The following is a 54,501-nucleotide window of genomic DNA, read 5'->3' on the forward strand; positions in this document are numbered from 1 at the left end:
GACGCCCCCGGCCAGCGGCACCGCGGCCAGTGCGCAGCCCGGATGCGCCGCGAGCAGCCCGGCCAGCCGCCGCAGCCCCGCGGCCGCCGAGTACGCCCGGCTGCCCTGGAGCACGTCCCCGCACCCCAGCAGCGAGGCGTCCCGGCAGACGTCCGTGTCGACCACCAGGTGCTCGTCGACCACCGACGCACGGCCGCCCCGGTGCACGGGGCCCAGGCGCACGCTGAACGACGTACCGCCCCAGCGGGCGCGCAGCACCCCCGGAAAGGGGCACGCGCACGCCTCGACCACGACCAGCCGCCTCACGCCAGCGCCTCCCCGCGCCCGCGAACCCACCCGGCCGGTGGCAACGGGTCCGGCAGCGGTACGGTCACCGGCTCGTGCGCGGGCTGGCCGATGCCGAGCAGCCCGTACATGAGCCGGCGCGTGTTCCGGTTGAAGCGGCCCGGCTCCGAGGTGATGCGCGAGCTGATCGGCGCGTACTCCTCCGCCCGGTACTCCCGGGACACATAGGCGAGTTGGTCCGCGAGTGGATGGGTGGGCGACAGCCGGGGCGCCTGCGCGGCGAGCGTCGCGGCGGGTGAGGCGGGGTTGATCTCGTGCTCCGGCGCGGCGGCCAGCAGGATCGGCGCCCCGGTGAGCGTCCCGTACAGCGTGACCGAACCGTGGTCGCCGATGATCCAGTCCGCCGCGATCAGGACGCTGCGCCAGTCCGCCTCCGGCGGCACGATCCCCATGCCCAGGTGCACACACCGGGACAGCCACGACCGGACCTGGTACGCGCCGTGCCCGGCCCACACATTGGGGTGGACGAGTAGCGCCGTACGGTAGCGGGCCGCCGGCAACTCGCAGATGAGCCGCGGCAGCAGTGCGTCGAACCGGCCGAAGGAGGAGTGGGCCCCCCAGGTCGAGACCGCGACGACCAGCTTCTGCCCCTCGCCGAGCCCGAGCGCCCTGCGGTACGCGGCCCGCAGCGACAGGCTGGCCGTGATCCGGTCGTGCACGGGGTCGCCGAGCACATGGGCCAGCGGCAGCGCCTCCGGGCAGGTGCGGGCCAGTTCGCGCAGCTCGTCGCGGTGCGGGACGCCCACGGCCGCGGGCAGCCTGCCGCCGGGCGCCAGGTCCTGCCTGCGCAGCCCCGCCACGCCGGAGTGCGCCCCCTCGGCGACCCGCTTCAGGTAGTTCGCCCCGTGCGGCAGGGTGATCAGGGGTGCGTTCACGTGCTCGACGCCGCGCGGACCTGCGGCCAGGGCGAGATCGAAGGTCATGCCCGTGGCCTGCTCCCACGGCAGCACCACGCTGCCGAGCCGGGCGAGGAAGGCGGGCACGTCGTCACCGAAGGCGTGCGGCGGCGCCGTGAAGAAGATCTGCAGCCGGAAGTCGGCCTCCAGCAGGGCCAGGACGTCGAGCAGGCGCTTCCCGTACGTCACGGTGTGGACCACCGCCAGCACCCGCTTCCGCCCCACCAGCGTCAGCCACTGACGAGTTTCCGGCCGCGCTTCCGGCCGTGTGTCCGGCCCCTTCGCCTCGACGGCGTCCCGTTCGAACCGGCCCGCCGGGGCCGCTCCGGTCGTTCCCGTTCCACTCGTACTCAACGCCGGCATGGCGTCGCCCATGGGTTCTCCTCCGAGTGCGCGAACTGCCTGTGTCGCTGGGGATGCCCGGAAGAGGGGACGGAACCCTGGAGGAAGCCTTGCCAGAACCTTGCGGCGGTCTGGCACGGAGCACTCCCGGCGGGGCGCAGGGAAGCGAAAGGGGGCGTGGGGAGGGGGTGTTCTCCGGAGCGGGCCGTCGGGCCGTCCGGGTGCGGGCCGGACCCCTAACGCTCGTCCTCGCGCTCGGCCAGGTGGAAGGTGATCTGCGAGAAGTCGCGGCCCTGGAGCACGGGGGCGTTCTGCGTACCGCCGCTGACGCTGTTGCTCACCTCACCGCCCGTACGCTCGCGGGCCTCCCGCCACCACGCGTCGAGCAGGTCGCGGAACTCGCCGTCCAGCGCGGCCCGTACGCCGAGCGCGGTCGCGAGGGCCTGGGCGCGCAGCGGATCGGCGGGCTCGCGCTCCAGCTCGGCGAGTTCCCGCTCCCCGGAGCTGATCGCCGGCTCTCCCGCGGAGTCGGTGTCCGCCGACGGGGCCCGCCGGAACGGGCGCCGGACCAGTGCGGTGAGCCCCTGCCACGCCTGGCGCCCCGCGTCCGTGCCGACACTGCCCGCCATGGCGGTGAGGGCGGCTGCCGTGATCGCGTCCATACCGGTCTCCTCCGGTTCGCCGGACATCGGGCCCAGCGTAGGTCGGTGCCGTACGGCTACGCAGGGGTTCCGCCGGGTCCGGTCCCCCGCGTTCGAAAGCCCGTACGCTGCATGCGACAAGCCCCGAGCCCTCGCGGCTCGGCGCCGGGCGCAACCGAGGGGGAGGCACAGACCTGATGTGGGACATGATCGGCAATATCGCCTTGATGCTCTACGGACCGCTGATGGCGTGGACGGCATGGGAGTGGTGGCGACACCCGGAGAAGGCCCCCGGCTGGGTGACGTGGGGGCCGTCGTGGGGAGTGCGCTGGTGGGCGGTGGGCTTCGTGATCGTGGGGCTCGCCATGGGGGCCGGCGGCGTGTACGGCATCGGGCTCGCGGAGTCCTGAGTGCCGCGGCGCAGACGGGCGGCGTGAGCGGAACGGCGGTGGACCGCCTCAAGGCCGGCCCGTCCGCGTAGTCGGTGGCGGGCTGTTCCACTGGAGGCCGTCAACAAGCAAGGAACCGAACCGACATGATCGAACGAGTCCGCGCCGTCCTCGTCACACCCGACGACACCCTGCTGGTCCTCCGCCGCACCAGGCCCGGCATCCCCGTGTACTGGGTCCTGCCCGGAGGTGGCGTCGAACCCACCGACGAGTCCCGCGAGGCCGCCCTCCACCGCGAGATCCACGAGGAGATCGCGGGCAGGGCCGACATCGTCCGCCTCCTCCACACCACGGAGACCGCCGGCGAACGTCACCTCTTCTACCTGGCCCGCGTCACCACGTGGTCCTTCGCCGACCGCACGGGCCCCGAGTTCAGCGCCGAGGGCCGCGGCAAATACGCCCTGGACGAGATCCCGCTGACCCCGGAGGGCCTCGACGCCATCAACCTCAAGCCGGAAGAGATCGCCCGCCTGCTGAGGCAAGCCCTCACCACGGGAACCCTCGCGTAACCACGACTACGGCGGTACGCGGACGATCAGGTGACGTCTGCCAGGAACCGCCGGAGTACGTGCCGCAGGACGTCCGGCCGCTCCAGATGGACGTCGTGGCCCGCGCCGGGAACGCTCACGGCCACGGTCCCCGGCCGGCGCCGGAACATCTCCGCGATGTCCCCGGCCGGGACGATGCCGTGCTGGCCGAGGACGGCCAGGGAGGGGCAGGTCACGGTCGACCACTCGTCCCAGAAGGACCGCTGGGCGACCTCCGCCAGCGAAGCCACCATCACCGCGCGATCGAAACGGGGCCACCACCCCCCGTCCCGCTCCACCAGACCACCCGCCCAGCCCTCGCCGACCGAGCCGCCGCCGAAGAACTCGACGGCCGCCGCCCTGGTCGGGAACGGCCGGGGCCACGAGTCGAGCCACCCTCCGATCTCCGCCTGCACCTTCCGGTTCGGCCCACCGGGCCCGGCTTCGATCAGAACGAGGGCCCGGAAGAGTCCGGGATGCGCGGCAGCGGCAAGCATGGCGGTGTGCCCGCCGAGCGACTGCCCCACGAGGACGGGGCGCCGGAGGCCGAGCTGTTCGAGCACGGCCACGGTGTCCGCGACGTAAGCGGCTCGGGACACGTCCTGCGGGTGGCGCTCACCGGCCCCGTGCCCGCGCTGATCGACGGCGACGACCCGGTAGCGCGGGCTCAGATCCCGCGCGAGCGCGTCCCACTCACCGGCATGACCGGCCAGCCCGTGCAACAGAACAACCGGCACCCCCGACCCGCCCCAGTCACGACAGGAAACCCGAACGCCCTCACGACTGAGGACAACCTCCGACCAGCTCATACACCGTCTCCCGACACATCGGCCCACCCTTACAAGGCCACAGCGCCCCGCCGGGCACCGTACCCAACCACTGCCGTCCGCCCCGCTGAGCACACACGGCACGGCCGCCGGCAACGGAGGATCGACGAGGAGATCCGCCCCGGCTCCGTAGCCGTCGACGGCTCGGTTCTGCGTCAGCCACCGGGCGCCGGGCAATGGCACGGCTCTACCTCGCAGGGTCGCGTCGCTGTTCGCGGATACGGGCCTGCAGGCGTGGCGGCTCGGGCCTGGGCGCGGGCCGATTTATTTCGCTGTGGGGAAAGAACAGGGTCCGGTACGAAACACTTGTCGCGGCTCTGGACCTGGCTGACTGCATGAGAAAGGCCCCAGCCTGCGACCGGGACCTTTCTTTCAAGAGCGGGTGACGAGAACCGAACTCGTGCTCTGAGCTTGGGAAACAGCGGTACTTGGGCCTTTGGAAGGATCTGACCTGCGGTTTCGGGCTGGCCAGGTGGATGGCCCCTCGGACTCTGGGAGCCGTATCTGACCGCTGTTGTCCGCTCTGCTGGGCACGGATGGGGCACGAGAATTCCTAGTGCGACGCGTGCTCCGGGCGGGCGGACTGCTCAGAGGGGGATGATGCGGACTTGGTTGCCGCAGAGCTGGGTCATGTCGTCGCTGTCGGAGGTCAGGAGGGCGACGGGTTTCGTCTGGCGGAGCGCGACCTCGGCGACCGTGGCGTCAATGGCGTACTTGTGTCCGTGCAGTCCAGCGCCTTTGAGAAGCTCAGCCGCCGCTTTCGCCGCCTGTTCGGTGACGGGCTCCACCTTGACGCGGGACAGGGCCCAGTTCAGGCGGGGCATGCTGGTGCGGGAGTGGGTCACTTCCACGATGGTGTTGGCCCCGATGACCAGGTCGGCTCCCATGTCGTGGAAGACCTGAAGCATCGCGAGGAGCTTGCGGTCCTGCGCGATCCAGGCGGAAAGTCCTTCCGAGTCCAGGACGACGGTCTCGATACGCTCGCTCACGCGGCGTCCGCGCCTTTGGAGGTGTCGGCGGAGCCGAAGATCTTCTCGCGCGCCTCGGCGAGCTCCTCGTCGCTGAAGGGTCCGTGCTCCTCCTCATGGCGACGAAGGTCGTCGCCCAGGAGCTGGTGCCGGATCTGGCGCGCTACGGCTTCCGCCACGTAGCCGGAGACGTTGTCCGTGAGCTTGCGGAGCTCCGCCACCTGGTCGCTGGGGAGCGTGACGGTGATGCGAGTCGTTGAGGACATACGGCAAGCATACTGGAGTATGCGCGACAGGGGCTGGGTTTGCGACACCGATTCTTCCGGTCAAGGTTTCGCGACCGGAGGGTGAGGTTTCCAGCGCGGGGAGTACGAGCCCGCCGACCATACGCGCATCGGTCAGAAGGGCGGTTCGAGATAGCTGCGACCATCACTGTGTGGCTCCCAGTCCCAGGGCCCCTCCAGGAAAGGCTCGGAGCCGGGGGTGTCGTGGCCCCACGCTTCGAGTGCCTTCTGGGCAACACGCTGGTTGTGGCCGTTGCTGCTGGTGTCCAGGATGGAGCGCGCGTGCACGGCGAGGTGATCGCGGTGTTCGGCGAGCGCGGGGTGCTCGGCGAGGATGAGCGCGGCGATAACGGCGGCTTCGCGCACGTCCTCGTGGCTGTCTCGGAGGAAGGGCGAGACGGCCCGATAAAGCATCGGGCGCAGGTCTCGGAAGGACGCCACGATGGTGCCGGGGGCGAGGAAGTCAGGGAAGTGCTGCTCCGTGCGGCCCACAATCTCGTCAGAGGCGTCGTAGGCCGTGGACGCCAACCAGTTCAACAGCGCCGCACGGATGGGGACGTTGCGATAGGGCCGGGAGGTCGTAGCCGCCGGGTGGGTGAGGATGCCGGCGACATACATGGCGGCGGGGGCAGTGGCTTCGTAGATCGTGTTCTGGTGGCCGACCATCTCACCTAGCTCTGACAGGGCGTTGACCTGGACCCTGGGGTCGGGCGTCAGCAGTCGTGTGAGGACCTCGGGGAGGCCCTCACCGTTCCCGAAAGGCGTCTCGAGCGAACCCCAATCAGTCTCCGACAGGACTACCTGGTGCGGCGGCAAGTCGGGCTCGCGAGGTGCGCCAGCGTTGGAACGGCTGCGGTTCACAGGCAAAACCTAGACCAGAAGGCGGATGCACTTCTCATGGCATTGAGCGCTGTGCGGATTCGTGAGAGCGCAGCGGTGTAATCGGCATACAACTGCCTACGCCTGATGATCGTGTCCCTTTCTGGAGAAGGCGCCTTCTGTCCTGGAAATGGCTTGGTTTGCCGCCTCTGCGCTCCGCATGTTCTTGGGTAGTCGCGTTTCCGCTGTCACGTAGGCTCCAGCAAGAAACGTATCGGTGATACCTTCGGCGTCTGACAGGTTGGCCCTGTCCAGACAGGCCCCCTCTGGATAGCATTCCGCTAGCTTGGCGGAACCGAAATGTGCTCCATGAGCCCATGAGTTATCTAGGGTTGCTTCGGTAAAATTAGCGCCGAAGAACTTAGCGTTCGACAGGTTGCATTCCACCAGTGAGGCGTCCGAAAAATCTGTGCGCGCAAAATTTCCATCACTCATGTCACATTTTTCCAGGTCGGTGTTTCTCAGGTTTGCGCGCTGAATCCACGCCCCCTTGAGTGATACTCGGATAAAACTCGCTTCCTTGAAATCTGCGTCAGGCGCCTGAACGTTGTCAAGAATGCAGTCATCGAATATTGCTCCAGCGAAACGTCCGGATGTCATGGATGCGCCCTGAAGGGACGATTCTCGAAAGTCCAATTGGCCTCTCTCGGGCCTTACGGGCCTTCGTCCCAAGACGGTCAGAGCCGCTTGCGCCGGCTCCTTCGGCCTTGCAGAGACTTGCGTTCTATCCGTGTGCGCCTGTTCCCGGATGAATGCACACAAAAACTCGACAACCATTGCGTGATCCTTTTCCGAATCATGCATAATTCGCTCGAGTGCGTAAATTCCCCCCAGCTTTTCTGTATCACTGTCACTGCCTGCCAGTTTGACAGCCTCGACGTATCTGTTTGTAACTTGATCTTCTCTTGTCAGCTCGGCTTGGCGAACTGCGGATTTTTCGGAGTGCTCAATGGATAGGCGAGTCAGCCGTAGCTGCTCCTGTGTGGACTCTTGTGTGTGCTTTAGTGCCTCTTTTGAGTTTTTTAGATTTCTGTCTGTGTAATATAGCCCGAAAGCTGCAATGACTCCCGCTCCGATGGCCACTAGCGTGGTGCGGAATCCGGTTACAACCGCCCCCTCGCCGGGTGTTAGGTCATGCCCGAGGTGTTTTCCGTCAATCCACCATGGTCCTTTCCATAGGAGCGCGATGAAGCAGGCGAAGGTGATCATGACTACCGCTATGGCGGCAATTTTCCGCGCTTTCATGCGGCTATTGAACCATGTTATACGGGCGGTGGTCTGGTGATTCGGGAAGAAGGTCGGTGGAGCCGCTTGGAGGCGAGTGGTCATGGCTCCGTAAGCTGATGGCGAGTCGGGAAGTCAGTGGACCTGCCCGTAAAGCACGACGTTGGGGTCATGATCGTAGAGGCTCGCCCCAAAGTGGCTGCCTAAAGCCGTGGAGCCGACCGCCCCAGCCACAGTGGGTTTCTCCTCACCATGGTGCTCGCCCTAGCCGCGCGAGCCGCTTTGATGAAGTAGGGAAAGTTCTACCGCGCTGGAAGCAGGTGCCCGGCGCAGCTTGTGTGCCGGACGTGGCCGCCGCCCGCGTGCAACCGGAGCGGTCGACGGCCACGTCCGGAGGCCGTCAGGCTGTAGCGGCGGCCTCGCGGCCTCTGCGGGTGCGGCGGTGGAGGATTTTGGCGAAGGTGGCGCGGGCGTCTCTGTGGGGTCTAGGTAGTGCATTGCCAGGAGGGCGGCGGTGACGGCGCCCTCCTGGTCGTTCTGGATCTCGGACCAGGTTGGGGTGTCGTCGCAGGTGGTGAGGTCCTTCAGGTCGTGGAGGGCGGGCATGGGCTTGCTGGCCTCTTCGGTGACCTTGCTGACTCGGAGGGCTTGAGCTCCTGGTTAGGGAGGTGGGCGCCTGCCGCACGGCAGACGGCGGAGAGCTTCTCGATGTTGTCCCGCAGGGTGTCCGCGTCGGACCGCCGGTCGATGGGTTCGGTTATTCCTGTGCGGGGCGTCCGAGCTGGCGTACGGTCCATCCGGCCATGCGCCAGGCGTCGGCGTCGATGAGGTTGCGGAGGTCGACGAGGACCGGGGCCGCGACCAGTGGGGCGAGGGCCTTGGGGTCGGCCTCGCGGAAGTGGGGCCATTCCGTGGCCAGGACGATCAGTTCGGCGTCCTGGACGGAGGCGTCGAGGGTGTCGGCGTAGTCGAGTTCGGGGTTACGGCGCAGCGCACTGGGCACGGCGTGCGGGTCGTGGACCGTGACCGTCGCGCCGCGCTGGTGCATCAGCGCGGCGATCGCCAGGGCCGGGGATTCGCGTACGTCGTTGGTGCCGGCCTTGAAGGACGCGCCCCACACGGTGACGCGTACGCCGTCCACCGGGCGGCCGAGGGTCTGCTCGATGAGTTTCAGCGCGGCGGTGGGGCGCGATTCGTTGACCTCCTCCGCCGCGCGCAGCATGGCCGCCGCCTCGGTGGCGCCCAAGGCGCGGGCGGAGGCGGTGAAGGCGCGGACGTCCTTGGGGAGGCAGCCGCCGCCGTAGCCGGGGCCGGCGTTCAGGCCGCCGCGGCCAATGCGCGGGTCGACGCCGACGGCCTCGGTCAGCTGCTGGACGTCGGCCCCCGCCGCGGCGCACATGTCGGCGACGCCGTTGATGAACGAGATCTTCATGCCGAGGTACGCGTTCGCCGCCCCCTTGATCAGCTCGGCCGTGGCCGGGTCGGTGACGAACAGCGGGATGCCGTCGGCGAGGAGCGGCGCGTACACCTGGCGTACGACCTCCTCGGCGCGGGCCGAGGGGACGCCGACCACGATGCGGTCGGGTCGCAGGGTGTCGTCGATGGCGTGGCCCTCGCGCAGGAACTCCGGGTTCCAGACGACCTCCACGTCCTCCCCGGCCGGGGAGAGCCGGGCGAGAAGTGCGCCGAGGTCGCGGGAGGTCCCGACCGTGACCGTGGATTTGCCGATGATCACCGTCGGGCGGGTCAGGTACGGGGCCAGCGCGCGGGCGGCGGCAAAGACCTGGCCGGTGTCGTAACTCCGGCCGTCCGCGTCGATCGGCGTGCCCACGGCCAGGAAGTGGACGTCCGCGAACTCGCCCGCCTCGGCGAGGCTGGTCGTGAACCGCAGTCGGCCGGACGCGGTGTGGGTGGCCAGGAGTTCCGGCAGGCCCTCCTCGTAGATCGGGCACTCGCCGGCGTTGAGGCGGTCGATCTTGGCCTGGTCCAGGTCCACGCCGATGACCTCGTGGCCGATCTCGGCCATCGCGGCGGCGTGGGGGATGCCCAGGTGACCGCAGCCGATGACGGATACGCGCATGGCGACGCTCCTTTCCCTGTACTCGCCCGCCCAGTGAGTCCGGACCGGCCGGGTGCGCCACGCTAGCGCCCCCGCCCGGCGCGATCCTCTTCGTGCAGGTGGGTCAACCTCACTGCTGCCTCAGGACGTTGACGAGAGCGGGCAGCGCTTCGGCGGCGGTGGCCCGGCACACCAGGTCACCGTCCTGGGGCCCTCCAGCGGGTACGGCATGAACGCGCCGTCGTCTCAGAAGCCCTCCGGCCGAGGTGGACGACCTGCATGACCCGCTCGTGGGCCCGAGCCTCGTCGCGCTCGGCACGGGCGGCCAGCACGTCGACGTTGTTGGTGATGACGGACCCGGCGATCGTGGCCGGCGTCCTTCAGCTCCTTGAGTGCCCGCATCGCCGGGGTCGGCTCGGCGCGGAAGCGGGCGCGGAACGTCTCGGCGGAATCGGCCGTCTTCCCCCCTGGCTCGGTCAGCACTTCGTGGAAGAGCGTGCCGGCCGTGGGTGAGCGAGGTGTGAAGCGGTGTTCGCGCGGTTCGTGGCCCTGGCGGTATGGCGGAATGAGAAAGGCCCCGGTTGGTGACCGGGGCCTTTCTTTGAAGAGCGGGTGACGAGAATCGAACTCGCGCTCTGAGCTTGGGAAGCTCATGTTCTACCATTAAACTACACCCGCGAAAATTTCGGACGTCCCTTTTCCGGGAGCATCCTCGGACACTGTACCCCATCTCGATCGCGTCGCGTGGGCGGCCGGGATGTGGTTGTCGGGGGCGGGAGTTGGGGGCGTAGCGTGGGTGGCGGAGTGCCGCGTGGAGTGGCGTCCTGTTCATCCCCTAATGTGGCGGTCTCGTCCACGTCTTGATGGGGAAGGGACTTGATGGACTCCATGGAGCGCACCGTCGTCCGCTGTGCCGAAGGGCACGTTTTCGCTACCAGCACGTTCCCGATGCAGCAGCTCGGGGCGGGGCGGATCGGGCCCGGCCGGCTGATCCGGTGTCCCCGGTGCGCTCGGTTGCGGCATGCCGTGCCCGTGGTGCTCGAGCGGCGGTAGCCAGGCGGACGACAGGCGCGCGGGCGGCCCGATGGGGGCGGGCCCGCGCGTTCTGCGTATCCTCGGTGGGTGCTTCTCTCAGACAAGGACATCCGCGCCGAGATCGACGCCGGACGCGTGCGCATTGATCCATTCGACGCGTCGATGGTGCAGCCCTCGAGCATCGATGTGCGGCTCGACCGCTACTTCCGGGTGTTCGAGAACCACCGGTACCCGCACATCGACCCGGCCGTCGAGCAGGTGGACCTCACCCGCACGGTCGAGCCGGAGGGGGACGACGCGTTCATCCTGCACCCGGGTGAGTTCGTGCTGGCGTCGACGTACGAGGTCATTTCGCTGCCCGACGATCTCGCGTCCCGCCTGGAGGGCAAGAGTTCCCTCGGCCGGCTCGGGCTGGTCACGCATTCCACCGCCGGGTTCATCGACCCCGGTTTCTCCGGGCACGTGACCCTGGAGCTTTCGAATCTGGCGACGCTGCCGATAAAGCTGTGGCCGGGAATGAAGATCGGCCAGCTGTGCATGTTCCGGCTGAGTTCGCCTTCGGAGTTCCCTTACGGCTCCGAGCGGTACGGGTCGCGTTATCAGGGGCAGCGCGGTCCCACCGCGTCGCGCTCCTTCATGAATTTCCACCGGACGCAGGTGTGAGGGCCCGATGACCGACGAGGTACGCGAGAACCTGACGTACGACGGCTTCGGCCGTGCCGTGCGCGAGCTGGCGCAGACGGTGGCCGACGACGGGTACGAGCCGGACGTGGTGCTGAGCATCGCCCGCGGCGGGGTGTTCGTGGCCGGCGGTCTGGCGTACGCGCTGGACTGCAAGAACATCCACCTGGTGAACGTGGAGTTCTACACGGGTGTGGGCACCACGCTGGACATGCCGGTCATGCTGGCGCCCGTGCCCAACGTCATCGACTTCTCGGACAAGAAGGTCCTGATCGCCGACGACGTCGCCGACACCGGCAAGACGCTCAAGCTGGTGCGCGACTTCTGCGTCGACCACGTGGCCGAGGTGCGTTCCGCGGTCATCTACGAGAAGTCGCACTCGCTCGTGAAGTGCGAGTACGTGTGGAAGAAGACCGACCGGTGGATCAACTTCCCGTGGAGCGTGGAGAAGCCCGTCGTGCGGCGCAGCGGACAGGTCCTCGACGCCTGAGCGGCTTCGGCTCGTCGTACGTGGAAGGGCCCCGGCAGCGCGCCGGGGCCCTTCCACGTATGCGTCGTGCGCCCGTCGTCAGATCGTGCCGAGCTTCAGGATCGACACCAGGGCCAGCAGCTGGATCGCCGACGCGCCCAGCGCCTTCGGCCACGGCAGGTCGTGCGACTTGCTCACCATCGAGGTCAGCAGGGCCGCCGCGGCCAGCCAGGTGACCCAGCCGAGTATGACGACCAGCGCGTTCTCGCCGCCCAGGAACATGGCGAAGACCAGGCGCGGCACGTCCGTGATGGACATGATCAGCATGGACAGGCCCACCGTCGGCTGCCAGGAGCCGTCGCCGCCGAGCTGGCGGGCCAGCGTGTGGGTGACCGCGCCCAGCACCAGGCCGCCGAGCACGAAGCAGACGCCCGTGATGATGACGAAGGGCACGGCGCTGGAGACCGGGGCGTGGATCGCGTCCTCGCGGGCCTGGTCGAAGCCGAAGAGGGCCAGCAGGCCGTAGAGGAAGGTCACGGTCAGGGCAGGGCCCCAGACCGCGTAGTCGCGCATCTGCCAGAACGTCGGGCCGGGGCGCGTCACGATGCCGGTGAGCAGCTGCTTCCAGTGCAGGCGCGGCCCCATCGGCGCGGCGGGCGCGTGCCCGGCGCGGTAGGCGCTGCCGTCGCCGTACGGCTCCTCGTCGATGCGGAACGCCTGCGTGTGGCCGGGGTTGTTCGCGTACGGGTCACCGGGGTTCGGCCCCTGCGGGTACGGGTAGGGGCCCGGGTCGCCGAAGTACTCCGGCTCGTCCGGACCGCCGGGGTAGCCGCCGTGCTGCCCGGGGTGCCCCTGGTGTCCGCCGCCGTGCCCGGGGCCTCCGTGGTAGCCCGGGCCCGGTCCGCCGGGATACGGGCCGCCCTGGCCACCCGGCCCACCCGGCCCGCCCGTGGGCGGCCACGGCTGCTGCCGGCCGTACGGCGGCGGCGCCTGATGGCCGTACGGCGGCTGCGGTGCCGCCTGGTTGCCGTACGGCTGCTGCCGCGGTTGCTGTTGCCCTTGCTGCGGGGTGCGGTTGTCCCGGCCGCGTCCGATCCTGAATCCAGCCACGTGGTCGAACGTACCCGCTCCGCCGGGGCCCGGGGCCCGGGGCCGGGGAAGTACCGGCCCTTTGACGCGTAGATGTGACATCCCCTAGGGGACACCCGTGGGGCTGTCCCCCGTACCGGGCCGGGGGTTTGCCGCGCGGCCGCCGGCGGGGTGCGCGTTCGGCGTGCGGGCCCTCTTCCGTACCGGCCGGGAAAGGCGGAAGCGGCCGGTCCTGCCCCCGAGGCAGGTCCGGCCGCTTCACCGCGCCGTGGCGCCGGTCCGCGCGGCTACTTCGCCGGTTCCGGCTCCGGTTCGTCCGCGGACTCCGCCTCGCCCGCCGGGTCGGCCGGGGTCTTCACGGAGTCGAGCAGCAGCTGGGACACGTCCACCACCTGGACGGACTCCTTCGCCTTGCCCTCGTTCTTCTTGCCGTTGACCGAGTCGGTCAGCATGACCAGGCAGAACGGGCAGGCCGTGGAGACGATGTCCGGGTCGATGGCGAGGGCTTCGTCGACGCGCTCGTTGTTGATGCGCTTGCCGATCCGCTCCTCCATCCACATCCGGGCCCCGCCGGCGCCGCAGCAGAAGCCGCGCTCCTTGTGGCGGTGCATCTCCTCGTTCCGCAGGCCCGGGACCTTGGCGATGATCTCGCGCGGGGGCGTGTAGATCTTGTTGTGGCGGCCCAGGTAGCAGGGGTCGTGGTACGTGATCAGGCCCTCGACCGGGGTCACCGGGATCAGCTTGCCCTCGTCCACGAGGTGCTGGAGCAGCTGCGTGTGGTGGATGACCTCGTACTCGCCGCCGAGCTGCGGGTACTCGTTGGCGATGGTGTTGAAGCAGTGCGGGCAGGTCGCGACGATCTTCTTCGCGGACTTGGCCTTCTTGGTCGAGTCGTCCTCGTCGTCCTCGCCGAACGCCATGTTCAGCATGGCGACGTTCTCGGCGCCGAGCTGCTGGAACAGCGGCTCGTTGCCCAGGCGGCGGGCCGAGTCACCGGTGCACTTCTCGTCGCCGCCCATGATCGCGAACTTGACGCCCGCGATGTGCAGCAGCTCCGCGAAGGCCTTGGTGGTCTTCTTGGCGCGGTCCTCCAGGGCGCCGGCGCAGCCGACCCAGTAGAGGTAGTCGACCTCGGTGAGGTCCTCGACGTCCTTGCCGACGATCGGAACCTCGAAGTCCACCTCCTTGGTCCACTCGACGCGCTGCTTCTTGGCGAGCCCCCAGGGGTTGCCCTTCTTCTCCAGGTTCTTGAGCATGGTCCCCGCCTCGGACGGGAACGCCGACTCGATCATCACCTGGTAGCGGCGCATGTCGACGATGTGGTCGATGTGCTCGATGTCGACCGGGCACTGCTCCACGCAGGCGCCGCAGGTGGTGCAGGACCACAGGACGTCCGGGTCGATGACGCCGTTCTCCTCGACCGTGCCGATCAGCGGGCGCTCGGCCTCGGCGAGGGCGGACGCGGGCACGTCCTTCAGCTGCTCGGCGGTCGCCTTCTCCTCGCCCTCCATGTCCTTGCCGCCGCCGGCCAGCAGGTACGGGGCCTTGGCGTGCGCGTGGTCGCGCAGGGACATGATCAGGAGCTTCGGCGAGAGCGGCTTGCCGGTGTTCCAGGCGGGGCACTGCGACTGGCAGCGGCCGCACTCGGTGCAGGTGGAGAAGTCGAGGATGCCCTTCCAGGAGAACTGCTCGACCTGGGAGACACCGAAGACGGCGTCGTCGGCCGGGTCCTCCCAGTCGATCTCCTTGCCGCCCGTGGTCATCGGCTGCAGCGCGCCCAGCGCGACCGCGCCGTCGGCGTTCCGCTTGAACCAGATGTTCGGGAAGCCGAGGAAGCGGTGCCAGGCGACACCCATGTTGGTGTTGAGCGAGACGGTGATCATCCAGATCAGCGAGGTGCCGATCTTGATCATCGCGACGAAGTAGATGAGGTTCTGCAGCGTGCCCAGCGCCAGGCCCTTGAAGGCGAGGACCAGCGGGTACGACACGAAGTACGCGGCCTCGTAGCCGTCGACGTGGTGGATCGCGCCTTCCAGCCCGCGCAGGGTCAGGATCGCGAGGCCGATGACGAGGATGACGTACTCGACGAAGTACGCCTGCCACGCCACCGAGCCCGTGAAGCGGGACTTGCGGCCGGCGCGGGAGGGCAGGTTCAGCAGCCGGATGGCGATCAGCACGAGGATGCCGACCACCGTCATCAGGCCGATGAACTCGATGTACAGCTCGAACGGCAGCCAGCCGCCGATGACCGGCAGCACCCAGTCGGCCTGGAAGAGCTGCCCGTACGCCTGGAGCAGCGTCGGCGGCAGGGTCAGGAAGCCGATGGCGACGAACCAGTGCGCGAAGCCGACGATCCCCCACCGGTTCATCCGGGTGTGGCCGAGGAATTCCCTGACCAGGGTGATCGTGCGCTGCTTCGGATTGTCGGTGCGGCTGCCGGCCGGAACCGGCTGTCCGAGCGTGACGAACCGGTAGATCTGCGCGACGGCTCGGGCGATGAGCGCAACGCCGACCACGGTCAGCACCAGCGACACGATGATCGCGGCGAGTTGCATTGGGGGCTCCTCGGGCCTGCGAGGGTGGGATCGATCCAGTGTCTACTAGCGAGTACAACGTCTTCCAGTAACCACGTGGACTACGAGTATCGCTACTACTAAGCAGTAACTTAATCAGTCTGCGCCGACACTACCCACTTCTTCCGCCGTCCTGTAGCCGGGCAGGCGGTGATCTGTGTCGCTCAGGCGCGCCTTGCCGCCCCGCCGCAGGGCGCGCGCCGCCTCACGCAGGGGTACGCGGACGGCCTCGCGCAGGGGTACGCGGACGGCCTCGGCGAGCACCGCCAGGTCCAGGCGGAGGCTCTGGTGCTCGGCGTAGTGCTGGTCGAGCAGCTCCGCCTCGTCCCACGGCATCGTCGAGCGGCGCCGCACCTGGGCGAGGCCGGTGAGCCCGGGTTTCAGCGCCGCCCGCCAGTGGTAGGCACCCCCGGGTCCGCCGCGTACGTCGCCGGGGGCGAGCGGCTCGGGCCCCACCAGGCTCAGCTCCCCCCTCACCACGTGGTGCAGCCGCGACAGGGTGTCCAGGCCGAGGCGCCGGGTGTTCAGGGAGCGCAGGACGAAGGGGGCGCCGTGCGGTCCGGTGCGCGGGGAGTGCGTCATGACGCGGCGGCCCCGGGCGGCGAGGGCCAGGGCGGCGACCGCCAGTACGGGGGCGGCGAGGAGCAGCAGGGCCGTACCGACAGTCAGGTCGAGGGGGCGCTTCCAGCGTCCCTGTGTACGGGGCCGTCCCGGTGTACGCGTCATTCGCACCTGCCTGGGTTCGGTGGGCCGGACCCGGGGAACCCTGGCCGGACCGGGCCGGATGCCGGTTTTGCGCTGCTCACGGCATTTTGTGACAGAACGATCCCATGCGGCCATGATGGGAGGGGGCTGTGCGGCGCATGAGGCGCCGGGGTGTCGCCGATGGCGCGGGGTGGATGCACCTAAGTTGAGTCGGGGTGACTCAGGTCTGTTGACTCCCGGAGGCGAGTCATGCATCCTTGAGTCAGATCCACTCAAGTAGTCATGTTGGAGGAATCGAAATGGCACGTGCGGTCGGCATCGACCTGGGCACGACTAACTCCGTCGTCAGCGTTCTCGAAGGCGGCGAGCCCACCGTCATCACCAACGCAGAGGGCGCCAGGACCACGCCGTCCGTCGTCGCCTTCGCGAAGAACGGCGAGGTGCTGGTCGGCGAGGTCGCCAAGCGCCAGGCTGTGACCAACGTCGACAGGACCATCCGCTCCGTCAAGCGCCACATGGGCACGGACTGGAAGATCGACCTGGACGGCAAGAGCTTCAACCCGCAGCAGATGAGCGCCTTCATCCTGCAGAAGCTGAAGCGGGACGCCGAGTCCTACCTGGGCGAGAAGGTCACCGACGCGGTGATCACCGTCCCGGCGTACTTCAACGACTCCGAGCGTCAGGCGACCAAGGAGGCCGGCGAGATCGCGGGCCTGAACGTCCTGCGCATCGTCAACGAGCCGACCGCCGCCGCGCTGGCGTACGGGCTCGACAAGGACGACCAGACGATCCTCGTCTTCGACCTCGGTGGCGGCACCTTCGACGTGTCGCTCCTGGAGATCGGCGACGGCGTCGTCGAGGTGAAGGCCACCAACGGTGACAACCAGCTCGGTGGTGACGACTGGGACCAGCGCGTCGTCGACTACCTGGTGAAGCAGTTCGCCAACGGCCACGGCGTGGACCTGTCCAAGGACAAGATGGCTCTCCAGCGTCTCCGCGAGGCCGCGGAGAAGGCGAAGATCGAGCTGTCCTCCTCGACGGAGACCACGATCAACCTGCCGTACATCACGGCGTCGGCCGAGGGCCCGCTGCACCTGGACGAGAAGCTCACGCGCTCGCAGTTCCAGCAGCTCACCGCCGACCTCCTGGACCGCTGCAAGACGCCGTTCCACAACGTCGTCAAGGACGCGGGCATCCAGCTCTCCGAGATCGACCACGTCGTTCTCGTCGGTGGCTCCACCCGCATGCCGGCCGTCGCCGAGCTCGTCAAGGAGCTGACCGGCGGCCAGGAGGCCAACAAGAGCGTGAACCCGGACGAGGTCGTCGCCATCGGCGCCTCGCTCCAGGCCGGTGTCCTCAAGGGCGAGGTCAAGGACGTCCTGCTCCTCGACGTCACCCCGCTGTCCCTCGGTATCGAGACCAAGGGCGGCATCATGACCAAGCTCATCGAGCGCAACACCACGATCCCGACCAAGCGCTCCGAGATCTTCACGACGGCCGAGGACAACCAGCCGTCCGTGCAGATCCAGGTCTACCAGGGCGAGCGCGAGATCGCGGCGTACAACAAGAAGCTCGGGATGTTCGAGCTGACCGGTCTGCCGCCGGCCCCGCGCGGTGTCCCGCAGATCGAGGTCTCCTTCGACATCGACGCCAACGGCATCATGCACGTCACGGCCAAGGACCTCGGCACCGGCAAGGAGCAGAAGATGACCGTCACCGGCGGCTCCTCGCTGCCGAAGGACGAGGTCAACCGGATGCGCGAGGAGGCCGAGAAGTACGCGGAGGAGGACCACGCCCGCCGCGAGGCCGCCGAGTCGCGCAACCAGGGCGAGCAGCTCGTCTACCAGACGGAGAAGTTCCTCAAGGACAACGAGGACAAGGTCCCGGCCGACGTGAAGACGGAGGTGGAGACCGCCGTCACCGAGCTGAAGGAGAAGCTCAAGGGCGAGGACTCCGCCGAGATCCGCACGGCCACCGAGAAGGTCGCGGCCGTCTCCCAGAAGCTGGGCCAGGCGATGTACGCCAACGCCCAGGCCGAGGGCGGCCCGCAGGCCGACGCCCAGGCGGGTGCCGGCCAGGCCCAGGGTGACGCCCAGGACGACGTCGTGGACGCCGAGATCGTCGACGACGAGAAGGACTCCAAGGGCGGTGCGGCGTGACCGAGGAGACTCCGGGCTTCGAGGAGGAGCCCGACGTCCCCTCCGGCGCCACCTCTGACGAGGCCGAGTCGAAGGACGCCGCCCCCTCCGAGGAGGAGGCGGCGGCCCCGGCCGGGGACGCGAACGAGAAGACGGCCCTGACCGCCCAGCTGGACCAGGCGCGCACGGCGCTCAACGAGCGCACCGGCGACCTCCAGCGGCTCCAGGCCGAGTACCAGAACTACCGCCGCCGTGTGGAGCGGGACCGGGTCACGGTCAAGGAGCTCGCCTCCGCGAACCTCCTGTCCGAACTGCTGCCCGTGCTCGACGACATCGGCCGGGCCCGCGAGCACGGCGAGCTGGTGGGCGGGTTCAAGTCGGTGGCCGAATCGCTGGAGACGGTCGTCGCGAAGCTGGGCCTCCAGCAGTTCGGCAAGGAGGGCGAGCCCTTCGACCCGACGATCCACGAGGCCCTGATGCACAGCTATGCGCCGGACGTCACGGAGACGACCTGCGTGGCGATTCTGCAGCCCGGCTACCGGATCGGTGAGCGCACCATCCGGCCCGCCCGGGTCGCGGTCGCCGAGCCCCAGCCGGGGGCGGCCCCCGCGGCCGCGAAGGAAGAGAAGGCAGACGACGAGGAGAGCGGTGGCGGCGAGGAGGTCTGACATTCCGTCCGATCACCTGGCAGCACACCGCCCGGCCACCAGGACCTCCCGTCCGGCCGGTGCCGGGGCCCCGCGGCCCCGCGCCGTCCGGACGGGAGGTTCCCGGCCGGTCGTCCGGAAGGAGGGACGTCGATGAGTACGAAGGACTTCGTCGAGAAGGACTACTACAAGGTTCTCGGCGTCCCCAAGGACGCCACCGACGCCGAGGTCAAGAAGGCGTACCGGAAGCTCGCCCGCGAGTACCACCCGGACGCCAACAAGGGCGACGACAAGGCGGAGGAGCGCTTCAAGGAGATCTCCGAGGCGAATGACGTCCTCGGTGACCCGAAGAAGCGCAAGGAGTACGACGAGGCGCGCGCCCTCTTCGGCAACGGCGGCTTCCGGGCCGGGCCCGGCGGCGCCCAGGGCAACTTCAACTTCGACCTGGGGGACCTCTTCGGAGGCGCTCCGGGCGGCGGTCAGGGCGGCGCCGGCGGTTTCGGCGGCGGTCTGGGCGATGTGTTCGGCGGCCTGTTCAACCGCGGCGGCGGCGCTGGTACGCGGGTGCAGCCCAGGCGCGGCCAGGACATCGAGTCCGAGGTGACGCTGAGCTTCACCGAGGCGGTGGACGGGGCCACGGTCCCGCTCCGCATGTCCAGCCAGGCCCCCTGCAAGGCGTGCTCCGGCACCGGCGACAAGAACGGCACCCCCAGGGTCTGCCCGACCTGTGTCGGCACCGGGCAGGTCTCGCGCGGCAGCGGCGGCGGCTTCTCGCTCACCGACCCGTGCGTGGACTGCAAGGGCCGGGGCCTGATCGCCCAGGACCCCTGCGACGTCTGCAAGGGCAGCGGCCGCGCCCGGTCGTCGCGGACCATGCAGGTGCGCATTCCGGCCGGCGTCTCGGACGGGCAGCGCATCCGGCTGCGCGGCAAGGGCGCGCCGGGCGAGCGCGGCGGACCGGCCGGCGACCTGTACGTCGTCGTCCACGTCGACGCGCACCCGGTCTTCGGCCGCAAGGGCGACAACCTCACCGTCACGGTGCCCGTCACCTTCCCGGAGGCGGCCCTCGGCGGCGAGGTGAAGGTGCCGACCCTGGGCGGACCCCCCGTCACCCTGAAGCTGCCGGCCGGTACGCCGAATGGGCGTACGATGCGTGCCCGCGGCAAGGGTGCGGTCCGCAAGGACGGCACGCGGGGCGACCTCCTGGTCACCGTCGAGGTGGCCGTGCCCACCGACCTGGGCACCGAGGCCACGGACGCGCTGGAGGCGTACCGGAAGGCGACCGCGGGCCAGGACCCGCGGGCGGAGCTGTTCCAGGCGGCGAAGGGAGCTTGAGGTGGACGGCCGACGGCGTAATCCGTACGAACTGACCGACGAGTCCCCGGTGTACGTGATCTCGATCGCGGCCCAGCTCTCGGGCCTGCATCCGCAGACACTGCGCCAGTACGACCGCCTCGGCCTGGTCTCCCCGGACCGCACGGCCGGACGCGGCCGGCGCTACTCGGCCCGTGACATCGAGCTGCTGCGCACGGTGCAGCAGCTGTCGCAGGACGAGGGCATCAACCTCGCCGGCATCAAGCGCATCATCGAGCTGGAGAACCAGGTCGCGGCGCTCCAGCAGCGCGTCGCCGAACTCTCGGCGGCCGTGGACGGAGCCGCGGCGGCGATGCAGCAGCGCGAGGCCCAGGTGCACGCCTCGTACCGGCGCGACCTGGTGCCGTACCAGGACGTCCAGCAGACGAGCGCCCTGGTGGTCTGGCGCCCGAAGCGCCCCAAGGACTGACCCGCGCCCCGAGCGGCCCGTCGCACCCGGAATCCCGGGCGTGCCGGGCCGCTTCGCCGTGTGCGCAGGGGGAGGGGGGCTCCGGGGCCGGAGCGGTCAGGTGTCCTGGTCCAGGATTCCCGACCGGGCGATCAGGTAGCCGAGCTGGGCGCGGCTGTTGCTGCCGAGCGCGGCGGCGAGCTTGGCGACGTGGGCCCGGCAGGTGCGGACGTTCATGCCGAGGCGCCGGGCGATCGAGTCGTCCACGTGTCCCTCGACGAGCAGTTGGGCTATCGAGTGCTGCACCCCGCTGATGCCCAGGGGCGTCGGCTCGTACTTGATCTCCTCCCGCAGCGGGGATGCGCGGGTCCAGAGTTGTTCGAACACGTTGGCCAGGTACTCGACGAGTCCGGGGTGCCGCAGTTCGAGGGCGACCTTGCGGTCGTCCTGGGCGGGTATGAAGGCCACCGTCCGGTCGAACACGATCAGCCGCTCGATGAGTTCCTCGAGTGTCCGGATCTCCACGTTGTCGTCGGCCATGCGCTCGGCGTACGCGAGCGTGCTGGGGCTGTGCCGCACGGTGTGCTGGTAGAGGGTGCGGATGCGAACGCCCCGCTGCACCACGGACAGGCCGCGGTCCAGCGACTTGCTGAGCCGGTCCTCGGTGCGTCCGCCGCCGGGCTGGACGGTGAGGACCTCGGTGTGGCACTCCGCCGTGGCCTGGTCGAGCGCGGCGTTGATCCGGTTGTCGCCCTCCAGGACGGTGATCGCGTGGGTGACCGGAGGGCCCTGGGTGCTGATGTCCATGAATGGCTCGAACGATTCGGTCAGTTGGACCGAGTGTCTGCGCCGTTCCAGGATTTCCCGCTCCAGGGGCTGCAGATGCTGGGCGAGCGCGACCGAAGGGGGGACTGGGCGAAGCCATGTCTGGTCGTCGGGGTCGGGATGCAGCAGGGCGAAATCGATGAGGCACGGCGCGGGTTCGATGTCGGCCCGCGCTATGCGTCCCACTCGCAACGCACTGGCGTAAAGACGTGCCCCGTCCTGACAAAGTTCGGTGATCCCATGAGGATGTGCCGGTTTTGCGCCGATTGTGGCCATATCTTCACCCCCCAGGTTCCTGAACATACAGGAACATGATGCATCTCCTCAGTGGTGCTTGTGTGCCCCCGTAAGCCATCGTCTTTGGTGCGGGGGAGATGAATCCACAAGTGAGGACGAAGCCGACTATGTATAAGCGAATGCTTCGCTCGGCGCTTGCCGCCTCGTTCGTTGCGGCCCTGGGTGTGGGGCTGTTGGGCGGCAGCGGCTTCGGGCAGGGCAGCACGGGAGCTGCCGCCGCCGGTGACATTGGCTGGGTCGCCCCGAAGGCGGCCGCGGACATCGGCTGGATCGCCCCCAAGGCGGCCGCGGACATCGGCTGGATTGCCCCCACTGCCAAGTCGGACATCGGTTGGGCGGTCGCGCCGGCCGGTTCCGCCACGGTCGCATGACCACCCCGCCGGACGACCGGACCTTCCGGCGTGAGATGGCGACCGCCTACCGGTCAGGGTGGCATTTCATCGACCTCGTCACGGCCCTGCCCCACCGTGGTGACTCGTTGATGGTCACCCTGTTCGGCGACCCGGTCGTCGTCGCCCGCGAGGACGACGGAGAGGTCCGCGCCTACCGTTGCCTCCGCAAGCCGCGGGGTGCGCCGCAGCCGGTGCGCTGCGCCATCCGCTACGACATGATCTTTGTGAATCTCGCGCAGCGTGACCACCAGCTGTTCGAACAAGAAGCCATTTCCGCCACCCCCCGCAGTGCCTGAGCGATCCCCCGTCGTTCCACGTCGCTCAGACACTTCCCCCACACAACGGCGCCACCGTGACCTGAACACGGTGGCGCCGTTGTGCTGTTCCGGTACGGACGGGCGTCCGGGAGGCCCGCTCAGGCGCGGCCGAGCGCCCGGTCCAGGGTGATCTCGATGACGACCCGGTCCGGATTGGGCGAGGGCACCCGGTCGTACCGCTCGGTGTGCCGGCGTACGGCCTCCGCGACCCGTTCCGGGTCCGTGCTGATCCGGGCCACGCCCTCCAGCGTCGCCCAGCGGCGCCGGTTCACCTGGCAGGCCGCGACGCGGGCGCCGTCCGGTCCCGCGGCCAGGATGTTGGCGACCTTCCGGCTGCGCTTGTTGGTGATCACGCGGGCGAGGCCGGCCTCGGGGTCGTACGTCACGCAGACCGGGACCACGTGCGGGGTGCCGTCGGGGCGGGTCGTGGTGAGCGTGCACACGTGGTTCTCCCGCCAGAAGGCGAGGTACTCGGGCTCGGGCTGGTGTACGTCGACTGCCATGGGCCCAGCGTAGGCGGGGTGCGGCCGGCTGCGGTGGCGGGTGCCGGTGGCGACCGGTTCACTCGGAGGAGGGGCGGAACGCGATTCCGCCTTGAGCTGAGGAGACTCAACTTCGGCCCGCAACGGGGGTCCGAAACAGCCTTGAGTGGAATAGACTCAACTTTGTGCACGTTGTTCGTGTCAGTAGTTGAGTACGGACCCGCCAACGCAAGGAGGAGACAGCGCACGTGGACGCCGAGCTGACCAACAGGAGCCGGGACGCCATCAACGCGGCCACCAGCCGGGCCGTGAAGGACGGACACCCGGACCTCACCCCGGGGCATCTGCTGCTCGCGCTGCTCGCGGGTGAGGACAACGAGAACCTCATCGATCTGCTGGCCGCCGTCGAGGCCGACCAGATCGCCGTACGCACCGAGACGGAACGGCTCCTCGCCGCGCAGCCCAGCGTGACCGGGTCCACCGTCGCCCCGCCCCAGCCCAACCGCGAACTGCTCGCCGTCATCGCGGACGCCGCGCAGCGCGCCAAGGACCTGGGCGACGACTACGTCTCCACCGAGCACCTGCTGATCGGGATCGCCGCGAAGGGCGGCCGCGCCGGTGAGATCCTCGACGGGCAGGGGGCCAGTGCGAAGAAGCTGCTGGACGCGTTCGAGAAGAGCAGGGGAGGACGCCGGGTGACCACTCCGGACCCGGAGGGCCAGTACAAGGCGCTGGAGAAGTTCGGCACGGACTTCACCGCCGCCGCCCGCGAGGGCAAGCTCGACCCGGTCATCGGCCGGGACCAGGAGATCCGCCGCGTCGTCCAGGTGCTCTCCCGGCGCACCAAGAACAACCCGGTGCTCATCGGCGAGCCCGGCGTCGGCAAGACCGCCGTCGTCGAGGGCCTCGCGCAGCGCATCGTCAAGGGCGACGTGCCCGAGTCCCTCAAGGACAAGCGGCTCGTCTCGCTGGACCTGGGCGCGATGGTCGCGGGCGCGAAGTACCGCGGCGAGTTCGAGGAGCGCCTGAAGACCGTCCTCTCCGAGATCAAGGAGAGCGACGGCCAGATCATCACGTTCATCGACGAGCTGCACACCGTCGTGGGCGCGGGTGCCGGCGGCGACTCCGCGATGGACGCGGGCAACATGCTCAAGCCGATGCTGGCCCGCGGCGAACTGCGGATGGTCGGCGCCACCACGCTGGACGAGTACCGCGAGCGGATCGAGAAGGACCCCGCCCTGGAGCGCCGCTTCCAGCAGGTGCTCGTGGCGGAGCCGTCCGTCGAGGACACCATCGCGATCCTGCGCGGACTCAAGGGCCGTTACGAGGCGCACCACAAGGTGCAGATCGCGGACGCCTCCCTGGTCGCCGCCGCCACCCTGTCCGACCGGTACATCACCTCCCGGTTCCTGCCGGACAAGGCGATCGACCTGGTGGACGAGGCGGCCTCCCGGCTGCGCATGGAGATCGACTCCTCACCCGTCGAGATCGACGAACTCCAGCGCTCCGTGGACCGGCTGCACATGGAGGAGCTGGCCCTCCGGAACGAGACCGACCCCGCCTCCAAGCAGCGCCTGGAGAAGCTGCGCCGCGACCTCGCCGACAAGGAGGAGGAGCTGCGCGGCCTCAACGCCCGCTGGGAGAAGGAGAAGCAGGGCCTCAACCGCGTCGGTGAGCTGAAGGAGCGCCTGGACGAGCTGCGCGGCCAGGCCGAGCGCGCCCAGCGCGACGGCGACTTCGACACCGCCTCCAAGCTGCTGTACGGGGAGATCCCCGGCCTGGAGCGCGAGCTGGCCGAGGCTGACGAGGCCGAGCAGGAGGCCGCCCGCGAGCCCAAGGAGACCCTGGTCAAGGAGGAGGTCGGGCCGGACGACATCGCCGACGTGGTGGGCGCCTGGACCGGCATCCCGGCCGGCCGCCTCCTGGAGGGCGAGACCCAGAAGCTGCTCCGCATGGAGTCCGAGCTGGGCAAGCGCCTGATCGGCCAGACCGAGGCCGTGCAGGCCGTCTCGGACGCGGTGCGCCGCACCCGGGCCGGCATCGCCGACCCCGACCGCCCCACCGGCTCGTTCCTCTTCCTCGGGCCGACCGGTGTCGGCAAGACGGAGCTGGCGAAGGCGTTGGCGGACTTCCTCTTCGACGACGAGCGGGCCATGGTCCGCATCGACATGAGCGAGTACAGCGAGAAGCACAGCGTCGCCCGCCTGGTCGGCGCCCCGCCCGGCTACGTCGGCTACGAGGAGGGCGGCCAGCTCACGGAGGCGGTCCGCCGCCGCCCGTACACCGTCGTCCTGCTGGACGAGGTCGAGAAGGCCCACCCCGAGGTCTTCGACATCCTGCTCCAGGTCCTGGACGACGGCCGGCTCACGGACGGGCAGGGCCGGACGGTCGACTTCCGGAACACCATCCTGATCCTGACCTCCAACCTCGGCAGCCAGTTCCTCACCGACCCCCTCGCCAAGCCGGAGGAGAAGAAGCGGCAGGTCCTGGAGGTCGTGCGGGCCTCCTTCAAGCCGGAGTTCCTCAACCGGCTGGACGACCTGGTGGTCTTCTCCGCCCTGTCCGGCGACGAACTGGCGCACATCGCGGGCCTCCAGATCGACCGGCTCGCCAAGCGCCTGGCCGACCGCAGGCTCACCCTGGACGTCACGCCGGAGGCCCTGGCCTGGCTGGCGGAGGAGGGCAACGACCCGGCGTACGGCGCCCGGCCGCTGCGCCGCCTGATCCAGACGGCGATCGGCGACCGGCTGGCGAAGGAGATCCTGGCCGGTGAGGTCCAGGACGGCGACACGGTCCGCGTGGACCGGGCCGAGGACGGCCTGATCGTCGGCGCGGCGACCTGAGAACGGCCTTGCGCGCGGGTGAATATGACATCCGGGAGCCCGGTGTCATATTCACCCGCAGGCCATTCTCGAGCATCGGTATCGCGCCAAACGTGCGGTCCGGCACTCGGTGCCAGAACCCTCGCCCGGAAGCGGTTGCGGCCCCTGCGCACCGCCTCTGGCAAGGGAGTTCGGGAGGCGCGGCCCGTTCGCCAGGACCCGGCCGGGCACGTAAACAGGACACCTCACTTCACCTGCGGCAACCCTCCTGCGACGGGGGTTAGAAGTCGGAAAGACTGGCCGGTAGCGTGCCCGCATGAACGAGCGGATAGGCGACGAGATAAACGACGGGCCCAAGAAGCCCGGCTCTGACAGTCTCTTTCAGCTCGGTGAATTCCGTACCCTTTGGGCCGCTTATGCTCAGTCGATCCTGGGCGACCAGCTGGCCCGCGTGGCGTTGTCGTTGCTCGTTTTCGAGCGCACGGAATCACCGGGATGGACCGCGGCCACCTATGCCCTGACCACGCTGCCGGCCCTGGTGTCCGGGGTGCTGCTCTCCGGCCTCGCGGACCGGTTCCCCCGGCGCACGGTCATGGTGAGCTGCGACCTGACCCGGATGGTGCTGGTCGGGCTGATGGCGCTGCCGGGGATGCCGCTGCCGCTCCTCGCCGGACTGCTGGTGCTGGCGCAACTGGCCGAGGCGCCGTTCGGCGCCGCCCAGGGCGCCATGCTGCCCACCGTGCTCGGCGTCGCACGCTACGAGCGGGGCCAGCGGATCATGCAGATCACCCACCAGGTCGGGCAGCTGGTCGGCTTCGCCGGGGGCGGGCTGCTCGCCGCCTGGCTGGGCAGCAACCGCTCGCTGGCGGTGAACGCGGCGACCTTCCTGCTCTCCGCGGCGCTCATCCGGTTCGGGGTGAAGGCCCGCCCGGTGACGAGCGACGAGGCCCGCACGGCGAAGCTCGGCGCCCGCGTCGGCGACGCCGCCGCCCTCATCTGGTCGGACCGCAGACTCCGCTCGCTGCTCCTGCTGGGCTGGCTCGCGGGCTTCATCGTCCTGCCGGAGGGGCTGGCCGCCCCGTTCGCGGACGAGGCCGGCGGCGGGGCGTACACGGTGGGGCTGCTGCTCGCCTCGCACCCGGCGGGCATGGTGCTGGGGGCGGCCCTGCTGGGGCGGTCGGAGGTGGGCGACGAGACCCGGCGCCGGCTGCTCGGCCCGCTGGCAGTCGCCGCGAATGTGCCGCTGGTCGCCTACCTGCTCGATCCCAGCGCGGAAGTGGCGATGCTGCTGCTGCTCCTCGCCGGGGTCTGCTCGGCGTACCAGATCACCGCCGGGGCCACCTTCGTCCTGCTGACCCCGGCCGACCGGCGGGGCCAGGCCCTGGGGCTCGCCCGGTCCGGGATGATCGCCATGCAGGGCGTCGGCGTGGCCTCCGGGGGCGCCATCACCGAGCTGACCGGGTCATCGGCGAACACCATCGGGGCCTCCGGGCTGCTCGGGGTGGGCTGCGCCGTGCTGGCCGCCGGGGCCTGGGCACGGGCCCGGGGCACCGGAGCCGAGATGCTTCCCGGAAAGGCGTAGGCCCGGGCGGTCTACGCCTCGGCGGCCAAACGCGGCTAGGGTCGTCGGCAGGAAACCACGAGATCCACAGGAGTACCAGCGATGTCTATCGACCCGTCCTCGATTCCCAACTTCGGGGCCCAGCCCGGACCGCCGGCGGCAGGACCTACGGGCCCCGTCGTCCCCGACCAGGACCTCGTCAAGCAGCTGCTGGACCAGATGGAGCTGAAGTACGTCGTCGACGACGAGGGCGACCTCGCCGCGCCGTGGGAGGAATTCCGCACGTACTTCATGTTCCGCGGCGAGGGCGAGCAGCAGGTCTTCTCGGTCCGCACGTTCTACGACCGCCCGCACGACACGGATCTGCGTCCGGTCCTGCTCGACGCGATCGACGACTGGAACCGCCGCACCCTGTGGCCCAAGGTCTACACGCACACCCACGAGCCCGAGGAGGGCTCGGAGGAGACCGGTCCGTCGGTCCGGCTGATCGGTGAGGCGCAGATGCTCATCGGCACCGGCGTCTCCCTGGAGCACTTCGTCTCCTCGACGGTCAGCTGGGTGCGCGCCTCCATCGAGTTCGACAAGTGGCTGCTGGAGCGCCTGGGCCTGACACCGGCCGAGGAGAAGGCCGCTGAGGGCGCCGAGGGCACGGAGCAGGCCTGACGCCGCAGGTATGACGAGAGGCCCGGCGCGGGGAGCCCCGCGCCGGGCCTCGTCGTGTGTCAGAGCCGCTTGAGCCGGGCGACGGCGTCACCGAGCACGTCAGTCCGCTTGCAGAAGGCGAAGCGGACGAAGGGCGCGCCCTGCTCCCGGTGGTCGTAGAACACGGCGTTGGGGACGGCCACCACCCCGCACCGTTCCGGCAGCGCCCGGCAGAAGGCGATGCCGTCACCGGACGAGTCGAGCGGGCGGATGTCGGTGGTGACGAAGTACGTGCCGGCCGGGCGGTACACCGCGAAACCGGCCTCCGCGAGCCCCGCGCACAGCAGGTCCCGCTTGGCGCGCAGGTCCTCCCGCAGCTCCTCGTAGAAGCGGTCCGGCAGCCGCAGCGCCTCGGCGACGGCGTACTGGAGGGGGCCGCCGGAGACGTAGGTCAGGAACTGCTTCGCGGAGCGGACGGCCGTGACCAGCTCGGGGCTGCCGGTGACCCAGCCGATCTTCCAGCCGGTGTACGAGAAGGTCTTGCCGGCGGACGAGATGGTGAGGGTGCGCTCGCGCATGCCGGGGAAGCCCGCGAGCGGCAGGTGCTCGCCCTCGAAGACCAGGTGCTCGTAGACCTCGTCCGTGACGACGAGCAGGTCGTGCTCGCACGCCAGGTCGGCGATCGCGGCCAGCTCCTCCCGGCTGAGTACGGTGCCGGTGGGGTTGTGCGGGGTGTTGATCAGCAGCAGCCGGGTACGGCGCGTGACCGCCGCGCGCAGTTCGTCCAGGTCCAGCCGGTAGACGCCGCCGGAGGGGTCGGGACGCAGGGTGACGGGTACGCGCGTGGCGCCCGCCATGGCGATGCAGGCCGCGTACGAGTCGTAGTACGGCTCCAGCGCGATGACCTCGTCGCCGGGCTCCAGGAGCGCCAGGAGCGAGGCGGCGACGGCCTCGGTGGCGCCGGTGGTGACCAGGACCTCGCTGTCGGGGTCGTACGCCAGGCCGTAGCGCCGCTGCTGGTGGTCGGTGATCGCGGTACGCAGTTCGGGGACACCGGGGCCCGGCGGGTACTGGTTCCCCCGGCCGGCGCGCAGGGCGCGGGCCGCGGCCTCGCGGATCTCCCCGGGGCCGTCGGTGTCCGGGAAGCCCTGGCCCAGGTTGATGGCTCCGGTACGGACGGCCAGCGCGGACATCTCCGCGAAGATCGTCGTGCCGAACTCGGTGAGGCGGCGGTTGAGCAGCGGTCGTCCGTGTGTCATGGCCGCCATCCTGCGCGCAAGCTCTGGACTTGCTCAAGTCTGCTTTGGCGGTGCGCGGGCCCGGGCATCTCCCCCTCACGCCGGAACGGGCGCGGAGCGGGGGGCCTCGCTTCGGGGGACGGAAGGACGTGAGGTCATGGGCGGTGTGCTGGTCGGGGTGATTCTGGTCGTACTGGTCGTGGTGCTCGTCGCGATGCTGGCGGGGGCCGGCGGACGGGGGCGTGCGCCCGCGCGCAGCAGGAGGCGCGGTACGGCGGGCGGCTCGGCGGCCGGGGGCAGCTGGTGGGCCGGCGGCGGCGGCGACGGGGGTTCGTCGTGCGGGGGCGGCGGCCATTCCGGTGGCGGGCATTCCTGGGGCGGCCACTCCTGCGGCGGGGGCTCCTCGTGCGGCGGCGGGTCCTCCTGCGGCGGCGGGGGCGGATGCGGCGGAGGCAGCTGACACGGGGCAGTTGGTCCGCGAGTGACCCGGCGGGACAGTGGCGCGTGCGCCAAGTCCCGCCGGGTTCCGTTTTGTTGAGGTCTCCGGCGGGTCTTCGGTGAACACCTGAGCGGACGGCCCCCCGAGGGGGCTGGAAACGCCGCCAAGTTGGGCAAAAACGCTGTGGGTGCGCCGTGGTTCGTGATTCCCTCGGTGGAGAGAACATTCAGCCCTCGGACCCCAGTTGGACCTGATCGGGCGCTTCCCACCTCCCACGCGCACCACGCGGGGGCGTCCCCTGTCCATGTGTCCATGCGTGTTTGCGGAGCCGATCCATGCTCACGACCCTTCATACCGCCTATTCCGATACGCGGGCCGCCGACCTGGCCTGGGCGCTGGGGCGCGAACCGCTCCCCGCCCTGGCCGTCCTCGACCTCGAACTCGCCGGTGCGACGATGCAGTTGCGGCTGCTCGGCGCCTCCCACCAGGTCCTCCTGGAGGAGGAGCGCGGCAGCTGTTCCGAGACCGTCGCCTGTATCCCCGGCAGCAGCACCCCGCTGCCGCTGGGCGTCGCCAAGCGGATCGGTGACTGGGAGTACGAGTTCGCGGCGCGCGTCGAGACGCTGGGCGCCGGCTCGTTCGCCGGCCGGGCCCAGGAGCTGCTCGCTCTCGTGGCCGACCACCCGCACGGCCTGGCCGGTACGTTCCCGGGCAGCCCGCACGCCTTCACAGCCATGCTCGCCCAGTGCACCGAGGGCCAGGTGCGGTGGCGGACCTGGCACGCCTACCCGCAGGAGGGCCGCCTCGTCGTGACGCGCACGCGGGTGGGCGTGCGGATGCCGGCGGCGGCGCTGTGACGTCTGCCGACTGCGCCTCGGGTGCGCCGCTTGCACCCTTGTGGGTGACGTGGTGTAAGCGGTGAGTCACGTAGCGTTCGCCGCATGATCGACCAGCAGGTGTCGCTGCGAGGGGGCGCGGCGCGGCTACCCGTCCGACCGCGGACCGGTCGCTATCTCGTGCTGGCCGCCGTCTTCGTCTGCGCCGCCTGTGGACTGGTGTACGAGCTGGAGCTCGTCGCGCTGGCCTCCTACCTGATCGGCGACTCGGTCACCCAGGCGTCCGTCGTGCTCTCGGTGATGGTGTTCGCGATGGGGATCGGCTCCCTGCTCGCGAAACGTTTGCGCGGCCGGGCCGCGGTGGGCTTCGGGCTGATCGAGGCGGCGCTCGCCCTGGTGGGGGGCTTCTCGGCGCTGGTGCTCTACGCGTCGTTCGCCTGGTTCGGCGAGTCGCAGTACACGCTGGTCGGGTTCTCGCTGACCATCGGCATCCTGATCGGTGCCGAGATCCCGCTGCTGATGACGCTGATCCAGCGGGTGGACCGGCAGGACGCGGACGGGGCCGTCGCCGATCTCTTCGCCGCGGACTACGTGGGGGCGCTCGTCGGCGGCCTGGCCTTCCCGTTCCTGCTGCTGCCGATGCTCGGCCAGCTCACCGGGGCCCTGCTGACCGGCGCGGTGAACGCGGCGGCGGGCGGGGCGCTCGTGCTGTGGGTGTTCCGGCGGGACGTGCCGCGCCGCGCGCGGTGGCTGCTGATCGCCGCCAACGTGACGGTGATCGCCGTGCTGGCGGCGGCGGCCGTGCTGGCCGACGACTTCGAGCGGGCGGCGCGGCGCGCGGTCTTCGGGGACCAGGTCCGGGTCGCCGTGCGGACGGACGTGCAGGAGGTCGTGCTGACCGGGGCGGGCCGCGGCTCCCTGGACCTCTATCTGGACGGGCGGCTGCGGGTCAGCTCCCGCGACGAGTACCGCTACCACGAGGCGCTGGTGCACCCGGCGATGAACGGGGCGCACGCCAGGGTGCTGATCCTGGGCGGCGGCGACGGGCTGGCCGCCCGGGAGGTGCTGCGCTACCCGGACGTGCGGAGCGTGACCCTCGTGGAGCTGGACCCGGCCGTCACCCGACTGGCCCGTACGGACCACGCGCTCTCCGCCCTGAACGACCACGCGCTGGACGACCCCCGCGTGACGACGGTGACCGCGGACGCCTTCAACTGGCTGCGGGCCGCCCGCGGCCGCTACGACGTGGTGGTCTCCGACCTGCCCGACCCCGGGATCTCCGCCGGCACCAAGCTCTACTCGGCGGAGTTCTACGGCCTGGTCGCCGAGGCCCTCGCGCCGGACGGGCGGCTGGTGGTGCACGCGGGTCCGCCCAGGGGCCGGCCGCACACGTTCTGGACGGTCGACGCGTCGATCCGGGCGGCCGGGCTGCATCCGCGCCCCTATCGGATCAGCGGGCGCATCTCGGGCTTCGCGGTGCGCACCGGCCGGGCGAAGGACGACTCGGGCGGGGACCGCGGCTGGGGGTTCCTGCTGGCCGGGGCGGCGGCCAGGCCCACCCTCGGCCTGGACCCGGACGGGCCGGCGCTGCGTTCGCTGACCGTGCCGGGGCTGCTGGACGCGGGGCGCCGGGCGGAGACGGGCCGGCCGCCCGGGCTCGCCCCGTCCACGCTGGTGCACCCCCGCTACTGGGAGGAGCGGTGAGGTGCGGTGCGGGATGCTCCGGGGGGCGGCCGGGGTGCGGTGCGGGTGCGGGATGCTCCGGGGGGACGGCCGGGGTGCGGAAGCGCTGACGTGTCGGCCGAGGCTGAGTAGGCTCGGTTCCCATGGAGCATGAGGTGTTCGTACCGGTTCCGGTCCCGGCCCTGCGGCGGACGCTGGACGATCCCGTCCGGGTCGCCCGCTGCGTACCGGGGTTCCAGCAGGACGCCGACGCGTCGTCGGGCCCGCTGACGGGCCGGCTCAGAGTCCGGGCCGGCGGCCACACCATCACCTACCGGGGCACGCTGCGCCTCACCCCGCTGCCGGGCGACCCGGACGTGGAATCCGTCCACACCGTCCGGGTGGAGGGCGAGGGCACGGAGGCGCGGGGCGACGGTTCGGCGCGGCTGAGGATGACCCTCCGGCTGACGGAGGGCGCCGAGGGCACGTCGGTCGCCTTCGACTCCGCGGTGACCGGTGAGGGCCGCCTGCGGGACCTCGAACCGGCGGCGGCGCTGGCCGCGGCCCACCGCCTGCTGGACCGCTTCGCGCAGCAGCTCGTGACGGAGTCCCTGGCCGCCCGGAGCGAGGACGGGGCGGACGGACCGGAGGGGCCTGCGGCCGGACCGGGGCCTGCTGGACCGGGGCCGGCGGGTTCGGGGCAGGTCGGATCAGCGGCCGGATCGTCGGCCGGGACGGCGGAGGAGGCGGCGGTCGGCGAGGCCGTGGAGGAGGCTCTCGAGGAGGCCGCCGAGGAGGCGCCGGAGCGTGAGTCGCTGTTCGACGCGCCCATTCCGCCGTCGTCGCTGGACCCGGTCGCCGGGATCGAGTTCACCGTTCCGGACGAGCCTCCCGCCGAGGCCGCCCACGCCCGGCGCACCATGATCGGCCGCAGCGCGGAGGAGGTCGACCACGCGCCGCCGCGCGGCCGGTACGCCCCGGTGCCCTCGCCGGAGGCGGGCGGGGCGGGTGCCGCGCTGCGCTGGGTCGCCCCGGCGGCGGTGCTGGCCCTCGCGTCGGCGGTGGTGGTGAGCCGGGCTTTGCGGCGCCGGAGGTAGCGGCGCCAGTAGGGTCGTTCCGTGAGCAGTAGCGAAAAGGACGTCCGGCTCTCCGTCGGCGACACAGAGTTGACCGTGAACCCCGTCAACGGCTGCCGGATCAGCAGCCTGCGGATCGGCGGTACCGAGCTGTTGCGGCAGGGGGAGCGGTACGGCTGCTTCCCGATGGTGCCGTGGTGCGGCCGGACCGCGAACGGGCGGTTCCGGGACGGCGGCGTCCTCCACCAGCTGCCGCTGAACGCCCCGCCGCACGCGATCCACGGCACCGGACGCGACACGGCCTGGCACACCGCGCTGGCGAGCGGGACGCAGGCGTCGTTCTACTACGACCTGGCCGACCCCTGGCCGTACCCGGGCCGGGTGACCCAGACCTTCGAGCTGGCCGAGGACTCCCTCACGCTCGCCTTCGGCATCGAGACGTACGGCGACTCCTTCCCGGCGCAGGCCGGCTGGCACCCGTGGTTCCGCCGCCGTCTGGACACCGGGGAAGAGGTCAGGATCGACTTCGACGCGGCCTGGCAGGAGGAGCGCGGCGAGGACCACCTGCCGACCGGCCGCCGGATTCCGCCCCGGCCCGGACCGTGGGACGACTGCTTCGGGATGCCGGACGGTGTCGACGTCACCCTCACCTGGCCGCAGCGGCTGGAGCTGACCGTCAAGAGCCGCTCCGAGTGGGTGGTGATCTACGACGAGCAGGACGAGGCGGTCTGCGTGGAGCCGCAGTCCGGCCCGCCGAACGGGCTGAACACCGACCCCCGCTACGTCACCCCGATCGAGCCGCTGGAGATCGCCACCACGTGGAGCTGGCGCCGGCTCTGAGCTGGAGCTGGTGCCGGCGCTGAGTACGGACACCGGCGGGCCGGAGGCGGCACCTTATCCTCGTAGCCATGACTGACGTACGTGCTGAGCTGCTCCAGCAGATCAAGGACAAGGCCGTGGTCCACGGCAAGGTGACCCTCTCCTCCGGCCTGGAGGCCGACTGGTACATCGATCTGCGCCGCATCACGCTGGACGGCAAGGCCGCTCCGATGGTCGGTCAGGTCATGCTCGACGCGACGGCGGAGCTGGACTACGACTGCGTGGGCGGTCTGACCCTCGGCGCCGACCCGGTCGCCCTGTCGATGCTGTACGCCTCCGCCGCCCGCGGCCAGGAGCTGGACGCCTTCGTCGTCCGCAAGGCGCAGAAGACCCATGGGATGCAGCGCCGCATCGAGGGCACGGACGTCAAGGGCCGGCGCTGCCTCGTGGTCGAGGACACCTCGACCACCGGCGGCTCGCCGCTGACGGCCGTCGAGGCGGTGCGCGAGGCCGGTGGCGAGGTGGTCGCGGTGGCCGTGATCGTGGAGCGCGGTGCCGCCCCCGCCATCGCCGAGGCGGGCCTCCCGTACATCCACGCCTACACCGTCCCGGATCTCGACCTGGGATGACCTGCGGGTTTGCCCCGAGGCGGTCGGTTTCACGTGAAACCGGCCGCCTTTGTCGTATGTCCGTGGGCGTGTGCCGCCCTCGCCGGGGGCACCGCCGGGTGGAGCCGGAAGCAGAGTCTGGGAAGATGGGGGCGACGATGACGTCGCCCCCAGGTCAGGGACCTAGCAACGCACACCCGCACATCCCAAGGAGCGGACAGATGCCCATCGCAACCCCCGAGGCATACGCCGAGATGCTCGACCGGGCGAAGGCAGGCAAGTTCGCCTACCCGGCCATCAACGTGACGTCGACCCAGACCCTGCACGCCGCCCTGCGCGGCTTCGCGGAGGCCGAGAGCGACGGCATCGTGCAGATCTCGACCGGCGGCGCGGAGTTCCTGGGCGGCCAGTACAACAAGGACATGGTCACGGGTGCCGTCGCCCTCGCCGAGTTCGCGCACATCGTCGCCGCCAAGTACGACGTCACCGTCGCGCTGCACACCGACCACTGCCCCAAGGACAAGCTGGACGGCTACGTCCGCCCGCTGCTCGACATCTCCGCCGAGCGCGTCGCCAAGGGCCTGAACCCGCTGTTCCAGTCGCACATGTGGGACGGTTCGGCCGAGACGCTGGCCGACAACCTGGCCATCGGCCAGGAGCTGCTGGCCAAGGCCGCCGCCGCCAAGATCATCCTTGAGGTCGAGATCACCCCGACCGGCGGCGAGGAGGACGGCGTCACCCACGAGATCAACGACGAGCTGTACACCACCGTCGACGACGCGCTGCGCACCGCCGAGGCGCTGGGCCTGGGCGAGAAGGGCCGCTACCTGCTGGCCGCCTCCTTCGGCAACGTCCACGGCGTCTACAAGCCGGGCAACGTCGTCCTGCGTCCGGAGCTCCTCAAGGACCTCCAGGAGGGCGTCGGCGCCAAGTACGGCAAGAGCTCCCCGTTCGACTTCGTCTTCCACGGCGGCTCCGGCTCCACCGCCGAGGAGATCACCACCGCGCTGGAGAACGGCGTCGTGAAGATGAACCTCGACACCGACACCCAGTACGCCTTCACCCGCCCGATCGTGGACCACGTGTTCCGCAACTACGACGGCGTGCTGAAGGTCGACGGCGAGGTCGGCAACAAGAAGGTCTACGACCCGCGCAGCTGGGGCAAGTCCGCCGAGGGCGGCATGGCCAAGCGGGTCACGGAGGCGTGCGCCAACCTGCGCTCCACCGGCACCAAGCTGAAGTAGTTCCGTACGGATGTGTGGCGTGGGCCCGTCACCCCTCGGGGTGCCGGGCCCACGGCATGCCCGGACGCGGTACGCCCGACCCGAGGGAGAGCTGTGAGCACGTCCTACGACTTCGACACCGTGATCGACCGCCGGGGCACGTGGTGCGTCCAGTGGGACGGCGTCGCGGACCGCTTCGGGGTGGACGGGCTGCTGCCGTTCACCATCTCCGACATGGACTTCGCGACCGCCCCCGAGGTTCTGGCCGCCCTCCGGGCCCGGATCGACCACGGCGTCTTCGGCTACACGGACTGGCGCCTGGGCGACTTCCGGTCGGCCGTCGCGCACTGGTACGCGACCCGGTACGACACCGAGATCGACACCGGACGGCTGGTCTACGGGCCGTCCGTGCTCAGCCAGCTCTCCCAGCTGCTCCAGATGTGGACGGCCGAGGGGGACGGCGTGGTCGTGCACACCCCCACGTACGACGGGTTCCGCAAGGCGATCACGGGACTCGGGCGGGAGCTGCGCGGGGTGCCGCTGGGCGACACCGAGGCGCTGGAGCGGGAACTCGCCCGCCCGGACAGCACGGTCCTCGTGGTGTGCTCCCCGCACAACCCGTCCGGGAGGGTGTGGACGGAGGCGGAGCTGGCCGGCATGGCCGCGCTCGCCGCGCGCCACGGAGTCGCCGTGATCAGCGACGAGATCCACGCGGACTTCGTGCACGGCGGACGCCCGCACGTGCCGTGGACCAGGGTCGCCGGTGACGGCCGCTGGGCGCTTGTCACCTCGGCCTCGAAGTCGTTCAACTTCCCCGCCCTGACCGGCTCGTACGGGATCATCGGCCGGCCGGAGGACCGGACCGAGTACCTGCGCCGGATGGAGACGGCGGAGGGCCTCGCCTCTCCGGCGGTGCTCTCGCTGACCGCGCACATCGCCGCCTACCGGGAGGGCGGGCCCTGGCTGGACGCGGCACGCGCGTACGTCGCCGGGAACCTCGCCCTGGTCGCCGAGCGGCTGAACGCCGCGTTCCCCGCCCTGGAGTGGGAGCCGCCGCAGGCCGGATACCTGGCCTGGATCGATCTGCGGCGTGCCGGCGTCCGCGACGACGAGGCGTTGCAACGCGTGCTGATCGAGCGGGAACGCGTCGCCGTGATGCCCGGCAGCACCTACGGGGCGGACGGCTTCGTCCGGCTGAACGTGGGATGCCCGCGCGGCAAGGTGGAGGCGGGGCTCGCGGCGCTGATCCGGGGGGTGGAGGCGGTGGCCGGGCGGGGGGCTTGATGGGGCGGCCGGGCCAGGCACACTGGGAGCATGTCGATCCACGAGAACCTCCTCGGGGGCCCGCCCCCGACCCACCTGCCCGACGACCCGGAGCCGCGTGAGCTGCTCGCCGCCGGCACGGCGCCCGCCGACGTCGCCGCGAAGTACCCGACCTCCTCGCTGGCCTGGGCGCAGCTCGCCGACGAGGCGTTCGAGAGCGGCCGGGTCATCGAGTCGTACGCCTACGCCAGGACCGGCTACCACCGGGGCCTCGACGCGCTGCGCCGGTCCGGCTGGAAGGGCCACGGCCCAGTGCCGTTCGAGCACGAGCCGAACCGCGGCTTCCTGCGCGCCCTGCACGCCCTGGCGCGGGCCGCGCAGGCCATCGGTGAGCAGGAGGAGTACGAGCGCTGCTCGACGTTCCTGCGCGACTCCTCGCCGACCGCTGCCGAAACCCTCGGCTAGAGACCGCTCCGAGGCGCCCTCGGCCGGCCCCTCGCGTACCGCAGGCCCCGCACCGCCGCAACCGCGGCCGCGGGGCCTGCGTGCGCCCGGGGGGGCGGAGTCTAGGGCCTGTCCGGCGGATCATGGCCGGGGTCGCGACGCCTGGCACGGCACCTCGCCGCGTTGCCGAAACGCCCGGACAGCTCCGCTGTCAGGCCGCTCCGGCGCCTTGCGCTGCACCGCACCAGACGCCACGCCCTACCCGACCCTGATCCGCCGGACAGGCCCTAGGATGCGAACAGGGGACCGGGGCTCCACTTCCGCAGGGAAGGGGCGGACCGCTACCCGGAAGCTCGTGTCGAGGAGACAGCGATGTCGACGATTCACCCCGACCCCGAAGCCACCGGTGCGGCGACCCCGCACCTCGACTTCGAGGGCAAGACTCCGTACGAGGACTACGTCCAGGCGGATGTCCTGACCCACCTCCAGCACCTCCGCTCGGACGATCCCGGCGAGATGGTCTTCCTGGTCACCACCCAGGTCATGGAGCTGTGGTTCACCGTCATCGTCCATGAGTGGGAGACCGCCGCGCACGCGATGCGCGAGGACCGGCTGGATGTCGCGCAGGACGCCCTGAAGCGGTCCCTGCGCGAGTTGGAGGCCCTGAACGCCTCCTGGACGCCGCTCGCCCAGCTCACCCCCGCCCAGTTCAACTCCTACCGGTCCTCGCTCGGCGAGGGTTCCGGTTTCCAGTCGGCGATGTACCGGCGGATGGAGTTCCTGCTCGGCGACAAGTCCGCGTCCATGCTGGTGCCGCACCGGGGCGCGCCCCGGGTCCACGCCGAGCTGGAGAAGGCACTCGCGGAGCCGAGCCTGTACGACGAGGCCCTGGCGCTGCTCGCCCGGCGCGGCCACGCGATCCCGGAGGCCGTGCTCGGCCGGGACCTGACCCGGAAGTACGAGCCGTCGCCCGAGGTCGAGGCCGTGTGGGCGGAGATCTACGCCAACCCGGACCAGAACGACGAGCTGGTCCGCCTCGGCGAGGTGCTGACCGATGTCGGCGAGCTGGTGTGGCGATGGCGCAACGACCACCTGCTCGCGACCCGGCGGGCCATGGGCTCCAAGACCGGCACCGGCGGCTCGGCGGGCGTGGCCTGGCTGGAGAAGCGGGCCACGAAGAACGTGTTCCCCGAGCTGTGGACGGCCCGCAGCCATGTCTGACCTGCGAGAGCGCGCACTGGCGCTCGACACCGAGGACGCGCTGGCACCCCTGCGCGAACGGTTCACCCTCGATGACACCGTCTACCTGGACGGCAACTCGCTCGGCGCGCTGCCGCGCCACGTGCCCGCCCGGATGCAGGAGGTCCTCACCCGCGAGTGGGGCGAGCTGCGCATCCGGTCGTGGGACGAGAGCGGCTGGTGGACGGCGCCGGAGCGCGTCGGCGACCGCATCGCCCCGATCGTCGGGGCGGCGGCCGGGCAGATCGTCGTCGGGGACTCCACGAGCGTGAACGTCTTCAAGGCCCTCGTCGCCGCGACCCGGCTGGCGCCGGAGGGCCGCGACGAGATCCTGGTCGACGCGCGGACGTTCCCCACGGACGGCTACATCGCGGCCTCGGCCGCCCGGATGACCGGCCACCGCATCGTCCCGGTCGCCCCCGCCGACGTGCCGGACACGGTCGGTCCGCGGACCGCCGCCGTGCTGCTCAACCACGTCGACTACCGCTCGGGCCGGCTGCACGACCTGCCGGGCCTCACGGCCGCGGTGCGGGGCGCGGGAGCGCTCGCCGTCTGGGACCTGTGCCACAGCGCGGGCGCGCTCCCCGTGGGCCTGGACGAGCACGGCGTGGACCTGGCGGTGGGCTGCACGTACAAGTACCTCAACGGCGGCCCCGGCTCGCCCGCGTACCTGTACGTCGCCGAGCGCCATCAGGCGGCGTTCGACTCGCCACTGCCGGGGTGGACGTCGCACGCCGACCCGTTCGCGATGACGCCCGGCTACACCCCGGCCCCGGGCGCGGTCAGGGGCCGGGTCGGCACGCCGGACATCCTGTCCATGCTGGCCCTGGAGGCGTCGCTCGACGTGTGGGACGGGGTCCGGATCGACGCGGTCCGGGCCAAGTCCCTGGCGCTGACGGACTTCTTCCTGGAGTGCGTCGAGGCGTACGCCCCCGAGGGCCGGGTGACCTCGGTGACCCCGGCCGCCCACGCGGAACGGGGCAGCCAGGTCGCGCTGCGGTGCGAGGACGCGGAGCCGGTGATGGCCGAGCTGATCGCGCGCGGCGTGGTCGGGGACCTGCGCCGCCCCGACGTGCTGCGGTTCGGTTTCACACCGCTGTACGTGGGGTTCGCGGACACGGAACGCGCGGCGCGGGTGCTCGCCGACGTTCTGGGCGCCGTGGCGGCGTAGGCTGCCGCATCCGTCCGGTGACCGGCTCGCCCCGGTCACCGGACGGCGTCGTGCGGCGTTCTGCGCGGGCGTCGCCGGGTGCCGATTCCCGGTGCGTGCGGCCGTCCGCCGTACTGGTACCGTCCCCGCAGGTCAGGCCAGTTGGGCCGGGAACCCGGGCACAGGGAGGGTGGAGCAGGATGTCGGATTCTGCCGCGCGCGAGCGGGACGCCGCCGAGACCGAATCGGCCTTCTCCCATCCGGCCGTCGCGCCCGACGCGTCCGCCGCCTACGGCCCCCATCCGGACCAGGTGATCGACTTCTACGCCCCGCGCGGGGGCCGCACCGGCGTGCCCGTCGTGGTGGTGCTGCACGGCGGCGCGTGGCGGGCCCCGTACGACCGGGCGCACGTGTCGCCGTTCGCGGACTTCCTGGCCCGGCGCGGATTCGCCGTGGCCAGCGTCGAGTACCGGCGCGGCAGCGAACTTCCGCAGCAGCGGGGGACCGGTCCGGTCGCGGGCCGCTGGCCGGAGACCTTCGACGACGTGGCCGCCGCGATGGACGCGCTGCCGGCGCTGCTGGCGCGGGAGCTGCCGGCGGCGGACCCCCGCCGGACGGTCGTCACCGGGCACTCCGCGGGCGGGCAACTGGCGCTGTGGGCCGCCGCCCGGCACGTGCTGCCGGAGGGATCGCCGTGGCGGCTGTCTGGGCCGCCCGCGCTGCGCGGGGTGGTGGCGCTTGCGCCGATCGCGGACTTCGCGTCGGCGGTCGCGCTCGACGTGTGCTCGGGTGCGGTCGGGCAGCTCCTCGGACCCGAGTCGGACTTCGCCGAGCGGAGCGCGTACGCCGACCCGGCGCGGCTGCTGCCCACCGGCATCGCGACCGTCGTCGTCCAGGGCACCACGGACCTGACGGTGCCGTCGGCCGTCTCCGAGGCGTTCGTGGACGCGGCGGCGAAGGAGGGCGAGACGGTGGGGCTGACGCTGCTGCCGGACGTCGGCCATTTCCCGCTCATCGACCCGGCCGCCGACGCGTGCGCCGTGGTCGCGGAGGAGATCGCCCAGCTCGCCTGGTAGGCGGGCAGGGGCCACTTGCGGCCCGCATGTAGTACTTGCGACGGATGCCCGGAAATCCGCATCGCTGCGGACGACCCCGTCCGGGGCCCCGCCTACCGTGGAACGCGTGACCGAGACCAAGACCAGAAGCCCGGAACTCCAGCACGCCGCGGGCGCCATCGAGGACCTGCGGCAGGACCTCTTCCGGGACGCCTTCGCCTACCGGCCGATGGGGCCGATGCGCATGGACGGACCGCTGACCCGGCGGCTGCCGGCGGCCCTCGCCGCCCGGGTGGCGTGGGCCCCGCACGCGGCGGTCCTGGGCGCGGCACTGATCACGTTCCTGGCGGGCTTCACCACCGCGGGCAACGGCGGCGTCCTGCTGGCCGGGCTGCTCCCCGCCGTCTGCGTGGCGATGACGCTGATCAGGCCGGTCGGAGCGTTCTGGATGTCCATGGCGCTGGTGCCGGTGGGCGTGATCGTGGGCGGCGGCGACGAGCCGTGGGAGCCGAGCACCTTCATCTCCCACCTGGTGGTGCTGTTCGTCGTCGCGGCGAGGACCCGGCCGCGGACCGCCGCCTGGATGTGGGTGCTCACGCTGCTGCTGGGGCTCGTCGTGGAAGGCGCGCTGACCGGCGGCGCCGGCGGCCCGAACACCGCGGGCGTGGCGGTGGCCTCGGCGTTCGCGCTGCTGGTGGTGAGCCTGGTCCAGGTCCGGCGCGAGGCGCAGCGCGAGGTCACCGTGCAGCGCACCGTGACCGCGGTCGAACGCGACCGGCGCACGCTGCTGGAGGAGCGCACCACGATCGCCCGCGAACTCCACGACGTGGTGGCCCACCACATGTCCGTCGTCGCCATCCAGGCCGAGGCCGCCCCGTACCGGGTGGAGAACCCGCCGCCGGAGCTGGAGCAGGCCTTCGTCACGATCCGGGAGAACGCCGTGGCCGCGCTCACCGAACTGCGCCGGGTGCTCGGCGTCGTCCGGGCGGACGACTACGAGGCCCCGGACGCCCCGCAGCCCACCCTCGCCGACCTGGACCGGTTGCTCGCCAACGTCGGCGAGGCCGGTCTGGTGACCGAGAAGGCGGTGACCGGCGCGGTGCGCGAACTGCCGCAGGGCGTCGAGCTGTCGGCCTACCGGATCATCCAGGAGGCCCTCAGCAACAGCCTGCGCCACGCGCCGGGCGCCACCGCGCGGGTGGAGATCGGCTACGTCCTCGGCGGCCTGGGCCTGCGCGTCGTGAACGGGCCGCCGACCGGTCCGGTGAAGCCGTCGCCGGGGGCCGGCCACGGGATCACCGGGATGCGGGAGCGGGTCGCCATGCTGAACGGGGAGATGACCGCCGAGGCCACCGCGGAGGGCGGTTACGAGGTCACCGCCTTCATCCCGGCCCAGCGGGCCGAGTCGGGGGCACCGGTCGGGCCGTCCGCTGCTTTCGGAGAGCAGGCATGACGATGACACCGCCGCCCCCGGCCCCGCCGATCCGGGTCCTGATCGTCGACGACCAGATGATGGTCCGCGAGGGCTTCTCCGTGCTGCTCAACGCCATGCCGGGCATCGAGGTCGTCGGCGAGGCGGTGAACGGCCGCGAGGCGGTCTCCCAGGTCGCCGCACTCCGCCCCGACGTGGTCCTGATGGACATCCGGATGCCGGAGCTCAACGGCATCGAGGCGACCCGCGAGATCGTCGCCGCCGACGAGGACGCGAAGGTCCTGGTCCTCACCACCTTCGACCTCGACGAGTACGTCTACCAGGCCCTGCGCGCGGGCGCCTCCGGCTTCCTCCTCAAGGACGCGTCGGCCCGTCAGCTCGCGGACGGCGTACGGGTGGTCGCCTCCGGCGAGGCGCTCCTGGCCCCCACCGTCACCCGGCGCCTGATCACCGAGTTCTCGAAGCTGGCCGCGGCTCCCCGGCCCCCGGCCCTGGCCCGGGTCGGCGACCTGACCGAGCGCGAGACGGAGGTGCTCGTCCTCATCGCCCAGGGCCTGTCCAACGCGGAGATCGCCGGGCACCTGGTCGTCGCCGAGTCCACGATCAAGACCCATGTGAGCCGCATCCTGGTCAAGCTCGGCCTCCGCGACCGCACCCAGGCCGCCGTCTTCGCCTACGAGGCCCGCTTGGTCACCCCTTCCTGAACCCCGTACCGGCGCCCGGCACCCCGGCGCCCGGCACCCCCGCGCCCGCCACCCCGGCGGCGGCCCCGCGCGTCGTGCGGCCGGCCGCAGCCCCGCGCACCGGGGCTGGCCCGGCCCGGAGTGGCCGGTTAGCGTCGGGTCATGGAACAGCCCACCACCTCCCCCGCACCGTTCGACCCCTGGTCAGCGGCGTTCGTCGCCGATCCCTACCCCGCCTACGCCGAGCTGCGGGCCACCGGTCGGGCGCACTACTTCGAGGCCACCGACCAGTGGCTCGTCCCGCACTACGCCGACGTGTCGGCCCTGCTGCGCGACCGGCGGCTGGGGCGCACCTACCTCCACCGGTTCACGCACGAGGAGTTCGGCAGGACGCCGCCACCCCCCGAGCACGAGCCGTTCGACACGCTCAACGGCCAGGGCCTGCTGGACCTCGAACCGCCGGACCACACCCGCATCCGGCGCCTGGTCTCCAAGGCGTTCACCCCGCGCACCGTGGAACAGCTCGTCCCCACCGTCCAGCGGCTGGCCGCCGGGCTCGTCGACTCGTTCGTCGAGCAGGGCGGGGGCGACCTGCTCGCGGCCGTCGCCGAGCCGCTGCCCGTCGCCGTGATCGCCGAGATGCTCGGCATCCCAGAGGCCGACCGGGCCCCGCTGCGGCCCTGGTCCGCCGCGATCTGCGGGATGTTCGAGCTCAACCCGTCCGAGGAGACCGCCCGCGCCGCCGTCCGCGCCTCCGTCGAGTTCTCCGCGTATCTGCGGGAGCTGATCGCCGAGCGCCGGACCAACCCCGGCCCCGATCTCATCTCGGCCCTGGTCGCCGCTCACGACGAGGGCGAGCGCCTGACCGAGCAGGAAATGATCTCCACCTGTGTCCTCCTCCTGAACGCCGGGCACGAGGCGACGGTCAACACCACGGTCAACGGCTGGTGGACGCTGCTGCGCCACCCCGAACAGCTGGCCGCCCTGCGCGCCGATCACGGGCTGCTGCCCACGGCGCTGGAAGAACTGATGCGATACGACACCCCTCTCCAGATGTTCGAGCGCTGGGTCCTGGACGACATCGAGATCGACGGCACGGTCATTCCCCGGGGCTCCGAGGTGGCGCTGCTCTTCGGCTCCGCCAACCGCGACCCGGCCCGCTTCGCGGACCCGGACACGCTCGACCTCGCCCGGCGGGAGAACCCGCACATCACCTTCGGCGCCGGTATCCACTTCTGCCTGGGGGCCCCGCTGGCCCGCGTCGAGCTGGCCGCCTCCTTCGGAGAGCTGCTGCGCAAGGCGCCCGGCCTGCGCCTGGTCGCCGAACCCGAGTGGAATCCGGGTTACGTCATCAGGGGCGTCAAGGAGCTGCGGGTCGAGGTGTAAGGCCACGGGCGGACGGCGGCCCACCCCGTCGTCCGCCCCACTCGGCCCCGTCCGTTCAGCCCCGTCGGTGCAGCCCCGGCCGTTCAGCTCTGAGGGCCCGGTCAGGTCAGCAGGTCACGGCGGCGCAGTGCCGCCAGCGCACCGGCCACCAGCGCCGCCGCCAGAAGGGTGAGGAGCGTTACCGGTCCCCATTCCATGCCCGCGCCCGGCAGCTTCGGCAGATGCGAGAACGGCGACACGTCCATCACCGGTTGCGGCAGGTCCAGGGCGGGCCCGATCCAGCCGAGCGCCAGGCACACCCCCACCAGGCCCCAGCTCGCGGGCGCCGCCTTCGGTATCGCCCCGTACAGCAGGGCCGTGATCCCGCCGAGCAGCCAGATCGCGGGCAGCTGCACCAGCGAGGCGCCGAGCACCGCCCCGGGCGCGTGTCCGTATCCCGCGGCCAGACCGAGTCCGCCGGCAGTCATGATCAGGGCCGCGCCGCCGAAGGCGATGAGCAGATGACCGGCTGCCCAGCCGGTCCGTCCGGTCGCGCAGGCGAGCACCGGCTCCGCGCGCCCGGCGGTCTCCTCCCCGTGCAGCCGGAGGACCGACGCGGCGATGTACAGGGCCGCGATCATGCCGAGCACGGAGACCATCGAGGCCAGGAACGCGTCGGTGAGGCCGGCCTGACCACCCATCCGCTCGAAGATCTCCCGGGCCTTCTCGTTGTCCCCGACCAGGTCCGCCGCCCCGTCGGCCAGCCCGCCGAAGACGAAGCCGACCACCGCGAAGGACACCGTCCACCCCAGGAGTGCGCCGCGCTGCAGCCGGAACGCGAGAGCCGACGCGGTCGACATCCGACCCCGGGCCGGCCCCGGCCGCGCCGCCAGGAAGCTCATGCCGACGTCCCGGCGCCCGGCGAGCGCGTACGCGAGGCCGGCCTGTACGACCACCGCCCCGACGATCAGCAGCAGCACCCACCACCGCTCGTCCGCGTACGGCCGGACGTTCTCCGCCCAGCCGAGCGGGGAGAGCCAGGTGAGGACGGAGGAGCCGTCGTCCGTCGCCGAGTCGCCCGCGGCCTTCAGGACGAATGCCGCGCCCACCGCGGCCGCCGCGAGCCCCTTCGCCAGGCGCGCGCTCTCCGTGAACTGGGCGGCGATCGCGGCGGTGCAGGCGAACAGCACACCCACCCCGGCGACCGCGGAGGCGAGCGCCACCGCCCCCGCGCCGCCCGTACCCGAGGCGGTCATCCCGGCCACGATCACCAGGGACAGGGCGACCTGGGCGACGAGGGCCGCGAGCAGGGCCGCGGTCAGCGGGGCGCGGCGCCCGACCATGGCGGAGGACAGCATCTCCTGACGGCCGGTCTCCTCCTCCTCACGGGTGTGCCGCACGACGACGACCAGGCTCATCACGGCGGCCAGAGCGGCGCCGAAGGCCAGCATGCGCCAGCTGACCAGCCCGCCCACGGAATTGTCGAAGACGGGCCCGTACATCGCCCGCACGGAGCTGTTGCCGTTCATCGACGCGGCGAGTTCGGCCCGCTGTCCGGGCGTCCCGTAGAGCGAGGAGATGGACGACCCGACGGAGGAGAACGACCCGCCGAGCACGAGGACCCAGACGGGGATGACGATCCGGTCGCGTCTCAGGGCGAGCCTCAGCAGCGTCCAGGTCCCGGCGAGCTGCCCGGCACCGGTCCGCCGGCGTGTACCGGCCGCAGCGGTCAGGGGTACGGCGGTCATCGCGTCACCACCTCCGCCGCCTGCGCGGTGTCCGTCGCGTAGTGGCGGAGGAAGAGCTCCTCCAGCGTGGGCGGGGTGCTGGTCAGGGAGCGGACGCCGGAGGCGGACAGCGCCCTGAGGACGGCGTCCAGCCGGTCGGTGTCGACCTGGAGCGAGACCCGCAGCCCCTGTATGTCCAGGGCGTGCACGCCGGGGAGGCGGGTCAGGCCGTCCGGGGCGCGCATCAGCTCGGCGCTGATGTTCGTCCGCGTCAGATGACGCATCTCCGTCAGCGAACCGGTCTCCACCGTCCGGCCCTGCCGGATGATGCTGACCCGGTCGCAGAGGGACTCCACCTCGCTCAGGATGTGGCTGGAGAGCAGGACCGTACGCCCGCGCTCGCGCTCCTCGGCCACGCAGTGCTGGAAGACCTCCTCCATCAGCGGGTCCAGTCCGCTGGTCGGCTCGTCCAGGATCAGCAGATCGACGTCCGAGGCGAAGGCGGCGACCAGGGCCACCTTCTGCCGGTTGCCCTTGGAGTACGTCCGGCCCTTCTTGGACGGGTCGAGCTCGAACCGGTCGACGAGTTCCGCCCGCCGGGTCTCGTCCAGGCCGCCGCGCAGCCGCCCGAACAGGTCGATCACCTCGCCGCCGGAGAGGTTGCGCCACAGCGTGACGTCGCCGGGGACGTAGGCCACACGGCGGTGGAGTTCGACCGCGTCGTGCCAGGGGTCGCGGCCGAGCAGCCGGGCCGCACCGGAGTCCGGTCTCAGCAGCCCGAGCAGCACCCGGATGGTGGTGGACTTTCCCGAGCCGTTCGGCCCGAGGAAGCCGTGGACCTCACCGGTCTCGACGGACAGGTCGAGACCGTCCAGCGCCTGCGTCCGGCCGAACGACTTGCACAGCCCGGCCACGGAGATTGCCTTCGTCATGCTTTTGAACATACGCTACTTTCACAAATTTATGAAGTTAAGGAAGCGTATAAACTCGAAGGAGTGACAGACGGTGGCCACACAGGGAGTGGAGCGGCATGAGCGGCGAATCCGCAGCGGAGAGCGCACCGGAAGCCGAGGTCCGGAGGCCGGAGGACCGCGACGCGGAGGCGGTCGCCCGCTTCGTCGAACGCTTCGCGTCCGAGATGACCGAGGCCGGCATGCAGCGCATGGCCTCCCGGGTCTTCGCCGCCCTGCTCGCGGACGACGACGCCTCCATGACGTCGGCGGAGCTCGCCCTGGCCCTGCAGATCAGCCCGGCCGCCGTGTCCGGCGCGATCAATTACCTGACCCAGGTCAGCATGGTCGGGCGCGAACGGGAACCGGGTTCGCGCCGCGACCGCTACCGCCTGCACAACGAGATCTGGTACACCACCTTCGCCAGCCGCGACCAGGTGCTCACCCGCTGGGAGCGCACCCTCCGGGACGGCGCGCGCACGCTCGGCGAGCACACCCCGGCCGGTGCCCGGATCGCCGAGACGGCGGCCTTCTTCGAGTTCCTGCAGGCGGAGCTGGAGGGGATGATGGGCCGCTGGCACGAGTACCGCAAAACCCTCGACCTGCCGACGAGCGGTGCGGACGCCTGACGAAGGCCCCGCCCCGGGGGTGCCGCGCCCCCGAAGCCCGCGTCACCCCGCCGGAAGCACCAGCCCCCACGCCCCCGCCCGCACCGTCCACGTCCGCGTCCGCACCGGCCCCGCGACCTGTATGTCCGCCCGGTAGCGGAAGTCCGCCCCCGACACCGTCACGGCCTTCGCCTCCGCGACCACCGGAGCGGTGTCCGGCGCGTCGATCGTCACGGCGGCCACACCCTCGTCACCGCATCCGGACGTCACCGTCACCGAGGCGACCGGACGGTCCAGGTCGTTCAGCACGACGCCGTCGGCCTCCACCCGCAACCGGTGCGTCGCCGTCGCGGTCGGCGGTTCCGGAGGGGCGGGGCGCACCAGCGTGCGCACCAGGGAGCGGCAGGTGTCCCACACGGCGGTCACCCCCGAGCGGTCGGCGCCGGTCCCCGGCGCACCGATCAGCGCGGGGATGCGCAGCGCCCCCAGGACCACGCCGTCGCTGTCGTCCACGAGCAGGTCCAGCCGGCGCACCGCCCCGTCCAGGGCCGTGCGCGCCGCCGCCACGGCACCGCTCGGCACCCCCAGCGAGTGGGCGAGCTCCAGCGTGTCCGACGCGCCCACCGGGATCAGCGACAGAGCGCTCAGGGCGGCCTCCCGCTCCCGGTGCAGCAGGGACACCGCGCGCCGCAGCGCCCGGTCGTCGCCGATCACCACCGGCCGCCGGCCGCCCCGGCGGGACAGCGCGCGGGCGAATTCGCCGGGGCTGTCCGGCAGACAGATCTTCGCGTGCGAGCCCGCGCTCAGCACGTCCTTGGCGATGCGTACGGACTCGCCGTCCGTCCGGCGGGCGACCGGATCGACCACCACCAGCAGATGGGGCGCGCCGTTACCGGGGGGCTGGGCAGCCGACACCTCGGACCTTCCTCGGGTAGCATCTTGGTGCAAGAGCCCCTTGCGCTATTGCGCCAGGGGTTTCGTCTATACCGGGGCAACCGGTTCGACGGTTCGGACTGTGCCGTACAACGACGTACGGCATGTACGGCGTTCTCGTACGCCCCCTGACCTTGGACATGCCCCGCCCGGAAGGGGTGTACGCCTGTGCCCGCACTTGTGCTGCTCGGTGCTCAGTGGGGTGACGAGGGCAAGGGAAAGGCCACCGACCTCCTCGGTGGCTCCGTGGACTATGTGGTGCGCTACCAGGGCGGCAACAACGCCGGCCACACGGTGGTCGTCGGCGACCAGAAGTACGCACTGCATCTCCTCCCCTCCGGCATCCTGTCACCGGGATGTACCCCCGTCATCGGCAACGGTGTCGTCGTCGACCCGGCGGTCCTGCTCTCCGAGCTGAGTGGGCTGAACGACCGCGGCGTGGACACGTCGAAGCTGCTGATCAGCGGTAACGCTCATTTGATCACCCCGTACAACGTCACCGTCGACAAGGTGACGGAACGGTTCCTCGGCAAGCGCAAGATCGGCACCACCGGGCGCGGTATCGGCCCGACGTACGCCGACAAGATCAACCGGGTCGGCATCCGCGTCCAGGACCTCTACGACGAGTCGATCCTGGAGCAGAAGGTCGAGGCGGCCCTGGAGCAGAAGAACCAGCTTCTGGCCAAGGTCTTCAACCGGCGCGCCATCGAGGCCGGCAAGGTCGTCGAGGACATGCTCCAGTACGCGGAGCAGATCAAGCCGTACGTCGCCGACACGACGCTCGTGCTGAACAACGCCATCGACGAGGGCAAGGTCGTCCTGTTCGAGGGCGGCCAGGGCACCCTGCTCGACGTCGACCACGGCACGTACCCGTTCGTCACCTCGTCGAACCCGACCGCGGGCGGCGCCTGCACCGGGGCCGGCGTGGGCCCGACCAAGATCACGCGCGTCATCGGCATCCTCAAGGCGTACACCACCCGCGTCGGCGCCGGCCCGTTCCCGACGGAGCTGCACGACGAGGACGGCGAGGCGCTGCGCCGGATCGGCGGCGAGCGCGGTGTCACCACCGGCCGTGACCGTCGGTGCGGCTGGTTCGACGCGGTCATCGCGCGGTACGCGACGCGGGTCAACGGCCTCACGGACTTCTTCCTCACCAAGCTGGACGTGCTGACCGGCTGGGAGCAGATCCCGGTGTGCGTGGCGTACGAGATCGACGGCAAGCGCGTCGAGGAGCTTCCGTACAGCCAGACCGACTTCCACCACGCGAAGCCCGTCTACGAGATGCTGCCGGGCTGGTCGGAGGACATCACCAAGGCGAAGACCTTCGGCGACCTGCCCAAGAACGCCCAGGCGTACGTGAAGGCGCTGGAGGAGATGTCCGGCGCCCCGATCTCCGCCATCGGCGTCGGCCCCGGCCGTACCGAGACGATCGAGATCAACTCCTTCCTGTAGTCGCAGGGGTGTGCGGAGGGCCGGGGCGGCGGTTGAGCCCCGGCCCTCCGGCGTGCGAGGGCCCGGGGGAGCAGGCTGGTCTAGACCTTGACAGGTTCAGACCAGCGACGGTTGGGTGCAGGGTGCCCGTACGGCCCGCCCGCCGAGGTGTGCGGCGAGCCATGCCCGTCCTCGTCGAAGGAGTGAGCAGCTCTGAACCGCATCAAGAGCATCCTGACCGTACTGAGCGCGGTCGTCGCGACCGCGGCCTTCCTGCCCGGCGTCGCCGCTGCCGCGCCGACCGTCTCGGACACCGTCGCGTCCGGGGCATGCGCACCGCTGTGGAAGTCCTCGACCGCCTACACGGCGGGCGGAACCGTCTCGCATCATGGCCGGAACTGGACGGCGAAGTGGTGGACGCAGAACGAGAACCCGGGCGCCACGAGCGTCTGGGCGGACGGGGGCGCGTGCACGGGGGGAGTGTCCGACTTCGTCATCAGCGAGGAGGAGTTCGACGCGATCTTCCCCAAGCGCCACCCCTTCTACACGTACCAGGGGCTGATCGACGCGCTGCACGCGTACCCGCGCTTCGCCAACACCGGTACCGAGCAGACCAGGAGCCGCGAGGCGGCGGCGTTCCTGACGCACGCCGACTTCGAATCGGTCGGCCTGCAATACGTGAAGGAGATCAACGAGGACAACTACTGGATCAAGTGCGACTACAGCCAGCCGTTCGGCTGTCCGGCGGGCCAGTCCGCGTACTACGGGCGCGGTCCGATCATGTTCAGCTGGAACTTCAACTACAAGGCGGCCGGTGACGCGCTCGGCCTCGATCTGCTCAACGACCCGTGGATGGTGGAGCGCGATCCGTCGGTCGCCTGGCAGACCGCGCTCTGGTACTGGAACACGCAGAACGGCCCCGGCACCATGACGTCCCATGAGGCCATGGTCGGCGGCGCGGGCTTCGGTGAGACGATCCGCTCGCTGAACGGCTCGCTGGAGTGCAACGGCGGCAACCCCGGCTCGGTGCGGGCAAGGGCCGCCAAGTACGAGCACATCACGGAGGTCATCGGCGTCGACCCGGGCTCGCACCTCACCTGCTGACGCCTTTTCAAACCCCGGAACGGCCGCGGTCCCGCATCGCGGACAGGTTCCGGGGTTTTTCGCTCCTTGGGGTCAATTTGCCTGGTCCAGACCTTGACAGGTCCAGACCAATCGCGCTTGAGTGACGGCAACCCCCCACAGCGGCGCACCGCGACGAGTCGTGCGCCGCGACGAAGGAGTGTGCAGATGTACCGACGCATCATGGGCCTGCTCGCCGCGCTGGGCGCGGTTGTCGCGGGAGTCGTCGTACTTCCCGCCACCACGGCATCGGCCGCCGACTGCGCGGCCCCCTGGAGTGCCGGCTCCGTCTACACCGGCGGCGGCACGGCCTCGTACAACGGGCACAACTGGACTGCCAAGTGGTGGACGCAGAACGAGAAGCCCGGCAGCTCCGACGTCTGGTCCGACAAGGGCGCGTGCGGCAGCGGTGGCGGGACGGACCCCGGCGATCCGGGCACGCCCTCCGGCTTCGTGGTCAGCGAGGCGCAGTTCAACCAGATGTTCCCCAACCGCAGTTCCTTCTACACGTACAGCGGACTGGTCGACGCCCTGGGGGCCTACCCGGGCTTCGCCAAGACCGGCAGCGACACCGTGAAGAAGCAGGAGGCCGCCGCCTTCCTCGCCAACGTCAGCCACGAGACCGGCGGACTGGTGTACGTCAAGGAGCAGAACACCGCCAACTACCCGCACTACTGCGACAGCAGCCAGCCCTACGGCTGCCCGGCCGGCCAGGCCGCGTACTACGGACGCGGTCCGATCCAGCTCAGCTGGAACTTCAACTACAAGGCGGCCGGGGACGCGCTCGGCATCGACCTGCTGGGCAACCCGTACCTGGTCGAGCAGAACTCCGCCGTGGCCTGGAAGACCGGCCTCTGGTACTGGAACACCCAGAACGGCCCCGGCACCATGACCGCGCACAACGCCATGGTGAACGGCGCCGGTTTCGGTGAGACGATCCGCTCCATCAACGGGTCGCTGGAGTGCAACGGCGGCAACCCCGCCCAGGTCCAGAGCCGCGTCAACAAGTACCAGGCATTCGTGCAGATTCTCGGCACCACGCCCGGCTCCAACCTGAGCTGCTGACCGACGAGTTCACTCGTGTGGGGGATGCCTCCGGCCTCGTGGCCGGAGGCATCCCCCCTCGCGTTGTCAGTGGTGGCCCCTAGCGTCGGAAGCGTCAGTCAGCGGCACGGGCGGCGGTCGGCGCACGAGGGAAGAGGTCACCACGATGGAATTCAGGATCGAACGCGGCGAACTGGCGAATGCCGTGGCCTGGGCCGCCCGGGTACTGCCCGCCAGGTCCCCCGTGCCCGTCCTGGGCGGCCTGCTGCTGGAGGCGGCGGACGGCGGACTGAGCATCTCCGGCCTGGACTACGAGGCGTCCGCCCGCATCGAGGCCGTGGCCCGCACCGAGCGGCCGGGCAAGGTCCTGGTCATGGGCCGCCGGCTGCTGGACGTGTGCAAGGTGCTGCCCGAGGGGGCGGTGGAGTGCGCCGTCGAGGGCTCGCGGTTCACGGTGAGGAGCGGGGGCGCCGGCTTCGGCCTCTCGGTCCTCCCGCTGGACGACTACCCCGCGCTGCCGCCGCTGCCGGAAGTCCTCGGGGAGGTGGACGGACAGGAGTTCGCGGCGGCCGTCGCTCATGTGTCGGTGGCCGCCGGCCGGGACGACACCCTTCCCACGCTCACCGGCATCCGGCTCGGCCTCGACGGTGAGCGGATGACCCTGGCGGCGACGGATCGCTACCGCTTCGCCGTCCGTACGCTCGACTGGCGGCCTGCCGCGGACGGCGTCACGGCGGACGTCGTCGTCTCGGCCCGCCGGCTCAGCGAGATCGCCCGCTCGGTCGGGGCCCGCCCCGGTACGGTCCGCCTCGCCCTGGACGGCGGCTCGGCCGGATTCGAGCGGGAGGGCATGCGCACCACGGTCCGGCTGCTCGACGGCAGACTCCCGCGCCACGACAAGCTGTTCGTGCTGGACCGGCCGGTCAGAGCGGTGACGGCACGCGAATCGCTGGTCGAGGCCGTGAAACGGGTCGCGGTGGTGGCGGACGGCGACAGCCCGCTCCAGTTCGCCTTCGCCTCGGACTCCGTCCTGCTCCAGGCCGGGTACGAGGACGACGTCGCCTCCCAGCGGCTGCCCGCCGCGCTCCTGGGGACCGACGAGATCACCGTCGCGTTCAACCCGTCGTACCTGATGGACGCGCTGGCCTCGTTCGACACCCCGGTCGTCCGGTTCCAGCTGATGGGCCAGGGCCAGCGCGCCATGATCACCGGGCACCCGGACCACGAGGACGCGGCGGCCGCCGCGGACGGAGCGGGGGACACGGTCCACCAGCACCTGCTCATGTCCGTCCGGCCGCTGGTCCAGTGAGGACGCGGGCGCGGACGGCCGGTGCCGGAACTCCTGCCGGCACCGGCGGCCCCGCCCGCTCCGAGGGCTCGTCAGCCGGTCTTCGTGTACGTGAGCTTCTCGCCGCTGGACGTGTTCTCACGGCTCAGCCGGCCGTCCGGGAGCAGGGTGAGTGTGGTCGGCGCGCCCGGGGAGCAGGAGGCCGCGGGCTCGCCCTGGGTGACGGTGGACGGGCCGATGCTGACCGGTTCGCCGGTGGCGGCCTCCTCCGTCAGGGCCGCCTCGAAGACGCAGTGGTAGGTGCCGCCGCCGGAGAGCGGCCCCTCGGCGGTCAGGGTGAGCACGACGTCGCCCACCTCGCCCTGCCGGATGACCAGTTCCCGGGTGGAATGCCCGGTGGCGTTGTCGATGCTGCCGGACCAGGAGCCCAGGTAGGCCTCGGGGATGCCGCCCTCCACGTCGTCGGGCGACGGACTCGTGGAGATGTCGGGGGAGGGGGAGACCTCCACCGTCTCGGTCGGGGTGGGGCCGGCCGAGCGGGTGGGCTTCGGCCCGGGGCTGTCTCCCCTGTCGTTCATGAGCGCGTAGACGGACCCGCCGGCTCCTATCGCCACCAGCACGGCGACGACGATCAGCGCGATGGTCGGACCCCGGCGCCTGCGGGCCGGTTCCGGAGCGGGGGCCGGGTGCTGGATGCCGGTGGGGTAGCCGGGGCCGTACGGGGGTGTGGCACCCGGGCCGGGCTGCTGCGGGTAACCGTAGGGGTAGCCGTGGACCGGGTTCGGCTGCAGCGGATAGCCGTAGCCCTGGCCGTGCTGGAGCTGCTGCTGGGGGTGGCCGTAGCTCTGGACGTGCTGCGGCTGGGCCGGTTGGTGCGGGTGGCCGTAGCCGGGCGGCGGCGCGACGGGCGGGGGCCCGCTCCGCGGGGTGGCGGGCCCGGCCGCGACGGGCGGCGCGGGGACCGGGCCCGGGGCGGGCTGACCGGGGG

The 54,501-nt window shown here is 71.0% G+C and carries 50 protein-coding genes, 1 tRNA gene and 2 pseudogenes; 33 read left to right on the forward strand and 20 right to left on the reverse strand.

The window, feature by feature from the left end; translation table 11 throughout:
* From MHW47_RS04625 to MHW47_RS04635, 3 genes and pseudogenes are all read right to left on the reverse strand, one after another.
* Positions 1 to 306, reverse strand: a pseudogene (locus tag MHW47_RS04625) (hypothetical protein); the annotation flags it as partial.
* Positions 303 to 1,466, reverse strand: a complete 1,164-nt coding sequence (locus MHW47_RS04630) for a hypothetical protein (protein WP_239221368.1) — start codon at positions 1,464 to 1,466, stop codon at positions 303 to 305. The pseudogene MHW47_RS04625 and the gene MHW47_RS04630, both read right to left, overlap by 4 nt.
* Before the next feature lie 353 nt (positions 1,467 to 1,819).
* On the reverse strand, positions 1,820 to 2,272 hold the full coding sequence (locus MHW47_RS04635; RefSeq protein ID WP_308381401.1) for a hypothetical protein: 453 nt from the start codon (positions 2,270 to 2,272) through the stop codon (positions 1,820 to 1,822).
* A 158-nt stretch (positions 2,273 to 2,430) separates the two neighbouring features.
* On the opposite strand from MHW47_RS04635, the gene MHW47_RS04640 reads away from it, so the two are divergent.
* Both MHW47_RS04640 and MHW47_RS04645 read left to right on the forward strand, forming a co-directional pair.
* Complete coding sequence (locus MHW47_RS04640) at positions 2,431 to 2,634, forward strand: hypothetical protein (protein ID WP_239221325.1); 204 nt, start codon at positions 2,431 to 2,433, stop codon at positions 2,632 to 2,634.
* 125 nt (positions 2,635 to 2,759) lie between these two features.
* The gene (locus MHW47_RS04645) at positions 2,760 to 3,182 is read left to right on the forward strand and encodes an NUDIX domain-containing protein (protein ID WP_239221326.1); all 423 of its coding nucleotides are present in this window, start codon (positions 2,760 to 2,762) and stop codon (positions 3,180 to 3,182) included.
* Between the two features lie 26 nt (positions 3,183 to 3,208).
* Here the strand turns inward: MHW47_RS04645 and MHW47_RS04650 are convergent, their stop codons facing one another.
* From MHW47_RS04650 to MHW47_RS04680, 7 genes are all read right to left on the reverse strand, one after another.
* Positions 3,209 to 4,009 carry an alpha/beta fold hydrolase gene (locus tag MHW47_RS04650; RefSeq protein WP_239221327.1) on the reverse strand — a complete coding sequence of 267 codons (801 nt, stop codon included), beginning with the start codon at positions 4,007 to 4,009 and terminating at the stop codon, positions 3,209 to 3,211.
* Positions 4,010 to 4,614: 605 nt separating this feature from the next.
* Positions 4,615 to 5,016 carry a PIN domain-containing protein gene (locus MHW47_RS04655; RefSeq protein WP_239221328.1) on the reverse strand — a complete coding sequence of 134 codons (402 nt, stop codon included), beginning with the start codon at positions 5,014 to 5,016 and terminating at the stop codon, positions 4,615 to 4,617.
* Positions 5,013 to 5,261: a type II toxin-antitoxin system CcdA family antitoxin gene (locus tag MHW47_RS04660; protein WP_239221329.1), complete on the reverse strand. Its 249-nt coding sequence runs from the start codon at positions 5,259 to 5,261 to the stop codon at positions 5,013 to 5,015. The genes MHW47_RS04655 and MHW47_RS04660 overlap by 4 nt, the downstream gene beginning before the upstream one ends.
* 132 nt (positions 5,262 to 5,393) lie before the next feature.
* Positions 5,394 to 6,140 (reverse strand): hypothetical protein, encoded by a 747-nt coding sequence (locus MHW47_RS04665; RefSeq protein WP_239221330.1) that lies wholly within the window; start codon positions 6,138 to 6,140, stop codon positions 5,394 to 5,396.
* A 96-nt stretch (positions 6,141 to 6,236) separates the two neighbouring features.
* On the reverse strand, positions 6,237 to 7,487 hold the full coding sequence (locus MHW47_RS04670) for a pentapeptide repeat-containing protein (protein WP_239221331.1): 1,251 nt from the start codon (positions 7,485 to 7,487) through the stop codon (positions 6,237 to 6,239).
* A 652-nt stretch (positions 7,488 to 8,139) separates the two neighbouring features.
* Positions 8,140 to 9,462 (reverse strand): UDP-glucose/GDP-mannose dehydrogenase family protein, encoded by a 1,323-nt coding sequence (locus MHW47_RS04675; protein ID WP_239221332.1) that lies wholly within the window; start codon positions 9,460 to 9,462, stop codon positions 8,140 to 8,142.
* Positions 9,463 to 10,048: 586 nt separating this feature from the next.
* Positions 10,049 to 10,119 (reverse strand) — tRNA-Gly (locus tag MHW47_RS04680).
* A gap of 444 nt (positions 10,120 to 10,563) precedes the next feature.
* On the opposite strand from MHW47_RS04680, the gene dcd reads away from it, so the two are divergent.
* Positions 10,564 to 11,139 carry a dCTP deaminase gene (gene dcd, locus MHW47_RS04685; protein ID WP_018102070.1) on the forward strand — a complete coding sequence of 192 codons (576 nt, stop codon included), beginning with the start codon at positions 10,564 to 10,566 and terminating at the stop codon, positions 11,137 to 11,139.
* Positions 11,140 to 11,146: 7 nt separating this feature from the next.
* Entirely contained in the window at positions 11,147 to 11,647 is a 501-nt protein-coding gene (locus MHW47_RS04690) for a phosphoribosyltransferase (RefSeq protein ID WP_239221333.1), read from the forward strand.
* 78 nt (positions 11,648 to 11,725) lie between these two features.
* Here the strand turns inward: MHW47_RS04690 and MHW47_RS04695 are convergent, their stop codons facing one another.
* From MHW47_RS04695 to MHW47_RS04705, 3 genes are all read right to left on the reverse strand, one after another.
* The gene (locus MHW47_RS04695) at positions 11,726 to 12,736 is read right to left on the reverse strand and encodes a Yip1 family protein (RefSeq protein ID WP_239221334.1); all 1,011 of its coding nucleotides are present in this window, start codon (positions 12,734 to 12,736) and stop codon (positions 11,726 to 11,728) included.
* 266 nt (positions 12,737 to 13,002) lie between these two features.
* Entirely contained in the window at positions 13,003 to 15,270 is a 2,268-nt protein-coding gene (locus MHW47_RS04700; RefSeq protein WP_239221335.1) for a (Fe-S)-binding protein, read from the reverse strand.
* A 114-nt stretch (positions 15,271 to 15,384) separates the two neighbouring features.
* Entirely contained in the window at positions 15,385 to 16,014 is a 630-nt protein-coding gene (locus MHW47_RS04705; protein ID WP_239221336.1) for a sugar transferase, read from the reverse strand.
* Between the two features lie 278 nt (positions 16,015 to 16,292).
* Here MHW47_RS04705 and dnaK point away from each other — a divergent pair, with 278 nt between their 5' ends.
* From dnaK to MHW47_RS04725, 4 genes are all read left to right on the forward strand, one after another.
* Entirely contained in the window at positions 16,293 to 18,152 is a 1,860-nt protein-coding gene (dnaK, locus tag MHW47_RS04710) for a molecular chaperone DnaK (RefSeq protein ID WP_239221337.1), read from the forward strand.
* Entirely contained in the window at positions 18,149 to 18,799 is a 651-nt protein-coding gene (gene grpE, locus MHW47_RS04715) for a nucleotide exchange factor GrpE (protein ID WP_239221338.1), read from the forward strand. Before dnaK ends, grpE begins: the two co-directional genes overlap by 4 nt.
* A 132-nt stretch (positions 18,800 to 18,931) precedes the next feature.
* A complete protein-coding gene (dnaJ, locus tag MHW47_RS04720; protein ID WP_239221339.1) occupies positions 18,932 to 20,113 on the forward strand; it encodes a molecular chaperone DnaJ in 1,182 nt (393 codons plus the stop codon).
* A 1-nt stretch (position 20,114) separates the two neighbouring features.
* Positions 20,115 to 20,561 carry a heat shock protein transcriptional repressor HspR gene (locus MHW47_RS04725; protein WP_018522258.1) on the forward strand — a complete coding sequence of 149 codons (447 nt, stop codon included), beginning with the start codon at positions 20,115 to 20,117 and terminating at the stop codon, positions 20,559 to 20,561.
* Between the two features lie 96 nt (positions 20,562 to 20,657).
* Here MHW47_RS04725 and MHW47_RS04730 read toward each other — a convergent pair whose 3' ends face one another.
* Positions 20,658 to 21,668 (reverse strand): helix-turn-helix transcriptional regulator, encoded by a 1,011-nt coding sequence (locus MHW47_RS04730; RefSeq protein WP_239221340.1) that lies wholly within the window; start codon positions 21,666 to 21,668, stop codon positions 20,658 to 20,660.
* A 101-nt stretch (positions 21,669 to 21,769) separates the two neighbouring features.
* Between MHW47_RS04730 and MHW47_RS04735 the strand changes: the two genes are divergently transcribed.
* The gene (locus MHW47_RS04735) at positions 21,770 to 22,033 is read left to right on the forward strand and encodes a hypothetical protein (RefSeq protein WP_239221341.1); all 264 of its coding nucleotides are present in this window, start codon (positions 21,770 to 21,772) and stop codon (positions 22,031 to 22,033) included.
* Positions 22,030 to 22,350 carry a (2Fe-2S)-binding protein gene (locus MHW47_RS04740; protein ID WP_239221342.1) on the forward strand — a complete coding sequence of 107 codons (321 nt, stop codon included), beginning with the start codon at positions 22,030 to 22,032 and terminating at the stop codon, positions 22,348 to 22,350. The genes MHW47_RS04735 and MHW47_RS04740 overlap by 4 nt, the downstream gene beginning before the upstream one ends.
* 119 nt (positions 22,351 to 22,469) lie before the next feature.
* On the opposite strand, the gene MHW47_RS04745 is transcribed toward MHW47_RS04740, so the two are convergent.
* Positions 22,470 to 22,874 (reverse strand): pyridoxamine 5'-phosphate oxidase family protein, encoded by a 405-nt coding sequence (locus MHW47_RS04745; protein WP_239221343.1) that lies wholly within the window; start codon positions 22,872 to 22,874, stop codon positions 22,470 to 22,472.
* 227 nt (positions 22,875 to 23,101) lie between these two features.
* On the opposite strand from MHW47_RS04745, the gene clpB reads away from it, so the two are divergent.
* The 3 genes from clpB to MHW47_RS04760 all read left to right on the forward strand — a co-directional run bounded on the left by clpB (position 23,102) and on the right by MHW47_RS04760 (position 27,899).
* A complete protein-coding gene (clpB, locus tag MHW47_RS04750; protein WP_239221344.1) occupies positions 23,102 to 25,696 on the forward strand; it encodes an ATP-dependent chaperone ClpB in 2,595 nt (864 codons plus the stop codon).
* A gap of 295 nt (positions 25,697 to 25,991) precedes the next feature.
* On the forward strand, positions 25,992 to 27,257 hold the full coding sequence (locus MHW47_RS04755) for an MFS transporter (protein ID WP_239221345.1): 1,266 nt from the start codon (positions 25,992 to 25,994) through the stop codon (positions 27,255 to 27,257).
* A gap of 81 nt (positions 27,258 to 27,338) precedes the next feature.
* Complete coding sequence (locus MHW47_RS04760) at positions 27,339 to 27,899, forward strand: YbjN domain-containing protein (protein ID WP_239221346.1); 561 nt, start codon at positions 27,339 to 27,341, stop codon at positions 27,897 to 27,899.
* A 59-nt stretch (positions 27,900 to 27,958) separates the two neighbouring features.
* Here MHW47_RS04760 and MHW47_RS04765 read toward each other — a convergent pair whose 3' ends face one another.
* The gene (locus tag MHW47_RS04765) at positions 27,959 to 29,137 is read right to left on the reverse strand and encodes a pyridoxal phosphate-dependent aminotransferase (protein WP_239221347.1); all 1,179 of its coding nucleotides are present in this window, start codon (positions 29,135 to 29,137) and stop codon (positions 27,959 to 27,961) included.
* A 136-nt stretch (positions 29,138 to 29,273) separates the two neighbouring features.
* Between MHW47_RS04765 and MHW47_RS04770 the strand changes: the two genes are divergently transcribed.
* The 15 genes from MHW47_RS04770 to MHW47_RS04840 all read left to right on the forward strand — a co-directional run bounded on the left by MHW47_RS04770 (position 29,274) and on the right by MHW47_RS04840 (position 44,431).
* The gene (locus tag MHW47_RS04770) at positions 29,274 to 29,576 is read left to right on the forward strand and encodes a hypothetical protein (protein ID WP_239221372.1); all 303 of its coding nucleotides are present in this window, start codon (positions 29,274 to 29,276) and stop codon (positions 29,574 to 29,576) included.
* A 314-nt stretch (positions 29,577 to 29,890) separates the two neighbouring features.
* Positions 29,891 to 30,412, forward strand: a complete 522-nt coding sequence (locus MHW47_RS04775) for a DUF2617 family protein (RefSeq protein ID WP_239221348.1) — start codon at positions 29,891 to 29,893, stop codon at positions 30,410 to 30,412.
* A gap of 84 nt (positions 30,413 to 30,496) precedes the next feature.
* A complete protein-coding gene (locus MHW47_RS04780) occupies positions 30,497 to 32,095 on the forward strand; it encodes a polyamine aminopropyltransferase (protein ID WP_239221349.1) in 1,599 nt (532 codons plus the stop codon).
* Between the two features lie 122 nt (positions 32,096 to 32,217).
* The gene (locus MHW47_RS04785; RefSeq protein WP_239221350.1) at positions 32,218 to 33,150 is read left to right on the forward strand and encodes an SRPBCC domain-containing protein; all 933 of its coding nucleotides are present in this window, start codon (positions 32,218 to 32,220) and stop codon (positions 33,148 to 33,150) included.
* 21 nt (positions 33,151 to 33,171) lie between these two features.
* On the forward strand, positions 33,172 to 33,969 hold the full coding sequence (locus tag MHW47_RS04790; protein ID WP_239221351.1) for an aldose 1-epimerase: 798 nt from the start codon (positions 33,172 to 33,174) through the stop codon (positions 33,967 to 33,969).
* 68 nt (positions 33,970 to 34,037) lie between these two features.
* On the forward strand, positions 34,038 to 34,577 hold the full coding sequence (gene pyrE / locus MHW47_RS04795) for an orotate phosphoribosyltransferase (protein WP_239221352.1): 540 nt from the start codon (positions 34,038 to 34,040) through the stop codon (positions 34,575 to 34,577).
* Between the two features lie 200 nt (positions 34,578 to 34,777).
* Positions 34,778 to 35,800: a class II fructose-bisphosphate aldolase gene (gene fbaA, locus MHW47_RS04800; protein ID WP_239221353.1), complete on the forward strand. Its 1,023-nt coding sequence runs from the start codon at positions 34,778 to 34,780 to the stop codon at positions 35,798 to 35,800.
* Between the two features lie 93 nt (positions 35,801 to 35,893).
* On the forward strand, positions 35,894 to 37,063 hold the full coding sequence (locus MHW47_RS04805; RefSeq protein WP_239221354.1) for a MalY/PatB family protein: 1,170 nt from the start codon (positions 35,894 to 35,896) through the stop codon (positions 37,061 to 37,063).
* 30 nt (positions 37,064 to 37,093) lie between these two features.
* Positions 37,094 to 37,507 carry a DUF3151 domain-containing protein gene (locus MHW47_RS04810; RefSeq protein WP_239221355.1) on the forward strand — a complete coding sequence of 138 codons (414 nt, stop codon included), beginning with the start codon at positions 37,094 to 37,096 and terminating at the stop codon, positions 37,505 to 37,507.
* A gap of 351 nt (positions 37,508 to 37,858) precedes the next feature.
* Positions 37,859 to 38,707 (forward strand): tryptophan 2,3-dioxygenase family protein, encoded by an 849-nt coding sequence (locus MHW47_RS04815; RefSeq protein WP_239221356.1) that lies wholly within the window; start codon positions 37,859 to 37,861, stop codon positions 38,705 to 38,707.
* Entirely contained in the window at positions 38,700 to 39,896 is a 1,197-nt protein-coding gene (kynU, locus tag MHW47_RS04820; protein WP_239221357.1) for a kynureninase, read from the forward strand. Before MHW47_RS04815 ends, kynU begins: the two co-directional genes overlap by 8 nt.
* Positions 39,897 to 40,075: 179 nt before the next feature.
* A complete protein-coding gene (locus MHW47_RS04825) occupies positions 40,076 to 40,951 on the forward strand; it encodes a S9 family peptidase (RefSeq protein ID WP_239221358.1) in 876 nt (291 codons plus the stop codon).
* Between the two features lie 106 nt (positions 40,952 to 41,057).
* On the forward strand, positions 41,058 to 42,383 hold the full coding sequence (locus tag MHW47_RS04830; RefSeq protein ID WP_239221359.1) for a sensor histidine kinase: 1,326 nt from the start codon (positions 41,058 to 41,060) through the stop codon (positions 42,381 to 42,383).
* 2 nt (positions 42,384 to 42,385) lie between these two features.
* A complete protein-coding gene (locus tag MHW47_RS04835; RefSeq protein WP_239221370.1) occupies positions 42,386 to 43,066 on the forward strand; it encodes a response regulator transcription factor in 681 nt (226 codons plus the stop codon).
* 141 nt (positions 43,067 to 43,207) lie between these two features.
* Positions 43,208 to 44,431, forward strand: coding sequence for a cytochrome P450 (locus MHW47_RS04840; RefSeq protein WP_239221360.1), 1,224 nt, complete (start codon positions 43,208 to 43,210; stop codon positions 44,429 to 44,431).
* A gap of 101 nt (positions 44,432 to 44,532) precedes the next feature.
* Here MHW47_RS04840 and MHW47_RS04845 read toward each other — a convergent pair whose 3' ends face one another.
* Positions 44,533 to 46,158 (reverse strand): ABC transporter permease, encoded by a 1,626-nt coding sequence (locus MHW47_RS04845; protein ID WP_239221361.1) that lies wholly within the window; start codon positions 46,156 to 46,158, stop codon positions 44,533 to 44,535.
* Positions 46,155 to 47,069 (reverse strand): ABC transporter ATP-binding protein, encoded by a 915-nt coding sequence (locus tag MHW47_RS04850; RefSeq protein WP_239221362.1) that lies wholly within the window; start codon positions 47,067 to 47,069, stop codon positions 46,155 to 46,157. The genes MHW47_RS04845 and MHW47_RS04850 overlap by 4 nt, the downstream gene beginning before the upstream one ends.
* A gap of 98 nt (positions 47,070 to 47,167) precedes the next feature.
* Between MHW47_RS04850 and MHW47_RS04855 the strand changes: the two genes are divergently transcribed.
* Positions 47,168 to 47,716: a GbsR/MarR family transcriptional regulator gene (locus tag MHW47_RS04855; RefSeq protein ID WP_239221363.1), complete on the forward strand. Its 549-nt coding sequence runs from the start codon at positions 47,168 to 47,170 to the stop codon at positions 47,714 to 47,716.
* A gap of 42 nt (positions 47,717 to 47,758) precedes the next feature.
* On the opposite strand, the gene MHW47_RS04860 is transcribed toward MHW47_RS04855, so the two are convergent.
* Entirely contained in the window at positions 47,759 to 48,610 is an 852-nt protein-coding gene (locus tag MHW47_RS04860; protein WP_239221364.1) for a diacylglycerol kinase, read from the reverse strand.
* A 186-nt stretch (positions 48,611 to 48,796) separates the two neighbouring features.
* Between MHW47_RS04860 and MHW47_RS04865 the strand changes: the two genes are divergently transcribed.
* The 4 genes from MHW47_RS04865 to dnaN all read left to right on the forward strand — a co-directional run bounded on the left by MHW47_RS04865 (position 48,797) and on the right by dnaN (position 53,534).
* Positions 48,797 to 50,080 carry an adenylosuccinate synthase gene (locus MHW47_RS04865; RefSeq protein WP_239221365.1) on the forward strand — a complete coding sequence of 428 codons (1,284 nt, stop codon included), beginning with the start codon at positions 48,797 to 48,799 and terminating at the stop codon, positions 50,078 to 50,080.
* A 192-nt stretch (positions 50,081 to 50,272) separates the two neighbouring features.
* The gene (locus MHW47_RS04870) at positions 50,273 to 51,163 is read left to right on the forward strand and encodes a glycoside hydrolase family 19 protein (protein ID WP_374230055.1); all 891 of its coding nucleotides are present in this window, start codon (positions 50,273 to 50,275) and stop codon (positions 51,161 to 51,163) included.
* Positions 51,164 to 51,349: 186 nt separating this feature from the next.
* Positions 51,350 to 52,246, forward strand: a complete 897-nt coding sequence (locus MHW47_RS04875) for a glycoside hydrolase family 19 protein (protein ID WP_239221366.1) — start codon at positions 51,350 to 51,352, stop codon at positions 52,244 to 52,246.
* A gap of 145 nt (positions 52,247 to 52,391) precedes the next feature.
* Complete coding sequence (gene dnaN / locus MHW47_RS04880; RefSeq protein WP_239221367.1) at positions 52,392 to 53,534, forward strand: DNA polymerase III subunit beta; 1,143 nt, start codon at positions 52,392 to 52,394, stop codon at positions 53,532 to 53,534.
* Between the two features lie 71 nt (positions 53,535 to 53,605).
* On the opposite strand, the pseudogene MHW47_RS04885 reads toward dnaN, so the two are convergent.
* Positions 53,606 to 54,501 (reverse strand): annotated as a pseudogene (locus tag MHW47_RS04885) (serine/threonine protein kinase); the annotation flags it as partial.

It is taken from the genome of Streptomyces sp. OfavH-34-F, from assembly GCF_022347745.1.
Classification (GTDB): Bacteria; Actinomycetota; Actinomycetes; order Streptomycetales; family Streptomycetaceae; genus Streptomyces.

Coding starts and splice junctions, on each gene's coding strand:
- MHW47_RS04645 (WP_239221326.1), top strand. CDS start 2,760: ATGATCGAACGAGTCCGCGCCGTCCTCGTCACACCCGACGACACCCTG.
- MHW47_RS04760 (WP_239221346.1), top strand. CDS start 27,339: ATGTCTATCGACCCGTCCTCGATTCCCAACTTCGGGGCCCAGCCCGGA.
- kynU (WP_239221357.1), top strand. CDS start 38,700: ATGTCTGACCTGCGAGAGCGCGCACTGGCGCTCGACACCGAGGACGCG.
- MHW47_RS04810 (WP_239221355.1), top strand. CDS start 37,094: ATGTCGATCCACGAGAACCTCCTCGGGGGCCCGCCCCCGACCCACCTG.
- MHW47_RS04690 (WP_239221333.1), top strand. CDS start 11,147: ATGACCGACGAGGTACGCGAGAACCTGACGTACGACGGCTTCGGCCGT.
- pyrE (WP_239221352.1), top strand. CDS start 34,038: ATGACTGACGTACGTGCTGAGCTGCTCCAGCAGATCAAGGACAAGGCC.
- MHW47_RS04640 (WP_239221325.1), top strand. CDS start 2,431: ATGATCGGCAATATCGCCTTGATGCTCTACGGACCGCTGATGGCGTGG.
- MHW47_RS04780 (WP_239221349.1), top strand. CDS start 30,497: ATGATCGACCAGCAGGTGTCGCTGCGAGGGGGCGCGGCGCGGCTACCC.
- fbaA (WP_239221353.1), top strand. CDS start 34,778: ATGCCCATCGCAACCCCCGAGGCATACGCCGAGATGCTCGACCGGGCG.
- MHW47_RS04670 (WP_239221331.1), bottom strand. CDS start 7,487: ATGACCACTCGCCTCCAAGCGGCTCCACCGACCTTCTTCCCGAATCAC.
- MHW47_RS04730 (WP_239221340.1), bottom strand. CDS start 21,668: ATGTTCAGGAACCTGGGGGGTGAAGATATGGCCACAATCGGCGCAAAA.
- MHW47_RS04675 (WP_239221332.1), bottom strand. CDS start 9,462: ATGCGCGTATCCGTCATCGGCTGCGGTCACCTGGGCATCCCCCACGCC.
- MHW47_RS04850 (WP_239221362.1), bottom strand. CDS start 47,069: ATGACGAAGGCAATCTCCGTGGCCGGGCTGTGCAAGTCGTTCGGCCGG.
- dnaK (WP_239221337.1), top strand. CDS start 16,293: ATGGCACGTGCGGTCGGCATCGACCTGGGCACGACTAACTCCGTCGTC.
- MHW47_RS04770 (WP_239221372.1), top strand. CDS start 29,274: ATGGGCGGTGTGCTGGTCGGGGTGATTCTGGTCGTACTGGTCGTGGTG.
- MHW47_RS04735 (WP_239221341.1), top strand. CDS start 21,770: ATGTATAAGCGAATGCTTCGCTCGGCGCTTGCCGCCTCGTTCGTTGCG.
- MHW47_RS04815 (WP_239221356.1), top strand. CDS start 37,859: ATGTCGACGATTCACCCCGACCCCGAAGCCACCGGTGCGGCGACCCCG.
- MHW47_RS04635 (WP_308381401.1), bottom strand. CDS start 2,272: ATGTCCGGCGAACCGGAGGAGACCGGTATGGACGCGATCACGGCAGCC.
- MHW47_RS04835 (WP_239221370.1), top strand. CDS start 42,386: ATGACACCGCCGCCCCCGGCCCCGCCGATCCGGGTCCTGATCGTCGAC.
- MHW47_RS04855 (WP_239221363.1), top strand. CDS start 47,168: ATGAGCGGCGAATCCGCAGCGGAGAGCGCACCGGAAGCCGAGGTCCGG.
- MHW47_RS04785 (WP_239221350.1), top strand. CDS start 32,218: ATGGAGCATGAGGTGTTCGTACCGGTTCCGGTCCCGGCCCTGCGGCGG.
- MHW47_RS04875 (WP_239221366.1), top strand. CDS start 51,350: ATGTACCGACGCATCATGGGCCTGCTCGCCGCGCTGGGCGCGGTTGTC.
- MHW47_RS04740 (WP_239221342.1), top strand. CDS start 22,030: ATGACCACCCCGCCGGACGACCGGACCTTCCGGCGTGAGATGGCGACC.
- dnaN (WP_239221367.1), top strand. CDS start 52,392: ATGGAATTCAGGATCGAACGCGGCGAACTGGCGAATGCCGTGGCCTGG.
- MHW47_RS04825 (WP_239221358.1), top strand. CDS start 40,076: ATGTCGGATTCTGCCGCGCGCGAGCGGGACGCCGCCGAGACCGAATCG.
- MHW47_RS04755 (WP_239221345.1), top strand. CDS start 25,992: ATGAACGAGCGGATAGGCGACGAGATAAACGACGGGCCCAAGAAGCCC.
- MHW47_RS04845 (WP_239221361.1), bottom strand. CDS start 46,158: ATGACCGCCGTACCCCTGACCGCTGCGGCCGGTACACGCCGGCGGACC.
- MHW47_RS04745 (WP_239221343.1), bottom strand. CDS start 22,874: ATGGCAGTCGACGTACACCAGCCCGAGCCCGAGTACCTCGCCTTCTGG.
- MHW47_RS04660 (WP_239221329.1), bottom strand. CDS start 5,261: ATGTCCTCAACGACTCGCATCACCGTCACGCTCCCCAGCGACCAGGTG.
- MHW47_RS04705 (WP_239221336.1), bottom strand. CDS start 16,014: ATGACGCGTACACCGGGACGGCCCCGTACACAGGGACGCTGGAAGCGC.
- MHW47_RS04765 (WP_239221347.1), bottom strand. CDS start 29,137: ATGACACACGGACGACCGCTGCTCAACCGCCGCCTCACCGAGTTCGGC.
- MHW47_RS04840 (WP_239221360.1), top strand. CDS start 43,208: ATGGAACAGCCCACCACCTCCCCCGCACCGTTCGACCCCTGGTCAGCG.
- MHW47_RS04775 (WP_239221348.1), top strand. CDS start 29,891: ATGCTCACGACCCTTCATACCGCCTATTCCGATACGCGGGCCGCCGAC.
- MHW47_RS04650 (WP_239221327.1), bottom strand. CDS start 4,009: ATGAGCTGGTCGGAGGTTGTCCTCAGTCGTGAGGGCGTTCGGGTTTCC.
- dnaJ (WP_239221339.1), top strand. CDS start 18,932: ATGAGTACGAAGGACTTCGTCGAGAAGGACTACTACAAGGTTCTCGGC.
- MHW47_RS04700 (WP_239221335.1), bottom strand. CDS start 15,270: ATGCAACTCGCCGCGATCATCGTGTCGCTGGTGCTGACCGTGGTCGGC.